Source organism: Terrabacter sp. 2TAF16 (genome assembly GCF_052115065.1).
Taxonomy (GTDB): domain Bacteria; phylum Actinomycetota; class Actinomycetes; order Actinomycetales; family Dermatophilaceae; genus Terrabacter.
Window position 1 is genome coordinate 1 of the sequence record NZ_JBFRFZ010000007.1, and the last position, 56,928, is coordinate 56,928.

Below are 56,928 nucleotides of genomic sequence, written 5' to 3' on the forward strand. Positions count from 1 at the left end.
AGACCACCAGACGATGGACCGAACCAGGCCTCGGGACGAGGTAATTGGCATCGATTTTTGACACGCTGTTGAGTTCTCAAGAATCGGACACACACCATCAACCACCTCAACGAGGAGGCCTCCGGGGCAACCCTTCAAACTTACCCGCCGCACGCTTGGGAGTCAAACCCGCGAAGCGTCCTTCAGGACGACCGGATCCGACCCGCTTGGTGTCAGCGGTCCTGCTCCCCGAGACTACCCGATCAGATCGGGCACCTCGGTCCTTCTGCCACCCCCGGGACCGGCCTGCTTCGCGTCGCGATCACTCGCTCGGCGGTGGTGTCCGGTGCTCCCTGTCGGGCTGACGAAGAGAACATTAACCCGGCCCTCCGGAGAAACACAAATCCGCTCCCCTCAGACCCCCTGGTCGGCACCGAGGGGGCGAATACCGTTGTCGCCCAACGGAATCCGCCCCCTCAAGGAGTCCCAGATGCGTGGGAGGCGCCGAGTTCGGGCACAGCTCGATCCTCACCCACGCGAGGTCTCAGGCGCGTCGCGCCGCCGCCAGGTTGCGTCGACCCCGCTTGATGACGGCGACGCTCCCGTGCAGGAAGTCGCCCTCCCCCAGCACCTGCTCCGGGTCGGTCACCTTGACGTTGTTGAGCGAGGCCCCGCCGTCACCGATCGCCCGCCTCGCCGCGTTGCGCGAGTCGACGAGCCCGACCGCCACGAGGGCGTCGACGACCGACGTCCCCACGGACACGGGAGCGCCGGGCAGCTCGGCCGTGGCGTCCGTCAGTGTCGACGCGTCCAGGCCGGTCAGGTCGCCCTTGCCGAAGAGCGCCTCGGAGGCCGCCTGGACCGAGGCGGTCGCCTCGGCTCCGTGGACCAGAGTCGTGACGTCGGCGGCCAGCGCCTTCTGCGCCGCTCGGCGGAACGGCTCCTCCGCCACCTGCCGCTCGAGCTCGGTGATCTCGTCGCGGGATCGGTCCGAGAGCGCCTTGAGCATGCTGATGACCGATGCGTCCTCGACGTTGAGGAAGTACTGGTAGAAGACGTACGGGCTCGTCATGTCGGCGCTCAGCCACACCGCGTTGCCCTCCGACTTGCCGAACTTGCGGCCCGTCGAGTCGACGAGCAACGGCGTCGCGAGCGCGTGCACCGACGTGCCCTCGACCCGGTGGACGAGGTCGACGCCGGCCGTGATGTTCCCCCACTGGTCGCTGCCACCGATCTGGAGGGTGCAGCCTCGGCTCCGGTGCAGCTCGAGGTAGTCGAGCGCCTGGAGCATCTGGTAGCTGAACTCCGTGTAGGAGATCCCCTGGTCGCTCTCGAGCCGGCGCGCCACGGCCTCCTTGCGGATCATCTGGTTGACGCGGAAGTGGCGGCCGACGTCGCGGAGGAAGTCGAGCGCGCTCATCGGCGCCGTCCAGTCCAGGTTGTTGACGAGCACCGCGGCGTTCTCGCCCTCGAAGTCGAGCAGCGGCCCGACGAGCTGCTGGATCCGGTTCACCGCGGACGCGATGGTGTCCTTGTCCTGCAGCACGCGCTCCGCGTCGGGCTTGGGGTCACCGATGAGTCCGGTGGACCCCCCGACGAGACAGATGACGTGGTGCCCGGCCGCCTGCATGCGTCGCATGACCGACAGCTGGACGAAGTTGCCGAAGTGCAACGACGGCGCGCTCGGGTCGAAGCCGCAATACAGCGTGAGGGGTCCCTCCGCGAGTGCTTCGCGCAGCGCCGCCTCGTCGGTGGTCTGTGCCACCAGGCCGCGCCACTGCAGCTCGTCGAAGATGTCCGTCACGGGTATCGGTGTCCTCTCGTTCGGGTGGGCTCCCTGCCCACCGGCACACAGCCTGCCGTATGCCGCCACGCCCGGGCCACCGAGTACCCCGCGGTCCCGCATGGCGGGCGTCACGAGCGTCGTCGGGCGACCCCGGGACGGTACGGCGAGACGGCCGGCTCCGCGTCGATCCAGAAGCGCCACGGGTAGACCCCGCCGTCGCCCCCGGGGACGCCCTCGGCGCCGGTCACGACGCAGAGCATCCAGTGGTGCCCGTAGGTGAAGTAGACGAAGGCGTGCCCGGGCGGCCCGAAGACAGGGGCGTTGTGAGGGGTCGGCCGACTGAGCACTCGTGACGCGGGGTCGACGAGACCGGCATACGCCTCCGTCTCGGTGACGCGCATCGTGACCCCCCGCCGTGCTGCAGGTGTCGGCCGATCAGGTCGGCGGCCACGTCGAGGACCGGCCTCGCGAAGAACGACCGCGGCAGACGCCTCACCCGCGTCGGCGCCGCACGACGCCGGGGCGGTAGGCCGAGACGAACGGGTCCCCGTCGACCCAGAAGCGCCACGGGAAGACGGTGCCGTCACCACCCGGGCCGCTGACGCCGACCCGGGGGCCGACGCCGACGCGCTCGGGAGGAGTCTGCTCGCCCTCGGCCACGACGAGGTCGATCGGCTCCCCCACAAGAGGTCGGCAGAAGTCGAGCCCCGTGTGCTCCTTGGTCATCGCGAGCGCCTGCCCGACCCGCCCCGGTCCGCGTGCCCAGTCGCGCTCGCGCACCGGCCCCCGCCGGGACCGGACGAGGTCATGGCCGGCGACCACCTCACCGGCCCGCACGAGCACGGCCGAGGCCGCACCCTCCTCGCCGACGACGAGGTTGACGCACCAGTGGTGGCCGTAGGTGAAGTAGACGTAGGTGAACCCGGGCGGTCCGAACATGGGCTGCGTGCGCGGCGTCTCACCGCGATAGGCGTGCGACCCGGGGTCGAGCGCGCCGGCATACGCCTCGAGCTCGGTCAGGCGCAGCACGACCCCGCCGAACGCCAGGTGACGCCCGAGCAGGTCGGGTGCGACCTCGACGGACGGCCTGGCGAAGAACGAGCGCGGCAGGCGGGTGTCGTCGGGGCTCACCGACGACACGCTAACGGCTGGGTCAGACAGTCGCCGAGGTCCACGTCCGGGCGTCGGCGAGACGCCCGCGCGCGAGCACCAGCTGCTCGGTGACGCGGACCGGTGCGGTGCCGCCCTGGGCGTCCCGCGAGGCCAGGGAACCCTCGACCGAGAGGACCGACCGCACGTCGGGCGTCAGGTGCTCGCTGATCCGGGCGAAGTCCTCGTCGGTGAGGTCCCACAGCTCGATGCCGCGCGGCTCGCACTCGCGGACGCACGCGCCGGCCACCTCGTGCGCGACACGGAACGGGACGCCCTGCCGCACGAGCCACTCGGCGATGTCGGTGGCCAGGGCGAATCCCTGCGGCGCGAGGGACGCGAGGCGGTCGGTGTCGAAGACGAGGGTGTCGACCATGCCCGAGAAGGCCGGCAGCAGGACCTCGAGCGTGTCGACGGCGTCGAACACGGGCTCCTTGTCCTCCTGGAGGTCACGGTTGTAGGCGAGCGGCAGCGCCTTGAGGGTCGTCAGCAGCCCGGCGAGGTCGCCCACGAGACGACCGGCCTTGCCGCGGGCCAGCTCGGCAACGTCGGGGTTCTTCTTCTGCGGCATGATGCTCGACCCCGTCGAGTACGAGTCGTGCAGCGTGACGAAGGAGAACTCCTTGGTCGCCCAGATGACGACCTCCTCGGCGATCCGGGAGATGTCTACGGCGGTCATCGCCGAGACGAACGAGAACTCGGCCACGAAGTCGCGCGACGCGGTGCCGTCGATGGAGTTCTCGACGGCGCGGGCGAAGCCGAGGTCGTTCGCCACGGCCTCGGGGTCCAGCCCGAGCGAGGAGCCGGCAAGGGCCCCGGACCCGTAGGGCGAGGCGTTCGCGCGGACGTCCCAGTCGCGCAGTCGGTCGACGTCGCGCAGCAGCGCCCAGGCGTGGGCGAGCAGGTGGTGCGACAGGAGGACCGGCTGGGCGTGCTGCAGATGCGTGCGGCCCGGCATGGCGACGCCGAGATGGCGGTCGGCCTGCGACACGAGGGCGTCGACGACGTCGAGGACGAGGCCTCCCACGACGCGAGCGTGCTCGCGCAGGTACATCCGGAAGAGCGTCGCCACCTGGTCGTTGCGGGACCGGCCGGCGCGCAGCCGCCCGCCGACGTCGGGGCCGACGCGCTCGATGAGGCCGCGCTCGAGAGCGGTGTGGACGTCCTCGTCGTCCTCCGCGGGCGTGAAGGCGCCCGACACGACGTCGTGCTCGAGCCGGTCCAGACCGTCGAGCATCGCCTGGAGGTGCTCGTCGGAGAGCAGCCCGGCCGAGTGGAGCACGCGGGCGTGGGCGCGAGACCCGGCGATGTCGTGCGGCGCGAGGCGCCAGTCGAAGTGGGTGCTCTTGGACAGTGCGGCCAGGGCCTGGTCCGGACCGCCGGCGAAACGCCCGCCCCACAGGCTCACGCGCTCGGCCGGCGCGGCCGCGGTGCCCGGCGCACCCTCCGCCCCCTCAGGACCGTCGGTGGAGCTCGGGTGGGTGGGGTCGGTCATCGCGGGGTTCTCCTCGTGGGTGGGGGTGCGGCAGGGGCCGGCAGGTGCCGGCAGGTGCCGTGGGTCTCAGTCTCGCGTGCCTGCGAGGGACTGCAGCCGCTCGGCCACGGCGCTCGCCTGCTCGGCGCTGCCGGTCACGAGCAGGATCGTGTCGTCGCCGGCGATCGTGCCGACCACCTCGGGGTCGCGGGTCTGGTCGATGGCCGACGCGAGGTAGTTGGCCGCGCCCGGAGGGGTGCGCAGCACGACGAGGTTGACGGCGGCCGCGGCCGACACGAGCAGCTCCTCGCACGTGCGACGCAGACGGGCCGAGGCGGCGTCACCGATGGACCCCACGGCGGCCACCTCACCGCCCTCGCCCGGGACGGCATACGCCAGGGCCCGGCCGCGCCTGACCTTGACGGCGCCGAGCTCGACGAGGTCACGCGAGAGCGTCGCCTGGGTCACCTCGGTGCCCTCGGCGGCGAGGAGGTCGGACAGCTCGCCCTGGCTGTGCACCTCGTGGGCGCCGAGCAGCTCGACGATGCGGCGCTGGCGCTGGGTGCGGCTCACGACGTCGTCTCCCCCGCCGCGTGGGCGGCCTCGAGGATCGCCGGCAGGGCGTCGAGGAAGCCCTGGAGCTCGTCCGCCGAGATGACGAGCGGCGGCGCCAGGCGGAGCGCCGTCGGAGTCACCGCGTTGACGATGAATCCCGCGTCGCGGGCGGCCGCCATGACGGCCGGAGCAGGTATGCCGTCCAGCTCGATCGCCCGCAGCAGGCCGCGTCCGCGGGTGCCGCTGACGCCCTCGATCTCGACGTCGTCGAGCAGCGCGGCGACGTCGCGGACGTGCTCGAGCAGGTGATCGCGCTCGATGGTGTCGAGGACGGCGAGGCCGGCCGCGCACGCGAGCGGGTTGCCGCCGAAGGTCGTGCCGTGCTGGCCGGCGGCGAGCAGGGCGGTGGTGTCGGGACCGAACGTGACGAGCGCGCCGATCGGCACGCCACCACCGAGACCCTTGGCCAGCGTCATGGCATCCGGGACGATGCCCGACGGCTGGTGCGCGAACCAGTCGCCGGTGCGGCCGATGCCGGTCTGGATCTCGTCGACGACGAGGAGCGCGCCGTGCGCCGAGGCCACCTCGCGGGCGAGGCGCAGGTAGTCGACCGACAGCTCGCGGACCCCCGCCTCGCCCTGGACCGGCTCGACGAACAGCGCTGCCGTCGTGTCGCCGACCGCCGCCTGCAGGGCGTCAGGGTCGTTCGGCGGGACGAAGACGACCTCGGGGATGAGCGGTTCGAACGGCTCGCGGTAGGCGGCCTTGTGGGTCAGGGCCAGGGCGCCCGTGGACCGGCCGTGGAAGGACCCCTCGAGCGCGACGATGCGGGTGCGACCCGTGCGCCGCGACAGCTTGATCGCGGCCTCGGTCGCCTCGGTGCCGGAGTTGGCGAAGAAGACGCCGGAGCCCTCGGGCGCCGACGCTACGGCGAGGATGCGCTCGGCGAGCGCGATGGCCGGCTCCGAGGTGAAGAAGTTGGACACGTGGATGGCCGACTCGGCCTGCTTCGTCACGGCCTGCACGAGCGCCGGGTGGCCGTGGCCGAGGGCATTGACGGCGATGCCGGACAGCAGGTCGAGGTAGCGCTTGCCGTCGACGTCGGTGACCCAGCAGCCATGGCCGGAGGCGAGGACGAGCTGGGGCGTGCCGAAGACCTGGACCATCGCTCCGGCGTAGCGGCCGAGCAGGTCGCTCCCGGCGGTCATGAGTCCTCCTCAGGGGTGGCGGGTGGTCCGGGTGCGCGCGGCGGCGTTCGCTCGGAGCCGGTGATGTCGGGCAGGACCATGGTGCCGATCCCCTCGTCCGTGAAGATCTCGAGCAGGATCGAGTGCGGCTTGCGGCCGTCGACGACGTGGGTCTGCGGCACGCCGCCCTCGACGGCACGGATGCACGCCTCGAGCTTGGGCACCATCCCGTGGTCGACGCGCGAGAGCAGCTCCCGGGCTGCGCTGACGGTGATGGTCGAGAGCAGCGAGCCACGGTCGGGCCAGTCGGCGTAGATGCCCTCGACGTCGGTGAGGACGACGAGCTTCTCGGCACCGAGAGCGACGGCGATCGCCGCGGCGGCCGTGTCGGCGTTGACGTTGAGCACCTGCCCCTCGACGTCGAGGTCGGGCGCCACCGTGGAGACCACGGGGACCCGGCCGGCGTCGAGGATGTCGATGATCGCGGACGGGTTGACGCTCTCGACGTCGCCGACGAGGCCGAGGTCGACCTCCTCGCCGTCGACGACCGTGCCGCGGCGCCGCGCGCCGAGCAGGGCCGCGTCCTCACCGGACAGGCCCACCGCGATGGGACCGTGCTGGTTGAGCAGGCCGACGAGCTCGCGCCCGACCTGACCGGTCAGGACCATCCGCACGACGTCCATGACCTCGGGCGTCGTGACGCGCAGGCCGCCCTTGAACTCGCTCTCGAGCCCGACCCGCTCGAGCATCGCCTTGATCTGAGGTCCACCGCCGTGGACGACGACGGGGCGCAGCCCGGCGTACCGGAGGAACGCGATGTCCTCCGCGAAGGCGGCCTTGAGCTCGTCGTCGACCATGGCGTTGCCGCCGTACTTGACGACGACGAGCGCACCGCGGAACCGCTCGAGCCAGGGCAGCGCCTCGACGAGGGTGGCGGCCTTGCCCGCGGCGACGCGGATGGCCGCGGCGTCGATGAGGCCGCGGAGGTCGGCGGGCTGGTCAGGGCGGGTGCTCGTGGTGGTCATGTGCTGTAGGCCGAGTTCTCGTGGACGTAGTCGTGGGTCAGGTCGTTGGTCCAGATCGTCGCAGCCTCGTGGCCGGCGTGGAGGTCGACGAGGACGTGGACCTCGCGCGGGGCGAGGTCGACGAGGCTACGGTCCTCCCCCACTCCACCGGCGCGGCACACCTGGACGCCGTTCATCGTCACGTCGAGCGTCGTCGGGTCGAAGGCGGCCTTCGTCGTGCCGACGGCCGCGAGCACGCGCCCCCAGTTGGGGTCGTTGCCGAAGATCGCGCACTTGAAGAGGTTGTTGCGGGCCACCGACCGCGCCACCTCGAGGGCGTCGTCGGTGCTCGCGGCGCCGACCACCTCGATGGCGACGTCGTGTGCGGCGCCCTCGGCGTCGGCGATGAGCTGGCGGGCGAGGTCGGAGCACACGGCGATGAGGCTCTCGGTGAGCTCGTCCCGCTCGACGGAGACGCCCGAGGCGCCGGAGGCGAGGACGACGACGGTGTCGTTCGTCGACATGCATGCGTCGGAGTCGATGCGGTCGAAGGAGACGGATGTCGCGGCGCGGAGCGCGGCGTCGAGGTCTGTCTGCTCGACGACGGCGTCGGTCGTCACGACGACGAGCATCGTCGCCAGAGCCGGGGCGAGCATGCCGGCGCCCTTGGCCATGCCGGACACCGACCAGCCGGCGCCCCCGTACGTCGAGACCTTGTGCACCGTGTCGGTCGTCTTGATCGCGACGGCCGCCGCCTCGTGGCCCTCGGCTGACAGGGCGGTGGCAGCGGCGTCGACACCGGTGAGGACCTTGTCCATGGGGAGCAGCTCGCCGATGAGGCCGGTCGAGCAGACGACGACGTCGGCCGCCGAGACACCGAGCACCTCCGCCACGTGCTCGGCGGTGCGGTGGGTGTCGAGGAAGCCCTGGGCGCCGGTGCAGGCGTTGGCGCCCCCGGAGTTGAGGACGACGGCGTCGACCCGGCCGTCGGCGACGACCTGGCGCGACCACGTGACCGGCGCGGCCTCGACGCGGTTGGTCGTGAAGACGGCCGCCGCGTGGCGGTCCGGACCGTCGTTGACGACGAGGGCGAGGTCGGGGGTCCCGCTCGCCTTGAGGCCCGCGGTGACGCCCGCCGCACGGAAGCCCACGGGCAGCTGGACGGTCGGGTGGCCACTCACGGGGCGACTCCTGCGATGGGGAGCCCGAGGGTCTCCTCGAGACCCAGGGCGAGGTTGGCGCACTGCACGGCGGCGCCGGCGGTGCCCTTGGTGAGGTTGTCGATGGCCGACACCACGACGACCCGACCGAGCCGCTCGTCGACGGCCACCTGCAGCTGCACGTGGTTGCTGCCCACGACCGAGGCCGTGGCGGGCCAGGAGCCCTCGGGCAGGACGTGGACGAAGGGCTCGGCGGCGTATGCCGTCTCCCAGGCCGCGCGCACGGACGCCGGGTCGGTGCCCGGACGCAGGCGGGCCGTGCACGTCGCGAGGATGCCGCGCGGCATCGGCGCCAGCGTCGGTGTGAACGAGACCGTGACGGGCTCGCCCGCAGCGCGGGAGAGGTTCTGCTCGATCTCCGGGGTGTGCCGGTGGCCGCCTCCGACGCCGTAGGGCGACATCGAGCCCATCACCTCGCTGCCGAGCAGGTGCGGCTTGAGCGACCTGCCGGCACCCGACGTGCCGGAGGCGGCGACGACGACGACGTCCTGGGCCTCGAGCAGACCGGCGGCGAACCCGGGGGCCAGCGCGAGCGAGATGCCGGTCGGGTAGCAGCCCGGCACGGCGATGCGGCGTGCGCCCGCGAGCCGTTCGCGCGCCACGGTGCCCGCCGGTCCGGGGAGCTCAGGGAGGCCGTAGGGCCACGAGCCGGCATACGCCGTGTCGTAGAAGGTCGTCCACGCGGACTCGGACTCGAGCCGGAAGTCGGCCCCGCAGTCGATGACGACGACCGAGTCGGGCAGCTGCGCGGCGAGCGCCCCCGAGTGGCCGTGCGGCAGGGCGAGGAAGACGACGTCATGGCCGGACAACGTCTCGACGGTGTTCACCTCGAGCACACGGTCCGCAAGGGGGACCAGGTGCGGGTGGACGCCCCCGAGTCGTTCACCCGCACTGCTGGCAGCCGTGACGGCGCCGACCTCGAACTGCGGGTGGGCGAGCAGCAGCCGGAGGATCTCTCCTCCGGCGTAGCCGCTCGCCCCCGCTACTGCTGCCCTGATCACGATGCATGACTATACACGATCATGCATATTCGTGCATTCGGGGGTGTCAGCGCTGGACGGCCCCCGTCGCAGACGCGGCCGCCGCGACCGCCGCGTCGCGGAAGTCGTTGACCTCGTCGGTCGTCAGCGTGCGGTCGGGCGCCCGGAACGTGAGGCGGTAGGCCAGCGACCGGTGTCCGGCCTCGATGCGCTCCCCCTCGTAGACGTCGAAGAGCACGACCGACTCGAGCGACTCGCCCGCGCCGGAGCGCAGCGCCGTCTCGACGTCGGCGGCGGCCACATCAGCGGCCACGAGCAGGGCGATGTCGGTCATCGCCGGCGGGAACGTCGAGAAGGGCCTGGCCTGGACGGGCTCGGCGCTGGCGGCGACGAGCACGTCGACGTCGAACTCGGCGGCCACCGTGCGCTCCGGCAGGTCGAGGGCCGCGACCACCTTGGGGTGCAGCTCCCCTGCATGGCCCACGAGCGTGCCGTCCACGAGCGTGATCCGGGCGCATCGGCCGGGGTGCCACGGGGCGTGACCGGGGTCGTTGGCGACGACCACCGGCACGGCGAGCGCGGCGGCGACCGTCTGCACGGCGGCGACCATGTCGCTCCAGTCGGCGGCGCGGCCGGGACCCCACCAGCCGGCCTGCTCCGCCTGTCCGGTCGCGAGGATGCCCGCGCGACGTGGCTGGGCGGGGACGGCGGCATACAGCTGCTCGAGCGTCTCGGCGTCGGGGCGCGCGGCGACTCCCGGGATCGGTGCGGTGCCGATGGCGCCGCCCGGGCGGAACACGAGGCCGAGCTCGTAGATCGCGACGTCCTTGCGCCCGCGAGCGACGTTGCGTCGCAGCGTGTCGACGAGGCTCGCGAGGACCGAGGTGCGCAGCAGCGGCCGCTCCTCCGACAGCGGGTTGGCCAGCCGGACGGCGTGACGACGGTCGTCGTCGGCCGGCAGCATCAGCTGGTCGGCGAGCTCCTCGGCGACGAAGGGATAGCTGAGGACCTCGGTGAGCCCTGCACCCGCGAGCGCGTCGGCGACGACCCGGCGCGCCTTCTGCGCGTGGGTCAGGCCGCGGCCGTCGCTCGGCGTCGGCGTGATCGACGGGATGTTGTTGTAGCCGTCGATCCGCGCGACCTCCTCCGCGTAGTCGGGCGCGTCGACGAGGTCGGGGCGCCACGACGGCGGGGTCACGAGGACGTGCGTGTCGTCGGTGCCCTCGCCGGACTCGTCGACGACGCAACCGAGGTCGCGCAGGATGCCGACGACCCGCTCGCGCGGGTAGTCGACGCCCACGATGCGCGCCGGCTCCGTGACGTCGAGGAGGTATGCCGTCCGCTCGCTCGTGCGGTCGACGTCGGTGACGGCGTCGTCGACGGTGCCGCCACCGTGCTCGACGAGCAGGTCGACGGCGAGCTGGGCGGCCGCCGCGGTCACCTTCGGATCGACGCCGCGCTCGAAGCGCTTGGACGCCTCGGTGATGAGGCGGTGCCGGCGCGACGAGCGCGCGACGGTCGTCGGGTCGAAGTGCGCCGCTTCGATGAGCACGTCGGTCGTCGTGTCGGAGACCTCGGAGGAGGCCCCACCCATGACGCCGGCGATGGCGAGCGGCTGCTCGCCACCGTCGGTGATGAGCAGGTCGTCGGTGTGCAGGGTGCGCTCGACGTCGTCGAGGGTCGTCAGCACCTCACCCGAACGGGCCCGGCGCACGACGACCGACCCGGAGAGCCGGTCGACGTCGAAGGCGTGGAGCGGCTGGCCGACGGCGAGCATGACGTAGTTGGTGACGTCGACGGCGAGCGAGATGGGACGCATGCCCATCTGCGTCAGGCGCTTGCTCATCCACGACGGCGACGGCCGGGTCGGGTCGATGCCGCGCACGATCCGCGCGACGTAGCGGTCGCACCCGTCGTTGCCGTCGATGGGTGAGTCGTCCTTGAGCTCCACCGGGTAGCCACCTGAGGTGGCGGCCGGCGTCGCGACCTCGGCCGGGTCGCGGTAGCCGCCCTCGGGGCTGCCCTGCGCGTGCCAGTACTCACGGGCGAGGCCACGCACCGAGAAGCAGTAGCCACGGTCTGGCGTCACGTTCGTCTCGACGGTCTCGTCGGCGAGCCCGAGGAGGGCGATCGCGTCGTCGCCGGGGCTCAGGGTCGCCGCGCGCTCCTCGCCCAGCAACCGGCTGAGCACGATGATGCCGTCGTGGTCGTGCCCCAGACCGATCTCGTCCTCGGCGCAGATCATCCCGTTGGAGACGTGGCCGTACGTCTTGCGCGCGGAGATCGCGAAGCCGCCGGGCAGCACGGCACCGGGCAGCACGCACACCACGAGGTCGCCGACCTCGAAGTTGTGGGCACCGCAGACGATCTCCTGGTGCTTGCCCTCGGTCAGCATCTGGCCGTTCTGGCCGACGTCGACGGTGCACCAGCGGATCGTCTTGCCGTTCTTCTGCGGCTCGAGCTCGAACGACAGGACCCGGCCGACGACGAGCGGACCGGTGATGTCGCCACCGTGGAGGTCCTCCTCCTCGAGACCCACGCGGACGAGGCTGGCGGCCACGTCGGCACCCCGGGCCCCGGGCGCGAGGTCGGTGTACTCCGCGAGCCAGCTCAGTGGCATACGCATGTCAGACCCCCATCCCGAACTGCTGCGAGAAGCGGACGTCGCCCTCGACGATCTCGTGCATCCCCTGGACCCCGTGGCGCAGCTGGAGCGCCCGCTCGATGCCGAGCCCGAAGGCGAAGCCGGAGTAGACGTCCGGGTCGATGCCGCAGGTGCGCAGCACCTTGCGGTTGACCATGCCGGAGCCGCCCAGCTCGATCCAGCCGGAGCCGCCGCAGGTGCGGCACGGCTCGGCACTGCCCCACGTCTCCTCGCCGTGGCAGGCGAAGCAGAGGAAGTCGGTCTCCATGCTCGGCTCGGTGAACGGGAAGTAGTTGGCGCGGACGCGGGTGCGCGTCTCCTCGCCGAACATGATGCGCACGAACGCGTCGAGGGCGCCGCGCAGGTGGGCCATCGTCAGGCCCTTGTCGATCGCGAGGCACTCGATCTGGTGGAAGACCGGCGTGTGCGTGGCGTCGAGGTCGTCGGTGCGGAAGACCTTGCCGGGAGCCACGACGTAGATCGGCGGCTCCTGCTCGAGCATGGTGCGGATCTGGACCGGTGACGTCTGCGTGCGCAGCACGAGGCCCGAGTCGACGGGATCGAGGAAGAAGGTGTCCTGCATCTGACGGGCAGGGTGGTCGGGCCCGAGGTTGAGGGCGTCGAAGTTGAGCCACTCGCTCTCGAGCTCCGGCCCCTCGGCGACCTCCCAGCCCATGCCGACGAAGGCGTCGACGAGGCGCTGGGCGACGAGCTCGATCGGGTGCCGCGAGCCGGGCTCGCGACGCAGGGCCGGCACGGTGACGTCGATGCGCTCGTCGACGAGGATGCGCTCGTCGCGCTCGGCCTCGAGCTCGGCCTGCCGGGCGGTCAGGGCCTGGCCGACGCGGCCCCGGGCCTGGCCGACGCGCTTGCCGGCCTCGGCCTTGGCGCTCGGCGGCAGGGCCCCGATCTCGCGGTTCGCGAGGGCCAGCGGGCTCTTCTCCCCCTGGTGCGCGATGCGCGCGGCCTTGAGGTCGTCGAGGGACGACGCCGCGGTGATCGCGGCGATGGCATCCTGTACCGCTGCGTCGACGTTCGCCGGGTCGAGCGCGGAGACCTCGACCGGGTCGTAGTTCGTGTTGGGTCCGGACATCGGCGTGCGTTCGCTGCTCTCGCTCGGGTTCACGGGGGGCTGTCGTGCGGGTGCCCAGTCTAGGGGCGGCGTCGAACCGGTTCACCGGGCCATCCGCTCAGCGGAGGGTCAGCTGCCGACGACCTCGGGCAGGCCGGCCGGCAGCGTCACGACGAAGCGCGCGCCGCCGGCGTCGTTGTCACTGACGAGCACCGAGCCGCCATGGGCCTCGACGAGACCCCGGACGACGTAGAGCCCGAGGCCCGTGCTCGCGTTGGAGGGACCGTGCCAGAAGCGACCGAAGATCTTCTCGCGGTCGGACGGGGGTATGCCGTCCCCCTCGTCGTCGACCTCGACGACCACCGACTCCGGCGCGTCACCGAGGGCCCCGCCGCGGTCCAGGGTCACCGTGACCTTGCCGGCGCCGTGCAGCAGGCCGTTCTCGATGAGGTTGAAGAAGATCTGCTCGAGACGGTCGGTGTCGGCCCACATCTCCGGCAGCCCGTCTGCGATGGCGGACTCCCCCAGCCCGAGCTGGACGACTCCGGACGACCGACCGAGCTCGTAGCGCACGACGTGGGTCGTGAGCAGCGCGTGGAGGTCGACGGGCCCCCGACGCAGGTTGAGGCTGTCGGAGTCGAGCCGCGAGATGTCGAGCAGCTCGGTGATGAGGCGGGTCAGGCGGGTGGCGTCGGCCTCGATCGTCTCGATCATGAGGCGCTTCTGCTCATCGGTGAACCGGTCCCACCGTCGCAGCAGGCTGCTCGTGAAGCCGGTCACCGACGTCAGCGGCGCCCGCAGCTCGTGCGCCACGGTCGACAGGACGGTCGCCTGGTCGCGCTCCGCCCGCTGGCGGGCCTCGGCGTCACGCAGACCGAGCATGACCCGCTCGACCGTGCCGCCCGGTCGGGACCGCACGTAGCGAGCGGTGACGAGGACGTCCTGGCCCCGGGGCGCGACGAGCAGCTTCTCGCGGTGGCCGGCGCGGCTGGCGAGGCCGTTCCACGGGTCGGTGTGGGCCCACCAGTTCCGGCCGTACTTGTCCGTGAAGGGCAGCCCCTCGTCGAGCGTGCGGCCGACGAGGTCGGCATGGTCGCAGTCGAGGATGCGCAGCGCCTCGGCGTTGGCGAACCGGATGCGCTGGTCGGCCCCGACGACGACGAGCCCGTCGGGGAGCAGCTCGCCCATCATCGCGACCGGAGCCATCTCGCCCGCCGACCCGGGCAGCCGAGCCGCGGTGCCGTCGACTGAGGTCATGGCCCGAGGATAGTCACGGGCACGCCCGGAGGGCCCGGTCAGCGGCTCGTGCGGCGTGCCTCGGCCGAGGCGTAGAGGCAGATCGTCGCGGCCATCGCGAGGTTGAGCGACTCCGCGTGGCCGTGGATGGGGACGCGGACGACGTCGTCGCAGGCGTCGCGCACGTCCTGCGGCAGGCCCCAGGCCTCGTTGCCCATGACCCAGGCGTGGGCACCGGAGAGGTCGGCGTCATGGAGGAGGGTCGTCCCCGCGCCGTCCGCGGCGAGCAGCCTGACCCCGCGCTCGCGCAGGGCCGCGAGGATGTCGGGGACGGACACGCCGAGGCTGAGCGGCAGGTGCCACAGGGACCCGACGGTCGAGCGGACGACCTTGCTGTTGTAGACGTCGACGCTCGCGTCGCTGACGATGACGGCGTCGGCGCCGGCCGCGTCGGCGCCCCGGATGACGGTGCCGGCGTTGCCGGGGTCGCGGACGTTCGTCAGGACGCACACGAGCGCGTGGGCCGGCAGGTCCGCGAGGAGGGCGTCCAGCGGCACGTCGAGGACGCGGCACACCGCGGCGATCCCCTGCGGGGACTCCGTGTCGCACATCGCGGAGAGCACCTCGGGACTCACCTCGTGCACCCAGAGCTCGGCGGAGCGCGCGGCCTCGACGATGGCGGGATGCCGGTCGGCCGCCTCGGGCGTCACGTAGACGTCCCGGACGAGGTCGGGACGGAAGGCGACCGCCTCGCGGACCGCCTGCGGTCCCTCGGCGAGGAACTCACCCGTGCGGGAACGCACCGAACGCCGGGACAGCGCCCGTACCGCCTTGACCCGATCGGATCGGGGGTTGGTCAGCACGGGGGTGTCCCGGCGCTCGAGATGCTGGTGTGACGTCGGACGACGTCGCTCAGGCGGCGTCGCCGGCGACCTTCGCCTCGGCTGCGTTGACAGCGGCCGGGACGTTGGCGCGGGAGAGCTCCACGAGCGCGGCGAAGGCCGGGGCGTCGTTGACGGCGAGGTCCGCGAGGATCTTGCGGTCGACCTCGACACCGGCGGCCTTGAGGCCCTGCATGAACCGGTTGTACGTCATGCCGTTGGCGCGGGCCGCAGCGTTGATGCGCTGGATCCAGAGGCGACGGAAGTCACCCTTCTTCGCGCGACGGTCACGGTAGGCGTAACCCAGCGAGTGGGTGACCTGCTCCTTGGCCTTGCGGTAGAGGCGCGACCGCTGACCGCGGTAGCCGCTGGCGCGCTCGAGAACGACTCGACGCTTCTTCTGGGCGTTGACCGCCCGCTTCACGCGTGCCACGTGAATACTCCTTCTCTGCTTGACGCAGTGCTTGCTGCTGCTGCTGGCTTACCGGAGACCCGGCTGCTCAGCGAATCGCTGATGGGTGGGGGTCCCGGCTCACTTGCCGAGAAGCTTCTTGGCCTTCTTGGCGTCCGGCTTGGCGAGCTCGACGTCGTTCGCGATGGAACGCATCTTCTTGCTCGACTTGTGCTCGAGCAGGTGGCGACCGCCGGCCTGCTCGCGCATGACCTTGCCGGTGCCGGTGAGGCGGAAACGCTTCTTCGCACCGCTGTGCGTCTTCATCTTCGGCATGGGGGCCGATCTCCTTCGTGTTGCGTGCGCCAGTGGGCGCACGTGGTGTGTCGTGCCGGGGGCTCTCGCCTCCGGCGGGTCACCGCCCGCCGATCACTCGGCGGCGGCGGTGGCCTCGTCGGTCTGCGGGGCCTGGGCCTCCGGCTGCTCACCGGACGCTGCCGGCTCGCCGGTGGAGCGCTGGTCGTGCTGCTCGCGGGAGCGACGCTGCTCGGCCTTGGCCTCCGCCTTCTTCTTGGTCGGGCCGATCACCATGATCATGTTTCGGCCGTCCTGCTTCGGGGCCGACTCGACGAAGCCGAGCTCGGCGATGTCCTCGGCGAGGCGCTCGAGCAGACGGCGACCGAGCTCGGGCCGCGACTGCTCGCGACCGCGGAACATGATCGTCACCTTGACCTTGTCGCCGGCCTTGAGGAACCGCTCGACGTGGCCCTTCTTCGTGCCGTAGTCGTGCGGGTCGATCTTCGGACGGAGCTTGATCTCCTTGATGACCGTGTTGACCTGGTTCTTGCGCGCTTCCCGTGCCTTCATGGCGGCTTCGTACTTGAACTTGCCGAAGTCCATGAGCTTGGCGACCGGCGGCTTGGCCATGGGGGCCACCTCGACGAGGTCGAGGTTCGCCTCCTCGGCCAGACGCAGCGCGTCCTCGACGCGGACGATGCCGACCTGCTCGCCGTTGGGGCCAACCAAGCGCACTTCCGGGACCCGGATGCGCTCGTTGATGCGAGGCTCGCTGATGTGGTGCTCCTAAGTTCGATGAATGGTGTGACCAGACGGGGGTGGTGCCAGTCCTGCTGCGACCACAACGAGAAAAGGGCTCCCCGTGTGTGCACGAGGAGCCCAAGGGTCGCGTATGCCGGACGGTCGCCGTCGCGTCACACGGCTCGACACCGATGCCACGGAGGACACCTGGTCGAGCAGACCTTGACCCGGCGACTGTCAGGTCGGCGCGGGTGGAAGCGAGCTTCTCTTGCACGTCGTCACCCGCCTCCGCCGGAGCGGGAGCATGGGTGACGGCTGGTCAGTGGTCAATGCTAGCAGCCGAGACGCCGTGCTCCGAATCGACGACAGGGCCCCCGGCAGCGGGCCGGCCCTGCGCCCTCCGGCTGGCCCGGGACCCGAGGAGGCCGACGAGTGCGATGAGGACGCCCACGGCGGAGACGACGACGAACCCCCACTGCCAGCCGCCTCGGTCGATGGCGAAGCCTGCGAGCGGTGCTCCGAAGGCCGAGCCCGCGGTCATGGCCGAGCCGTGCCACCCCATCATCTCGCCGCGGAACCGCTCCGGGACCTGACGGCTCAGCTGCTCGACGGTGGCGGTGATGGTGGGGGCGCACAGGAAGCCGGAGACCGTGATGAGGACGGCGAAGCTCGGCACGCCCGCGGCGAGGGCGACGGGGGCGGTCGTGGCCGCGAGGCCGCCGAGCAGCCAGAAGACGGAGAAGGAGCGGTGCCAGGCGCCGTAGAGGATGCCGCCGACGAGGGACCCGGCACCCCAGAGCGCGAGGACCCAGCCGATCGAGCCGGTGGCCCCGAAGGACCGCAGCGCCGCGACGATGCCCACGTCGGTGCCGCTGAGGACGAGCGTCGAGCAGGCGGCGGCGAGGTAGACCGCGGCGACCGGCACGGTGATGAAGCCGCGGACGGCACGGCCCGGGGCGGTGTCGTCGGGCACGGACGGGGCTGCGATGGCGTCGGCCCGGGCGGCCTCGCCCTGCTCGTCGTGCGCCGCCTCCCCCGCCGCGCCGCCGTCCGGGTGACCATCGCCGGAGTCGGAGGTGAGGCGGGGGTTGACCACCCAGAGCACGAATCCCGCTGCGACGGATGCGAGCTCGCAGACAAGCAGGGCCCACGACGTGTCCCACGAGGTCGCGAGCCACACCCCGATGGCAGGGCCCGCCATGAACGACAGCTCGGTCGCCGACGAGTCGAGCGACAGGGCGGTGCGACGCTGCTCGCTCGGCACCGAACGGATGATGACCTGGCGCAGGATCGAGAAGGTGGGCACGACGAAGAGCCCGGCGAGCGCCGCGAAGGCGATGAGCGGGGCGTAGCTCACCCACGGCGCGATCGACCAGCACACGACCTGCACGACGAGCGAGGGGCCGACGGTGCGCCGCAGGCCGATGCGGTCGAGCAGCCGGCCGCGCCAGGGCCCGGAGACGGCGACCGCGACGGTCGAGGCGGCCGTGACCAGGCCGGCAGCGCCGTAGCTGCGGCCGAGCGACGTCACGACGTGGAGGGTGAGGATCACCCCTCCCGCCCACATGGGGACGCGGATGAGGAAGCCGAGCAGCAGCGCGTTGCGGGTGTCGCGGTTGGCCAGCACCGGCCGGTAGGCCCCCAGATCCATGGCGTCAGCCTGTCACCTCGCACCGACGGTGCGCACCCGGGTTCCGCCGAGGCGGCAGAGCGCGCGAGCGCGGCCCGGGGGCGACCCGGGGTCGACCCACCGAGGTGGCGGGCGGCATACGCGATGGGTCTTGTGACGGCTGGGCGACAGGAGTTGGGTGGGGGCATGGCAAAGACGCCCGGCAGATCAGATCTTCCTGCGGCCCCCAACCCCGCCTCGCCGCAGGACATCCGCAACGTCGTGCTGGTCGGACCCGGCGGGGCCGGCAAGACCGCACTCTTCGAGGCGCTCGTCTCGGCACGTGTGCCCGGTCAGCGGACCTCCCTGGGCGACCACGTCCGCACCACGACCCTCGTCGCCGCCTCGTTCGAGTCCGGCCCCGTCACCCTCAACCTCCTCGACACCCCCGGTTACCCCGACTTCGTCGGCGACCTCCGAGCGGGCCTCCGGGCCGCGGACGCCGCCGTCTTCGTCGTCTCCGGCGCCGACGACATCGACCGGCCCGTGTCGCTGCTGTGGCGCGAGTGCGCGGCCGTCGGGATGCCGCGAGCCGTCGTCGTGACCCACCTCGACCAGCCGCGCGCCGACTTCGCGACGACGGTCGAGATGTGTCGTCGCACCTTCGGCGACGCCCGGGCCACCCACTGGCCCGTCGTCGAGGACGGCTCGGTCACCGGGGTCGTGGGTCTGCTGACCGGCGAGACGTCCGCCGAGCACGGGGACGCACGGTCGGCCCTCATCGAGTCCGTCATCGAGGAGTCCGAGGACGCGACGTTGCTCGACCGCTACCTCGAGGGCGAGACCATCGACACCGAGTCGCTGCTCGGCGACCTGCGTACGGCCATCGCCCAGGGCACCTTCTTCCCGATCGTCCCGGTCTCGCCCCTGACCGGTGCGGGCACCGAGGAGCTGCTCGGCATGATCGAGCGGGCCTTCCCCGACCCGACCGCGCACCCGCTGCCGGCCGTCACGTCACCGGTCGGTGGCCCCGTCAAGGGCGTGACGTGCGACCCGTCCCAGCCGCTCGTGGCCGAGGTCGTGCGCACGACGACCGACCCGTACGTCGGGCGCCTCTCGCTCGTGCGCGTCTTCTCCGGCACGCTCCGCGTCGACGAGACGGTCCACGTGTCGGGCCACCTCGGTGACTTCGTCGGGCACGAGGTCGCCGGCCACCCGGCCCACGACGACGACGAGCGCGTCGGCCCGCTCGCGTCGCCCTTCGTCGAGTCGCACCGCCCCCGCGGCACCGCCATCGCCGGCGACCTCGCACTCGTGACGAAGCTGACCCACGCCGAGACCTCCGACACCCTGTCCTCCGTCGACCGGCCCGCGGTCGTCGAGCCGTGGCTGCTGCCCGAGCCGCAGCTGCCCGTCGCGATCCGCGCGGCGACGAAGTCCGACGACGACAAGCTCGGCGGGGCGCTGCAACGCCTCGTGGCCGAGGACGTCACGATGCGCATGGAGCACTCGCACGAGACGGACCAGGTCGTGCTCTGGACGATGGGCCAGGCCCACGTCGACGACCTCATCGACCAGCTCTCCGAGCGCTACGGGGTGACGGTGACGGCCGAGCCCTACCGGACCGCGCTGCGCGAGACCTTCGTGCGCACGTGCTCGGTGCAGGGTCGCCACGTCAAGCAGTCGGGCGGTCACGGGCAGTACGCCGTGTGCTCGATCGTCATCGAGCCGCTGCCACGCGGATCGGGTTTCGAGTTCGTCGACAAGGTCGTCGGCGGGTCCGTGCCGCGCCAGTTCATCCCGTCGGTCGAGAAGGGGGCCCGCCTCCAGCTCGAGAAGGGCCTGCTCACCGGCCACCCGGTCGTCGACGTCCGGGTCACGCTCACCGACGGCAAGTCGCACTCCGTCGACTCGTCCGACGTCGCCTTCCAGACCGCCGCGGCGCTCGCTCTCAAGGAGGCGGCGAACGCCTCGACGATGGCACTGCTCGAGCCGATCGACCGCGTCGACATCACCATCGCCGACGAGTACCTCGGGGCCGTCATGTCGGACCTGCGCGGACGCCGCGGCCAGGTGCTCGGCACCGAGCCGGCCGACGGGATGGGCCCCGAGGGCGGCTGGACCGTCGTGCACGCCGAGGTGCCGTCGGCAGAGCTGTCGCGCTACCCCATCGACCTCCGGTCGGTGTCGCACGGCACCGGGTCGTTCGTCCGCGAGCCGCTGCGCCACGACCTGCTGCCGGCCGACAAGGCCAAGGACCTGCTCGGGGGCTGAGGTCGCGCAGGAGCGCCGGGACGGCGAAGGGCGGGTGCCGAAGCACCCGCCTTCTCGCGTCCGTCGCGCGGCCGCCGTCAGAGGCGGACGACCATCTTGCCGACGTTCTCCCCGCGCAGGACGCCGAGGAAGGCGTCGACCGCGTGGTCGATCCCGTCGCCGAACGTCTCGCGCGAGGTCAGCGTGCCGTCCGCGATCCAGCCGGCCGCGCGCTGGGCGTACTCGCCCGCGAGGTCCCAGTGGTCGCCGACGAGGAAGCCCGTGATGGTGCCGCGGGTCTGGATGAGGCGCGCGAGGTTGCGCGGGCCCGGGGCCGCCTCGGTGTTGTTGTAGACCGAGATCGCGCCGCAGATCGCGATGCGGCCGCCGAGCCGCAGCGAACCGACGGCGGCCTCGAGGTGGTCGCCGCCGACGTTGTCGAAGTAGACGTCGATGCCGTCGGGCGCGGCCTCGCGGAGCAGGTCGGAGACCCGTCCGTCCTTGTAGTTGAACGCGGCGTCGAAGCCGAGGTCGCCCAGCAGGTGGTCGACCTTCTCCTGCGATCCGGCGCTGCCGATGACGCGGCTGGCGCCCAGCGCCTTGGCGACCTGTCCGACGACGCTGCCGACGGCCCCGGCGGCGCCGGACACGAAGACGACGTCCCCCTCCTTGATCTGCGCGACACGGGTCAGGCCGGCGTATGCCGTGAGGCCGGTCATGCCGAGCACGCCGAGGTAGGCGGACGCCGGGGCCACGGACGTGTCGACGACACGGACGGCGGAGCCGTCGACGACGGCCTCCTCGCGCCAGCCGAGGCCGTGGAGCACGTGGTCGCCGACGGTGACGCCGTCGGCGCGCGACTCGGTGACGACACCGACCGCGCCGCCGTGCATGGCCTCGCCCAGCGCATACGGCTCGGCGTAGGACTTGGCGTCGCTCATGCGACCGCGCATGTACGGGTCGACCGACATGACCTCGTTGCGGACGCGGACCTGGCCGTCGGCGAGGTCGACGGGCGCGCTCTCGACGAGGGCGAAGTCGTCAGGGGTGGGCCAGCCGACGGGGCGGCTGACGAGCTGGACCTCACGGGGGTTGGTCATCGGGTCTCCTTCTGGGACAGCTGTTCTGGACGTGCGGGTGCGAAGCGGCCGTGGCCGGATGACGTCAGTCGACGACGATCTCGACGGGGATGTTGCCGCGCGTCGCGTTGGAATAGGGGCACACCTGGTGCGCCGTGTCGACGAGCTCACGGCCCAGCTGGGGGTCGAGGCCCTCGGGCAGCTCGACGTGGAGCACGACCCCGAGGCCGAAGCCGGTGCCCGACGACCCCGCGAGGCTGACGTCGGCCGTGACGGCGACGTCGAAGTCCTCGACGCGGCGCTTGCGCGCGACGAGGCCGAGAGCGCTCGCGAAGCATGCGGCATACCCGGCGGCGAAGAGCTGCTCGGGGTTCGTGCCCTCCCCACTTCCGCCGAGCTCGCGGGGTGCGGCCAGCGTGACGTCGAGGCGACCGTCGGACGTGACGGCGCGACCCTCACGCCCGGAGGCGGTGGCCGAGGCGACGTACTGGGCGGTCTGGGTGGCGGTGCTCATCGGGGCTCCTTGTGTTGCCAACAATTAGATTGTGCGCAATTTGATAGTACGCTTGGGTCATGAGCCCGTCCAATCCGACCTCCGCCGCCGCGAGCACGCTGAGCCTCGAGCAGCAGATCTGCTACGCCATGCACACGACCGTGCGGGCGTTCGACGCCGTCTACCGCGAGCTGCTGTCGGAGCACGGACTCTCCTACCCGCAGTACATCGCCCTCATGGCCGTCGCCGAGCACGGGCCGCTCACGGTGAGCCGGCTGGGCGAGCACCTGCGACTCGACTCGGGCACGCTCTCCCCGCTCCTCAAGCGGATGGAGTCGGCCGGCCTCGTGGAGCGGGTCCGCGACCCCGAGGACGAGCGCCGGGTCCTCGTGTCGGCGACGGACGGAGGGCACGACCGCCTCGCGGCGCTCGGAGACCTGCCGCACCAGATCGCGCTCCGCAGCGGTCTCTCGCGACAGGAGCTGGTCGACCTGCACCGCACGCTGCGCCAGGTGACCGAACGGCTCGACACCGGGGTCTGAGGGCGTCCGGGTCGAGGCGCCGCGTGCGTGTCACGAGGGCAGCACGATCGAGACGGCATGGATGAGCATGCCGATGAGCCCACCGACGAGGGTGCCGTTGATCCGGATGAACTGCAGGTCACGGCCCACCTGGAGCTCGACCCGCTCGGCCGTCTCCTTGCCGTCCCACCGGTCGACGGTGTCGCTGATGATCCTCGTCAGCTCGGTGCCGTAGCGGTCGATCGCGTAGATCGTCGCGTCGCAGATGCGCGTGTCGATCCGGTCGCGCAGCGCGGCGTCGGCGAGGAGCCGCTCGGCGAGAGCCGAAACCTCCGTGACGGCGCGGGCCCGCACCGGCCCGCCCTCGTCCTCGAGGGCGGCGACGACGACGGCACGGAACGAGGCCCACAGCGACATCGCCGTGTCCGCCACCTGCGGGTGTGACAGCACGCGCTCCTTGAGGCGCTCCGCCTTGGCCTGCGTCACGGGGTCGTGCTGGAGGTCGTCGGCGAGGTCGATGAGCAGCTTGTCGAGCGCGAGACGCACGTCGTGCCGCTGGTCGTTGCGGATGTCGGCCAGCCACTTGAGCGCCTCGACGTGGACCTTTCGGGCCACGATGTCGTTGATCGCGTCGGGCACCCACGCCGGGGCGCGCTGCGTGATGAGCGACTCGAAGACGTCCTCGTTGTCGACGAGCCAGACGCGCACCTCGTCGAGGGCGAGGTCGACGAGGCCGACGTGCGCCTCGTCGCGCACCACCTGGTCGAGCAGTCCCCCGGCCAGCGAGCTGATCGGCTCCTGCGCGAGGCGCGGGAGCAGGGCCTGCTCGATGACGGCGCGGACGTCCTCGTCGGGGATCCGGTGCAGCGCGTGGACCGTGACCGTGGCGACCTCGTCGACGAGGCGCTTCGCGTGACCCGGCGCCAGGGCCCACTCGGCCGCGCGGCGGGTGGGCTCGGCGTCGAGCACCCGCTCGCGGATGATGTCCTCGCGCATGAAGTTCTCGCTGACGAACTCCTCGAGGCTGCGACCGATCATCTCCTTCTTGCGCGGGATGAGGGCGGTGTGCGGGATCGGGAGCCCGAGCGGGTGCCGGAAGATGGCCGTGACGGCGAACCAGTCGGCGCACGCACCGACCATCGAGGCCTCGGCGCCGGCGTTGACGAAGCCGAGCAGGCCGTCGTCGTGCCCCCGCGTGAGGACGTAGACGACCGCGGCGAACACGAGGAGCCCGGTGGCGACGAGCCGCATCCTCCGGAGGTCACGGCGGCGCTGCGCGTCGAGGGCCGGGTCGACGATGAAGCCGAGAGGACCGCTCGAGGGGCCCGCCCCTCGGCCGGCGTCTGCGCCCGACCGTCCCCCGGAGCGCGCGGGTCCGGTCGGGACGTCGGCGGTCGTCCCGGCGCCGGTCGTCGCCGGAGGCACCTCGGGGTCACGCTCCCGAGTCGTCTGGGGTGTGGTGTCCACGTCCCGCACCTCCACGGGTGATGTGCTCAGCGCGCCGGTTCGAGCGCGAAGGTCAGAGCATCGATCCTCGCACGGGTCTCGCCGTCGGTCGCGATCCGCTCCCCGATCCGTGTCGCGACGGCCCCGACGAGCTCGGCGTCGAGGCCGGGCTCCAGGGAGAGCACGACCCGCAGCACGCCGGCGCCGGCGGGCTCTCCCGCCTCGAGGCGGTGGGCCACGACCTGCGGCTCGGTCTCGACCGCCGCTCGCACGGCCGCCGCGACGTGGGCGTCGCGGTGGCTGGGCTGCCACGCGCGCTCCTGGGCGAGCGCCCACAGCATGCTCGGACGCAGCACCGTCGCGTGGGGCGAGGCGACGTCGACGAGGAGCACCTGGCACTCCTCACTGATCGCGGCCTGCGCCGCGGCGGCGGCGCGGACCGGCACCGGCCGGGCGCCGGGGTCCCACGCGGCGAGGCTCTCGAGGGAGGTGAACATCGGCAGCGCCCGCGACCCGTCGGGGGACGTCAGGGTGACCGCGGCCATGTCGCTGCGGGTGTCGACGGCGTGGGGGCCGGACTCGTCGACCTCTGCCGCCACGGCGACCACGGGGACGAGCCAGCGGGCCTGCGCGACGTGTTCCATCAGGGCCGTCTCCACGTCGTCACCCGGCGTGCCGTGCGCCGCGGCCAACGCCGCGACGAGGGCCGCGTCGGCCGCTCCCGTGTCGCCGCCGAAGCCGTGGGAGGGGATCGACTTGCCCTCCCACGCCTGGCCGGCGGAGTCGGCGGGACGGCGGTGCTCGTCGTGGTGGCCCGAGGCCGGTGTCGGTGAGCTCATGCGCCCGGGCGGCCGGCGACGTCGAGCGCCTCGGGCAGCGTGAAGGCGCCGCGGTAGAGGGCCGAGCCGACGATGGCCCCCTCGACCCCGTCGCCGACGAGCTCGCGGATCGCCTCGATGTCCTCGAGGGTCGAGACGCCGCCGCTGGCGACGACCGGACGGTCGGTGCGGGCGCACACGTCGCGGAGCAGCTCGACGTTGGGGCCCTGGAGCATGCCGTCCTTGTTGACGTCGGTGACGACGTAGCGCGCACAACCCTCGGCGTCGAGGCGCGAGAGCGTCTCCCAGAGGTCACCGCCCTCGCGGGTCCATCCCCGGGCCGCGAGCGTCGTGCCCCGGACGTCGAGGCCGATGGCCACGCGGTCGCCGTGCGCGGCGATGATCGACGCCGTCCACTCGGGGTCCTCGAGCGCGGCGGTGCCGATGTTGACGCGGCGGCAACCCGTGGCGAGCGCCGCGTCGAGCGACTCCGTGTCGCGGATGCCGCCAGAGAGCTCGACCTGCAGGTCGAGCCGACCGACGATCGAGGCGATGAGGTCACGGTTGCTGCCACGACCGAAGGCCGCGTCGAGGTCGACGAGGTGGATCCACTCCGCCCCCTGCTCCTGCCAGCGCAGCGCGGCCTCCCACGGGTCGCCGAACTCGCCGCCGGTGCCGGCGATGCCCTGGACCAGCTGGACGGCACGGCCACCGGCGATGTCGACGGCGGGTAGCAGCTCGAGGTGTGGCTGGGCGGCGTGGTGCTGGCCGGTCATCGGGTCGGCTCCTCGGGTCGGTCACGACCGTCGCGGTCGTGGTCGGTGTCGTGGTCGGTGTCAGGTGCGCCCGGAACTCGGGACGCCGGACGTGCGACCACCGAGTATGCCGTGTGCCCGTGGCGCCGCTCCCGACGTGTCGGTCCGTGGATCGAGCGCCCACCACGGTGCGGTCGCCTCCCCACGTTCCTCGCCGGCCAGCTGGTGGCGTCTGGTAGACCGGTGGGACCCGAACCTCGCGACGCACGGGAGCCGCCATGGATCACCTGCCACAGCTGGCCGGTCGGCCGATGGTCACGGACGGTGGCCTCGAGACCGACCTCATCTTCAACCACGGGGTCGAGCTCGAGGAGTTCGCCGCCTACCCGTTGCTCGGCGACACGGCCGGCCTCGAGCTGCTCACGGGCTACTACGACGCCTACGCCTCCATCGCTGCCCGGGCCGGCGCAGGGCTGCTCCTCGAGTCACCGACGTGGCGTGCCAACCCGGACTGGGGCGCGCGGCTCGGCCACACGAGGGCCGACCTGGACCGTGCCAACGCGGACGCCGTCGACCTGCTCCGGTCGCTGCGTCGCCGGTATGCCGTCGAGCTCGGGTTGCAGGACGTCGTCGTCGTGGGGGTGGTCGGCCCACGGGGCGACGGCTACCGCAGTGCCGGCGCGCCGAACCCGGCCGAGGCCGCGGACTACCACCACGCCCAGGTGGCGGCCTTCGCCGAGGCGGGCGTGGACGTCGTCACGGCGTACACCCTCACCACTGCCGGTGAGGCGATCGGGATCGCGCAGACGTGCCGGGAGCACGGGCTGCCCGTGGCGATCTCGTTCACCGTGGAGGTCGACGGGCGGCTCCCCGACGGGACGACGCTGGCCGAGACGATCTCCGAGGTCGACGACCGGGAGGCCCCGGACTACTACCTCGTCAACTGCGCCCACCCCGAGCACGTGCTTGCGGGGCTGGACGCTGACGACGGGAGCGCTTGGCGCAGCAGGCTGCTCGGGCTGCGCTACAACGCGTCGACGCGCAGCCATGCGGAGCTCGACGACGCCGACGACCTGGACGCGGGCGACCTCGACACGATTTCCGCGGGACACGACCGGGTGGTCGGACGTCTCCCGGGTGTCACGGTCGTCGGAGGGTGCTGTGGCACCGACGCCTCTCACGTCGCACGGCTCTGGGGCGTCGACCAGCATCGCGGCGGCGACGTCCCGGTCTGAACGGGCCTACGACGCCGGCGTGGCAGGCGGGGCGGTCGCAGCCGGCGGCTCGCCCCCGCCCGGAGGCGGAGCCACCTCCGGAGCGGACGGGCCGTCCGGCGTGACGTCGACACCTCCCCCGGCGGCGAGCTCGGCGCGGTGACGCCACAGGACGTATCCCAGCCCGGCGACGACGACCACGACGACGAGGACGATGCGCACCGGCCAGGACAGGTCGAGCAGGGTCGTCACGACGAGCGTCCCGAGTGCCGTGCCCAGCGTCGTCGGTAGTCCGGGGCGGCTGCTCCGGCGCCGCGGGTAGAGCGCACCGGACGAGGACCGCCGCGTCGACGACGCGGTACGTCTGGTCGTGCTCCTCGTCGCGCTCTTGGTCGCCCTGGTCGTGCGCTTCCTGCTCGCACCGCCGGAGCTGCTCGCCGTCTTCCTCGTCGCCACGATCCACTCCTCGTCGAGGCCCCCGCCCACCGGTCAGTCGGCGGACGTCGGCACGGTCACAGGTTGCGGACCCAGTTCTCGAGCAGGTGCAGCCCGGCGTCGCCGGACTTCTCGGGGTGGAACTGGGTCGCGCTCAGGGGCCCATTCTCGACCGCGGCGACGAACTTCGCACCGTGGCGCGCCCACGTGACCGCGGGCGCGACGCGGGCGAAGGCGCCGGTGGCCTCCAGCGTCCACTGCTGCACGGCATACGAGTGGACGAAGTAGAAGCGCTCGTGCTCGACGCCGGCGAAGAGCCGAGAGCCCTCGGCGACCTCGACCTCGGACCAGCCCATGTGCGGCACGACGTCGGCCGGAAGGCGTTCGACCGTGCCGGGCCACTCCGCGAGCCCCTCGAGGGGGTGGTCGGAGGGCTCGGTCGAGCCGTCGAAGAGCGCCTGCATGCCGACGCAGACGCCGAGGACCGCCCGGCCCCCGCTGATCCGTCGACCGATGATGCGGGGTCCGTGCGCGGCCGCGAGTCCCGCGATGCAGGCATGGAAGTTGCCGACACCGGGCACGAAGAGTCCGTCCGCCTCGAGGGCGCGGACGGGGTCGGACGTCAGGGTGACCGTGGCACCGACGCGCTCCAGGGCACGCACGGCCGACCGGACGTTGCCACTGCCGTAGTCGAGGACGACGACGCCGGCGCTCATCGACGAGCCACCATCGTCAGAGCGCTCCCTTGGCGCTCGGGATCCCGACGACGCGCGGGTCGGGTGCGATGGCCGCCCGGAGCGCTCGCGCCACGGCCTTGAACTGCGCCTCGACGATGTGGTGAGGGTCGCGGCCCGCCAGGACGCGCACGTGCAGGCACAGGCCGGCGTTGTAGGCGAAGGACTCGAGGACGTGCCGCGTCATCGAGCCGGTGAAGTGGCCACCGATGAGGGCGTACTGCTGGCCCTCCGGCTCGCCCTCGTGCACGACGTACGGACGACCGGCGACGTCGACGACGGCGTGGCACAGGGCCTCGTCGAGCGGGACCGTGGCGTCACCGAAGCGGGAGATGCCGGCCTTGTCGCCGAGCGCCTCGCGCAGGGCCTGGCCGAGGACGATCGCCGTGTCCTCGACCGTGTGGTGCACGTCGACGTCGACGTCTCCCGTGGCCTTGACCGTGAGGTCGATGAGCGAGTGCTTGCTCAGCGAGTGGAGCATGTGGTCGTAGAACGGGACGCCGGTCGAGATGTCGGACGTGCCGGTGCCGTCGAGGTCGAGCCAGAGCTCGACGGACGACTCGGACGTCGCACGGCTGATCTTCGCGGTGCGGCTGGTGGGGCTCATGCGGGTGGCTCCTGCCGGTCGGCGCTGCTGGGGAGGACGTGGGCGGGGGCGAGGCGCGTCATGGCCTCGAGGAACGCGGTCGTCTCGTGGGGGTCGCCCGCCGTGACGCGCAGGTGGTGGGCGATCCCCATGTCGCGGACGAGGACGCCCTCGTCGAGCAGGGCCTCCCACGTGGCCTTCTCGTCTCGGAGGCCGCCGAAGAGGACGAAGTTGCTGTCGCTGGCCACGGGGCGCGCACCGAGCGCGGCGAGACGGTCGACGATCCGGTCGCGCTGATGCTTGATGACCTCGACCGTGCCGAGCATGACGTCGGCGTGCTCGAGGGCGATCCGGGCGATCGTCTGCGTCGGGCTGCTCAGGTGGTAGGGCAGGCGGACGAGGCGCAGCGCGTCGACGAGCTCGGGGGCCGCCACGAGGTAGCCGAGGCGACCTCCGGCGAAGGCGAACGCCTTGCTCATGGTGCGCGTCACGACGAGCCTGGGATGCTCGGCGAGCAGCGTCAGTGCTGACCGCGTGCCCGGCCGGGCGAACTCGGCGTAGGCCTCGTCCACGACGACGACAGCGTTCGGGGCCGCCTCGAGCACGGCCCCGATGACCTCGAACGGCAGCGCCGTGCCGGTCGGGTTGTTGGGCGAGCAGAGGAACACGATCGACGGGTCGTGCGCCCGGGCCTGCTGCGCAGCCGACTCTGCGGTCAGGTCGAAGGCATCGGGATCGGTTGCGGCAGAGCGGAGCCCGTCGACCCATGTGGTGCCGTGCGTCTCGCTGATGATCGGGTGCATCGAGTAGCTCGGCGTGAAGCCGAGCGCGACCCGGCCGTGACCGCCGAAGGCCTGCACGATGTGCGACAGCACCTCGTTGGAGCCGTTGCCGGCCCACACCTGCTCGGGCGTCACCGACACCCCCGACTGCTTCTCGAGGTATGCCGTCAGCGCCTTGCGCAGGTCGGTGAACTCGCGGTCGGGGTAGCGGTTGAGCGAGGCGACGTCGTCGGCGAGCGCCGCGACGACCGCGTCGACGACGACCTGGGGAACCGGGTAGGAGTTCTCGTTGGTGTTGAGCCGGACCGGCACGTCGAGCTGCGGAGCGCCGTACGGCGTGCGACCGCGCAGGTCGGGCCGGAGCAGACGCTGGACCTCGTCGGCGGCGCTCGGCCGGTCGGTCACCGGGGCACCTCGTCGCCGAACCGCGCCGTCACGGCTTCGCCGTGTGCCGGGAGGTCCTCGGCCTGGGCGAGTGTGACGACGTGGCGGGCGACATCACGCAGGGCGGGCTCGTCGTAGTCGACGACGTGGATGCCGCGCAGGAAGGACTGCACCGACAAGCCGCTCGAGTGGCACGCGCAGCCGGCGGTGGGCAGGACGTGGTTGGAGCCGGCGGCGTAGTCACCGAGGCTCACCGGGCTGTGCGGACCGACGAAGACGGCGCCGGCGTTGCGCACGCGGGCCGCGACGCCCGCGGCGTCGCGGGTCTGGATCTCGAGGTGCTCGGCGGCATACGCGTTGACGACGGCGAGACCGGCGTCGACGTCGTCGACGAGGACGATCCGCGACTGCGTGCCCTCGAGCGCCTCGGTGACGCGCTCGGCGTGCTTCGTGGCCGGCACCCGACGGGCGAGGGCGCGCCGGGTCTCCTCTGCGAGCTCCTCGCTGTCGGTGACGAGCACCGAGGCCGCGAGCGGGTCGTGCTCGGCCTGGCTCACGAGGTCGGCGGCCACGTGGTCCGCGTCGGCCGAGTCGTCGGCGAGGATCGCGATCTCGGTGGGACCGGCCTCCGCGTCGATGCCGATGAGGCCCTTGAGCAGGCGCTTGGCGGCGACGACCCAGATGTTGCCAGGGCCGGTGACGAGCGAGACGGGGTCGCACACGACCGGCTCGCCGTCGACCTCGCCCCACTGGGGGTCGTCGTCGACGAAGCCGTGCGCGAACATCGCGACCGCCTGGGCGCCGCCGACGGCATACACCTCGTCGACGCCGAGGAGCGCGCACGCCGCGAGGATCGTCGGGTTCGGGTAGCCGGCGAACTCGCCGACGTTCTCGCGCTGCGGGGGTGACGCGACGGCCAGCGAACCAACCTCGGCGAGCTGGGCCGGGACGACGTTCATGATGACGCTGCTCGGGTAGACCGCGAGTCCACCGGGCACGTAGAGACCGACGCGGTCGACGGGCACCCACCGCTCGGTGACGGTGCCGCCGGGGACGACCTCGGTCGTCGTGTCGGTGCGGCGCTGGTCGGCGTGGACGATGCGGGCGCGACGGATGGACTCCTCGAGCGCGGCGCGCAGGTCGGGGTCGAGCCGATCGAGGGCGGACCGCAGCACGGCCCGCGGCACCCGCAGGTGGGTCGGCCGCACGCCATCGAACCGCTCTCCGAGGTCGCGCAGTGCCACGGCCCCGCGATGCTCGACGTCCTCGCAGATCGGCCGCACCTGCTCGAGGGCTGCCGTGACGTCGAACTCGGCTCGTGGCAGGGCCTTGCGCAGGAAGCGCACGTCGAGCGTGCGCCCGCGCAGGTCGAGGGAGGACATCATGGGTCACCAGTCTAGAAGGCGCGGCCGGGGGCCCGGACCACGGTCTCACCGTGCGGAGCGAGGGGCGCGGCGTCGGTCCTCGCGCCTGCCGAATCTTGGACCGGCCCTGACGAAGGTCAGACCAACGACTGACCCGGCGTTCACGGCCGTTCCGACACGCTCGTGGGGCCACCGCCCGACCCGGGCCGTGGGTTGCGTCATCCACCCGACTCCCCCGCCCGACAGGAGAACCCGTGCCCGTCGTCATCCCCCGGCGTCGCATCGCTGCCGTCGTCACCGGCCTCGCCATCGCCCTCGTCCCGCCGAGTCTCGCGCTCACCAGCGCTGCGGGCTCCCCGGCGAATACCCTGCCACTCCCGCGCGTGGCCGCAGCGCCCGCTCTGGCCGCGGCCGCCCCGCTCACGGTGTCGCAAGCCATCGGGTCGCAGGCCGGTCAGAGCGCAACCGTCCGCGGCTACGTCGTGGGACAGCCGACCGCGACGAGCACCGTCGTGCGCTCGAACTTCCCCAACGACTACGCGCTCGCCATCGCCGACTCCGCGTCGGAGACGTCGACGAGCCGGATGCTCTACGTCCAGATCCCGTCGGCGTTCCGGTCCTCGTGGGGTCTGCAGAGCAACCTCTCCCTCATGGGGCGCCAGCTCGACGTGACCGGTGCGCTGGCGGCGTACTTCTCGCACCCGGGCATGACGTCGACGAGCGCCTTCGCGTTCAGCGGCACGTCGACGACGACCACGACGACCAGCCCCACGAGCACGACGACGAGCCCGATCCCCACCGGCACGACGGGCCCCTACGACTCGACGTACTACGCGTCGGCCATCGGCAAGACCGGCTCGGCGCTGCACACCGAGCTGCACCGCATCATCTCCAGCAGCGTCACGACCCTGACCTACGACCAGGTCTGGACCGCCCTGAAGGACACCGACCAGGACCCGAGCAACACCAACAACGTCGTCGAGATCTACTCGGGGCGCTCGATCGCCAAGTCCGACAACGGTGGCGGCGTCGACCAGTGGAACCGCGAGCACGTCTGGGCCAAGAGCCACGGCGACTTCGGCACGGTCAACGGCCCGGGCACCGACGTGCACCACCTGCGGCCCGAGGACGTCACCGTCAACTCCACCCGCGGCAACCTCGACTTCGACCTCGGCGGGTCGGCGGTGTCCCAGTGCACCGGCTGCCTCAGCGATGCCGACTCCTTCGAGCCGCGCAACGCGGTCAAGGGCGACGTCGCCCGGATGATCTTCTACATGGCGGTCCGCTGGGACGGCGGCGACGGCTTCGCCGACCTCGAGCCCAACAACATCGTCGGCAACGGCACCGCGCCCTACATCGGCAAGCTCTCGGTGCTCAAGCAGTGGAACCTGCAGGACCCGCCCGGCGCGTTCGAGAAGCGCCGCAACCAGGTCATCTTCGACACCTGGCAGCACAACCGGAACCCGTTCATCGACCACCCGGAGTGGGTGACCGCGATCTACGGCTCGTGACCCCGCAGAGCGGTGGGCCCCGGGGACGGCCGGCTCACGACGTCTGGTCGATGAGCACGGCCGTCTCCCAAGCCCATTCGCGCCACAGGTCATAGCGTCCGGACCGGCCACCGTGGCCCGCGGCCATCTCGGTGCGGAAGAGGATCTGCGCGGGGTCGTCGACCTCGAGGTCGGCGTGCCGCAGGGCAGCGACCCACTTGGCCGGCTCGGTGACGTAGACGCGGGTGTCGTCCAGGCCGGCCGTGACGAGCAGGCTCGGGTGGCGCGTCGGCTGGACGTTGTCGTAGGGGCTGTACGACTTCATGAGCGCGTATGCCGTCGGGTCCTCGAGCGGGTTGCCCCACTCCTCCCACTCGACGACCGTGAGCGGCAGGCTCGGGTCGAGCACCGTCGTCAGCGCGTCGACGAACGGCACCTGCGCGTGGACGAAGCGGAAACGCTCAGGAGCGAGGTTGACGACGGCGCCCATGAGCAGGCCGCCCGCCGAGCCACCCTCTGCTGCAAGACGATCCGGGGCGACGACGCCGCTATCGACGAGGTGGTCCGCACACGCGACGAGGTCGGTGAACGTGTTGGGCTTCGCCTCGAGCTTGCCGTCGTCGTACCACGACCGCCCCATCTCGGAGCCACCGCGCACGTGTGCGATGGCGAAGACCCAGCCGCGGTCGAGGAGCGAGAGTCGCAGGACGGAGAACCACGGGTCGCTCGAGATGCCGTAGGCGCCGTACGCGTTGAGCAGCCCGGGAGCCGTGCCGTCGGCCGTGACGTCGTGGCGGTGCACGACGGAGATCGGCACGCGGGTCCCGTCGGGCGCCGTGGCCCACTCGCGTCGCTGGCGGTACTGCGCCAGGTCGACGTCGCCGCGCACGTGCTGCTGCTTGAGCAGCGTGAAGGTGCGGGCACGGACGTCGTAGTCCTCCACGGTCCGGGGCGTGACGAGGGACTCGTGGACGACCTGGAGCGTGGGCGTGTCCGCCTCGGGGTTCACGCCGACGTGGAGCGTGCCGATGGGCTCCCCGACCGCGATGTCGTGCGACTCCCCCAGACCGTTGGGGGCGGTCGGGTCGCGCAGCACGACGCGCACTCCGGTGCCGCCCTCCCGACGCAGCGAGACCGCGATGAAGTCGTCGAATCCCTCTGCGCCCGTGATGTACTCGTCCTCCGTCGTGACGCCCAGCGGCACCCAGTCGTCCACCGTGGTGCTCGTCACGGGGGCTGTGGCCAGCTCGAAGTTCACGCGGTTGGCGTTGTGCGTGACGAGCAGCTGGTCGCCGAAGGGCTCGATGTCGTACTCGACGCCCTGGCGTCGCTCGGCCACGACCCGGGGCGTGCCCATCGGCGCGTCGGCCTCGAGGAGGCGGAACTCGCTCGTCGTCTTGGAACCGATGGCGATGATGACCAGCCGGTCGTCGCGCGAGGTGCCGACCCCGACGAAGAAGCGCTCGTCGGCCTCCTCGTGCACGAGCACGTCGGCCTCGGCGGGTGTGCCCACCTCGTGGCGCCACACCTGGTGCGGCCGCCAGGCGTCGTCGACGCGCGTGTAGAAGAAGTGCCCGGCGTCGAGTGACCAGGCGAACGACCCGCCGGTGCGGCGCACGACGTCGTCGAGGACGACTCCGTCCTCGATCCGGCGTACGCGCACGTCGTAGCGTTCGTCGCCGACGACGTCGACGGCATACGCGAGCAGGTCGCCGGACGGCGACACCTCGCTGACGCCGACCGCGAAGAACTCGTGGTCCCGGCCCTCCTCGTTCTGGTCGAGCAGCACCTGCTCGCCGACCGGCGGGCGACCGGCATCGAGGGTCGGCCGCTGCGGGTGGTCGGCGACGAGCACGCGTGCCTCGACGGCATACTGCTCGCCCTCGACCGTGCGCGAGTAGTACCACCAGCGGTCGTGACGCACGGGCACCGAGAGGTCAGTCTCCTCGATGCGGGAGCGGAACTCCTCGAAGACCTGCTCGGCGAGCGGACGCAGGTGCTCGGTGCGCTCGGTGGCGTGGGCGTTCTCGGCCACGAGCAGCTCGCGCAGCTCGTCCGAGTCACGATCCGCCATCCACGCGTAGGGGTCGTCGAAACGGTCGCCGTGGTGCTCGCGGGCGACGGGGTCGCGCCGAGCGGTCGGGGGGTGCTGCATCCGGGCAGTCTAGGGTCGCGGCCGCGGTCAGCCGGAGGTGGGCGTCAGCCTGACGACGGCGATCCGTCGGCTCACCTTCGCCTGGTAGGAGTCGAAGTCGAAGACCCTCTCGGTGAGCTCGCCCCAGAGCTGCTCACGCTCCGGCCCGGTGACCTCCTCGCCGTGCACCGGCACCGCTCGGCCGTCGACCTCCACCGTGCCCGGGGCCCCGGCGCGGAGGTTGAGCCACCAGCCCGGCTCCCAGTCGGCGCCGCCGTTGGAGGCCACGACCAGCCATCCCCCGTCCCGGGCGAGGTGCAGGAGCGGCGTCGTGCGGCGCTGCCCGCTCCGTCGCCCGGTCGTCGTCAGCAGGAGCAGGTCACCACCTCGGAAGCGGCGCAGCCCGAGACGCCGGACGACGACGTTGACGACCCGGTTGACCCGCACGAACAGTGCTCGCCTCATGGCGTCACGGTAGCGGCCGGCCGGCCCGGAACGGCCCCTCCGGACACGACGAACGGCCCGGGATCGGTCGATCCCGGGCCGTGCGTCCCTGCGTCGGTCAGTGGATGACGATCTGACCCTTCACGGTCTGCGTGCCGGAGTCGTAGGCGACGGAGCCCGACGCCGTCGTCACGACGAGGCGGAACGAGTCGCTCTTGCCCTGGTCGGTGACGGTGACGACCGCGCGGTAGCCGGCGGTCCCGTTGACCGTGACCGGCCCCGAGAAGGTCGCCGTCGTGCCGCTGACGACGAGCCAGTCGAACGTCGTCGTGGCGACGGAGAACGACGTGCCCGCGAGGCCGTAGCCGAACGAGCCGGACGGGACGGTGGCCCCGCTGCCGTAGGCGACGGACAGCTCGAGGCTGCCCTTGCCGCTGTGCGACGGGTTCGAGGTCAGGGCACCGGCTGGGGACGCGATGGTGCCGCCCCCGGTGACGAAGCCGGCCGCGCGGTCGTAGGCGACGACGCTCGTCGTGCCCGAGCCCGCGTTGCCCCACTCGTCGGTCACGGTGACGGTCACGGTGTAGATGCCCGCGGCCGCGTAGACGTGGCTGCCGCTCACCGTGCCACCGGTGATGGTGCCCGCCGAGCTCGACCCGTCACCCCACGAGATGCTCGCCGTGTGGGTGTCGAGCGGGTCGGCGTCGGAGAACGTCGCGCTGACGCCCGCCGGGGAGCCGACCGAGACGGCCGACGTCGGGCCAGTGACCCTGCCGACGACCGGGGCGGCGTTGGTGAGGTCGAGCCCGACGACGACGGGGTCGTGGTCGGAGATCCGGAACTCGTCGGCCGCGTAGAGGCTCGTGACCTGCCGGGCCGTCTTGAACTCGGTGTTGTAGTCGAGGATCGCGGGCTCGTCGGCGTTGACGTGCCAGTCGCCGACTTCCGTCACCTGGCTGCTGATCGACGCCGAGCCGAGCGCGTGGTCGAGGTAGCCCCACTGCCCGTCGAAGGCGTAGGAGTACGCCTCACGCCCGTTGCGCTGCTCGATGAGGTTGGTGAAGCCGGCCTTCTCGAGCGTCGTGATCGGGTCCTCCTTGGCGTAGGAGTTCATGTCGCCGAGGATGAGGACGTCGGGGTCACCCGTGCCCGTGGGGTCACCGGCCAGCCAGGCGGCGAGCAGCTGCGCCGAACGGACGCGGACCGCGGTGCAGTTGCCCTGGCCGTCGCCGGCGTCGGGCGCGTCGCACGCGCTGCCCTTGCTCTTGAGGTGGTTCGCGACGGCGACGAACGTGCCACCCGTCGAGTTGTCGCGGAACGCCTGGGCGAGCGAGGGACGGTTGCGCGGGCCGGAGTCGCCCCCGTTGACGAAGTCGACGGAGTTGAGCGCCGCGGTCGTGCCCACCGGCGTCACCGCGGCCGGCTTGTAGAGCATGCCGACCTTGATCGCGTCGTTGCCGAGGGCGTCCGTCTGGCCGGTGCGGGCGTCGGCGTCGATGAACGCCCACGTGCCGTAGCCGTCCTTCTCGTTGAGCTTCCCGACGAGGAACTCCTCGGCGCTGTCCGCGCCGTAGCCGTCGTTCTCCATCTCCATGAAGGCGACGACGTCGGCCTGGGTGCCCGAGACTGCAGCGAGGGTCTTGCGCCACTGGCGGTCGAACTCCGTTGCGGTGTTGGCTCCGCGGCAGTCCATGACCGCACCGGTGAGGCCGCCGCGGCAGTTGTTGCCGGTCGTGTCGAGGGTGTTGAAGAAGTTGAGCAGGTTCATCCCGACCACGCGGGTGTCGCCACCCACGGCGGGCGGGCTCGACGGACGCGGGTTCGTCGGCTGGAAGTCGACGGTCGCGGACGGGGAGACGGGGCGGATGCGGTAGGCGTTGGCGCTGGCCGCGTTGCCACCCCAGGTGTAGTTGAGGACACCGGTCAGGTCGGTGACGGTGTCGCCACCGCGCAGGGTGTTGGCCGCGGTCAGCGGCGCGCCGCCTCGACCGAAGACGATCGGGTCGACGTTCTGGGCCTGGGTCGTGTCGTCGAGGATGATCTTGCGCAGGTCGTTGGACGCCTGGAGGGCCGCGGCGTCGGCCCCCGGGGCGACGACGTTGGTCGGCTGCTCGAGGCGGCCTCCCTGCGAGAGCGTGACCTGGCCGAAGCGGCCGAGCTGGAAGTGCTCGGTGACGGACATGTCCTGCGGGAGCGTGACGAGCATGCCCTCGTAGCGCTCGAGCGCCGTCGGGCTGGCCACGGGGAAGCGCACCTCGGTCGGGGCGACCGAACCGGTGCCGCAGACCGCGACGGTGGCGGCGCTGACCTGGGTCTGGCCCTGGTTCTCGCCGGCGTTGCCCGTCACGGTGACGACGTCACCGAGCTGGACGGCATTGGCGTTGCTGCCCTCGAAGACGAAGATGCCGTCGGACGTCGCGGGGTCGCCGTCGCCCTTCGGGTCCTGGAGGAAGAAGCCGCGCAGTGCGGGTGACCCGCCCTCGTAGTCACCGACGACGACGCCGCGCGTCGTGACCGAGCCGGTGATCGCCGCGGTGTCGCCGCTGCCCTGGATGGACGGGATCGGGGTCGGGGTGACCTCGCACGGGTTGGCGGCCGGCACCGAGAAGTGCACGACGACGTCGGTCGCCGGGGAGTCCGGCGGGTCGATGGCGTCCTGGTCGGTGACGGCGGGGGCCGAGACCGTCAGGGTGCAGGCGTCGCCGAGGGCGAAGTCGGCCGACGGGTCGAGCGTGAAGGTCGTCGGGCCGCCGGTGACAGCCAAGGTCTTGTCGCCGGACAGGGAGCACGAGAGGGTGAAGGCTCCCGCGGCGGCGTTGACCGGCTCGGAGAAGGTCACCGTGGGGCTCGCGTCGACCGCGACGTTGGGCGAGCCGTCGGTCGGGGTCGTCGAGGTCACGCTCGGGGCGACGTCGGTCGCCGAACCGCCGTCGACGGAGTGGCTGCCCAGGCCGTCGATGGTGTCGACGGCGTAGCCGTCCCAGTGGACGGCGGGGTCGAACGCGTCGGCGCCGTTGATGTCGCCCGTGGTGACGGACGACTTGCGCCGCAGGGTGTTGTCCATGGTCGAGGTGAGGCCGGTGCCCCACTCGGCCGGGGTCGCGGGACGGAACCCGACCTGACCGATGACGTCGAGGACCGTGGTGCCCTTGCGGAGGACGACGGCGTCATCACCGTTCCAGTTGGCGCTGCCGTTCGCGAGGTCCGCCAGGGCGAGGATCGCGGCAGAGGCCCCGGAGTTGGCGAAGACGAAGACGTCGCCGGAGGACAGGTTGCCGGTGAGGTTGGTCGTGTTGGTCGCGGTCGTGGCGCCGTTGGCGAAGACCTGGACGTTGTAGCCGGCCGCGGCGAGGTCGACCGTCGCGCCGGTGCCGTTGTAGATCTCGAGCGCCTTGTTGTTGCTCGAGCCCTCGACGTACTCGCTGATGAACAGCTCCGTCGGGGCCGCCGCTGAGGCCGGTGCGGCCGCGACGAAGGGGGTGATGCCCACGGCGAGCGCAGCGGTGGTGACCGCGGCGACCCGGCGCAGGGCAGGACGAGATTGACGCATGGATTTCCTCCCTGGGACCGGCTCTTCCGCGCGGTCTGCGGTCACCCTAGACCGGGGCGGTCCGTCTCGCGCGTCGAGATGACCACCGGTTGCTGAACGCCCGGTGACATCGCGGCCGGCCCGTCGCCGGGGCTCAGCAGGCGGGCCACGGGCCGGGCCAGCGGGCCAGCCGGCGCCGCGTGACGAACCGGCGGGGTGTGCCGTCGACGGGGTCGTCGAAGGCCAGCACGGCGGCGAGCAGCTGCAGCGGGGAGCTGAAGTCGCCCACCGGCAGGTCTCGCTCGACGGGGTAGAGCGGATCGTCGACGATGGGGACGCCGAGGCCCTGGAGCTGGCAGCGCAGCTGGTGCGTGCGCCCGGTGCGGGGCGTCAGGCGGTAGAGCCCGAGGTCCTCCCCCGCCCGCCCGGCACCGGACGCCGTGTCGACCAGCTCGACGAGCGTCTCGGCGTTGGGCTCGGCGCCCTCGACCTCGTGGGCCTGATGCGTGCCGTGCTCCTTGACGAGGTGCGTGCGCCGGACGAGGGGCAGGACGAGCCCCTCACGGACGGGTGCGACCGCGAGGTACTCCTTGCGCGCGAGCGACTCGGCGAAGACGCGTTGGTACGCGCCGCGCCACCGCTGCTCCGTCGTGAACATCAGGACACCCGCGGTCGGCCGGTCGAGGCGGTGGGCCGGGGCGAGCCGGTGCTCGCCGGTCAGGACGCGGGCCCGGGCCAGGGCGCTCTGCACCACGTGCCGGCCGCGGGGCATCGTCGCCATGTCGTGCGGCTTGTCGACGACGACGATGCGCTCGTCGCGGTGCAGCACGACGAGCTCCTCCGGATGCACCACCTCCACCGGCAGGTCGCGGTGCGCCCAGACGGCCGACTGCGGCACGAACGGGGCGTCCGCGGGCACCGGCGCTCCCGAGGCGTCGACGAACTCCCCCGCCCCGAGCATCCGGTCGACCTCGTCGGCCGTGAGCCCGGGTGCGAGCCGCTCGACGAGGTGGTCGCGCAGCGATCCCCACGGCCCCGACTGCGGCATCCGGAAGCGCTGGGCGTCGACGCCGTGACGCGGCGGCAGCGGCGAGGGTGGAACCGGCCCTCGCGCCACGTCAGGCGGTCCTGTCGGCCGGCCCGACGCGTACGACCTCGGCCTCCGTGCCGAGGAACGTGCCGTAGGCGGCGGCCGACGCGTCGACCTCGCGCCACCGGCGGGCCGACAGGTCGGCGAACGGGGAGACCTCCACGCGCACGTGCTCCCGCTTCTGGACGCGCCGCCAGGTGCCGGCGACCTCGCCGTCGACGACGAGCGTCGGCTTGAAGACCATGTTGCGGCCGGGCACGACCTGCACGAAGTGCTCGGGCGGCAGGGTCACCTCGCGCGACTTGTAGCCGAGGAGGAACTCGTCCCACTGGGGCAGCAGGTGCACGCCGCCTGGACCCTCGGGGACCGGGCGCGCGTCCACGTGGGTGAGCCACCTCTGCCCGTCGAGCACCTCGCTCACGATGCGGTCACCGACGAACGCGAGCGCCTCTCGCGTGAGACCGAGCGGCTTGAGCAGCCAGCCGGCGAGGTCCTTCTCGGTGACGGGACCGTGGCTGCGGACGTAGCGCTCGGCCACGGTCGCGAGCCCTTCCTCGCGGGACGGCTTGCGGGAGTGAGGAACCCACGAGTCGATGAGGACGAAGCTCGGCTGCTTGCCGATGACCGGCCCCTGGCAGATGAGTCCGCTCATGCAGTGGTGGCCGATGAGGTGGTAGTTGCGCTGGTCGGTGGGGTCGACGCCGTGCTCGACGAGGAGGGCGGCGACGTCGGGACGGCTCATCGGCTCGCGGAGGTGCTGCTCGAAGAGTCGTCCGGACAGCTCGACATCGGCCTCGGTGATGCCGAGCTGGGCGAAGCGCGTGGCGAGCGTCGTGCTGCGGGGAGCCGCCAGCAGCTCGCACATCCACCGGGCGTCCTCGGCCGGGACCCAGTGGATCGTGCCGCGCATCGGCCACGTGCGCACGACCTCACGGTCGACGACCGCCTGCTCGACCTGCTCGAGCGTCAGGCCCGATCGCACCCCGAGGGACCACACACCGCTGGCGTAGTCCTGGGCCTGCAGGGCGCCGAGCTCCCGGGCGACGTCGAGCGCCGACACCGCACCATCGCTGCCGAGCGGGGGCGTCAGGCCGAGCGCGGCCATCCTCGTCCGACGCAGCCGCCGGCGGTCCGCCTCGCGCATCAGCTGAGGCAGGCCGGACCGAGCAGGGCCTTGAGGTCGCCGAAGAGCGCCGAGGTGGCGTTGACCCGGAGCGAGTCGTCGAGCGACATGAGTACCGAACGCCCGGGCTGGGTCAGCTTGACCTGGACCTCGGTCGCGCCGGGGTGCTCCCCCAGGACGCGCTTGAGGCTCTCGGCCACGGCGGGGGTGGCCCGACCGAGTGGGAGGGTCAGGACGACCGGCCCGCGCGGGCCCTCCTTGATGTCGGGGATCGTCAGCTCCTGGGCGAAGATCGAGATCGAGTCGTCGCGCGCACTGATCCGGCCCTTGACCGCGCAGACGGTGTCCTGGGCGAGCATCGTCGAGTACGTCATGTAGGCCGAGGGGAAGAAGAGGCACTCGATGGCGCCGTCGAGGTCCTCGACGGTGGCGATGGCCCAGAGGTCGCCCTTCTTCGTGCGCTTGAGCTGGAGGCTCGTGATGAGCCCGGCGACGGTGACGGGCGTGCCGTCGGCCTTGGGGTCGTCGCCCATGAGCGAGGCGATCGAGGTGTCGGCATGCGTGGCGAGGATGTGCTCGATGCCGAAGAGCGGGTGGTCGCTGACGTAGAGGCCGAGCATCTCGCGCTCGAAGGAGAGCAGGCTGGCCTTGTCCCACTCGATCGTCGGCACGGGCGGCAGGCCGTCGAAGGCCCCCGGGCCGTCGGGGGCACCGGCGTCGACGTCGTCGCCGAAGCTGCCGAAGAGGCTGTCCTGGCCGATGGCCTCCTGCTTCTTGACCTCGACGAGCGCGTCGATGTAGCGCTCGTGGACCTCGACCATGCCGCGCCGGCTCTCGCCGAGCGAGTCGAACGCGCCACCCTTGATGAGCGACTCGATGGTGCGCTTGTTGCAGACGACGGCCGGCACCTTCGAGAGGAAGTCCTTGAACGAGGCGAAGGACCCCTTCTCCTCGCGGGCCTTGATGATGGCCTGGACGACGGGCAGGCCGACGTTGCGGATCGCGGCGAGACCGAAGCGGATGTCGGTGCCGACGGCCGCGAAGTTGGCGATCGACTCGTTGACGTCGGGCGGCAGCACCTTGATGCCCATGTGCCGGCACTCGTTGAGGTAGAGCGCCGACTTGTCCTTGTCGTCGCGCACGCTCGTCAGCAGGGCCGCCATGTACTCGGCGGGGTAGTTGGCCTTGAGGTAGCCCGTCCAGTACGACACCAGGCCGTATGCCGCCGTGTGCGCCTTGTTGAACGCGTAGTCCGAGAAGGGGACGAGGACGCCCCACAGCGCCGCGATGGAGGCTTCGTTGAAGCCCTGCGACTTCATGCCCTCCGAGAAGGGGACGTACTCGGCGTCGAGGACCTCCTTCTTCTTCTTGCCCATCGCGCGGCGGAGCAGGTCGGCGTTGCCGAGCGTGTAGCCGGCGAGCTTCTGGGCGATCTCCATGACCTGCTCCTGGTAGATGACCAGGCCGTAGGTCATCCCGAGGATCGGGTCGAGGGCGTCGATCATCTCCTGCTGGAGCTTGCCCTTGAGCTGGGGGTCGAGCGGGACGACCTCCTGCTTGCCGTTCTTGCGCAGGGCGAAGTTCGTGTGGGCGTTGACACCCATCGGCCCCGGTCGGTAGAGCGCGAGGGCCGCCGAGATGTCCTCGAAGTTGTCGGGCTGCATGAGACGCAGCAGCGAGCGCATGCCGCCGCCGTCGAGCTGGAAGACGCCGAGGGTGTCGCCGCGACCGAGCAGGTCGTAGGTGGCGCGGTCGTCGAGGGTCTTGGACAGCTCGTCGAGGTCGATGTCCTCGTCGCGGTTGAGCTTGATGTTCTCGATGGCGTCGTCGAGGATCGTCAGGTTGCGCAGGCCGAGGAAGTCCATCTTGACCAGGCCCAGCGACTCGCAGCTGGGGTAGTCGAACTGCGTGATGATCTGGCCGTCCTGCAGGCGGCGCATGATCGGGATGACGTCGACGAGCGGCTCGCTCGACATGATGACGCCGGCCGCGTGCACGCCCCACTGGCGCTTCAGGCCCTCGAGGCCGAGCGCCGTGGCGACGACCTCCTGCGCCTGGGGGTCCTCGTCGTGGACGACGCGGAAGTCGCCGGCCTCGTTGTAGCGCTTGGAGTCGGGCTTGAAGACGTCTGCGAGCGGCATGCCCTTGCCCATGACGTCGGGTGGCATCGCCTTGGTGAGCTTCTCGCCCATCGCGAACGGGTGGCCGAGGACGCGGCTCGCGTCCTTGAGGGCCTGCTTGGCCTTGATCGTGCCGTAGGTGACGATCTGCGCGACGCGCTCCTCGCCGTACTTCTCGGTGACGTAGCGGATGACCTCACCACGCCGGCGCTCGTCGAAGTCGACGTCGAAGTCGGGCATCGACATGCGCTCGGGGTTGAGGAACCGCTCGAAGATGAGGCCGTGCGGGATCGGGTCGAGGTCGGTGATGCCCATGGCGTAGGCGCACATCGAGCCGGCACCCGAGCCTCGGCCGGGACCGACGCGGATGCCGTTGCGCTTGGCCCAGTTGATGAAGTCGGCGACGACGAGGAAGTAGCCCGGGTAGCCCTTGGAGACGATGACGTCCTCCTCGAAGGCCGCCTGCTTGCGGGCGTAGTCGGGCACTCCTTCGGGGAAGCGGCGCGACAGGCCGGTCTCGACCTCCTTGATGAACCACGACGTCTCGTCCTCGCCCTCGGGCACCGGGAAGCGCGGCATGAAGCGCCCCTCCCCCTCGGTGAAGGAGACCTCGCAACGCTCGGCGATGAGCAGGGTGTTGTCGCACGCCTCTGGCAGCTCGCGCCACAGGTGGCGCATCTCCTGCCCGGACTTGAGGTAGAAGTCGTCGGCGTCGAACTTGAACCGGTTGGGGTCCATCAAGGTCGAGCCCGACTGGACGCAGAGCAGTGCGGCGTGGGCCTTGGCGTCCTCGGCGCGGGTGTAGTGCAGGTCGTTGGTGGCCAGGAGCGGCAGCTTGAGGTCGCGCGCGAGCCGGATGAGGTCCTTCTGGGTGCGGCGCTCGATGTCGAGACCGTGGTCCATCAGCTCGACGTAGACGTTCTCGTTGCCGAAGATGTCACGCAGCTCGCCGGCGACCTCGCGCGCCTCGTCGTACATCCCGAACCGCAGCTTGGTCTGGATCTCGCTCGACGGGCAGCCTGTCGTGACGATGAGGCCCTTGCCGTAGGTCGAGAGCAGGTCGCGGTCGATGCGCGGCCACTTGGTGTACACCTGGTCGAGGCTCGCGATGGAGCTCATCCGGAAGAGGTTGTGCATGCCCTGGTTGTTCTCGGCGAGCATCGTCATGTGGGTGTACGCGCCGCTGCCGGAGATGTCGTCGCGACCGCCGTCGCCCCAGCTGACCTTGGTGCGGTCGGTGCGGTGCGTGCCCGGCGTGATGTAGGCCTCGACGCCGATGATCGGCTTGACGCCGGTGCCCTGCGCCTTCTTCCAGAACTCGTAGGCGCCGAAGACGTAGCCGTGGTCGGTCGTCGCGAGGGCCGGCATGCCCATCCGCGCCGCCTCGCTGAAGAGGTCGCCGATACGCGCCGCCCCATCGAGCATGGAGTACTCCGTGTGCACGTGGAGGTGCACGAAGTTCTGGTCGTTGCGCGGGGCGGCTTCGGTCGACATCGTGGACGAGTCTAAGCCTCCGCGAGGACACTCCTCGGCGTGTCGGTGGGGGTGTCGCGCGGTCCGCGCGAACCGATCCGGCGCGAGCGGTGTTGAGGGGGCGTCGGGACGGCACCATGGTGCCGAGGCAGGTCGTCGGTGGGGACGGAGGCAGGGATCGACACGTCCGAGGAGGCAGCGGTACTGGCTCGCGTACGCGCCGGTGACGCATCGGCGTACGCGGTGCTCGTCACGCTGCACGCCCCGATCGCCAAACGGCTCGCGGTGCTCTCCGGCGCTGGGAGCGAGGCCGACGACGTCGTGCAGGAGGCGTTCGTGAAGGCATACCAGGCCCTGCCGCGGTTCCACGAGGGCGCGGGATTCCGTCCGTGGCTGCTGCGGATCGTCGTCAACGAGACGCGCAACCTCCAGCGCGGCCGGTCACGGCGCGCCCTGCGCGAGCTCCGGGTGGCCGCGGAGAGGACGGCGACGGACCCGGTGCCGGACCCGGCCGACGCCGCGGTCTCACGCGACCGGCGAGCCGGGCTCGTCGAGGCGGTGGAGGGCCTGCCCGACGACCTGCGCGAGGTCGTGACGTGCCGCTACCTGCTCGAGCTCTCGGAGGCGGAGACCGCCGGGACGCTCGACATCCCGCCGGGCACGGTCAAGTCCCGCCTCCACCGCGCCCTTCGCTCGCTCCGGGAGGTGATGGCCGATGCCTGACCACCTCGACCTCGAGGCCGAGCTCGTCGCCCTCGGCCGCACGCTCGTGACAGAGCCGCCCAGGCCGGACCTCGTGACGCTCGTGCTCGCTCGCCTGGCCGCCGTGCAGCCGCCCGAGCCGGCGGCCGAGCCGCCGTCCGTGGGACCGCTCCAGGTGGTGGCGACGATCCCCAGCGCCGCACGGCCCACGCGCGTCCTGAGGCGCCGGCTGGGCTGGGCGACGGCCGCCGTCGTCGTGCTCGTGCTCGCTCTCGTCCCGCCGGTCCGTGCCGCGGTCCTCGAGCTGCTCCGCATCGGCGGCATCGTGGTGCGGGAGGTGCCCGCACCGCCCGCGACTCCCACGACGACATCGCCGGCGTCCAGAGCAGCGGGCAGCAGCGCCGGAGGGGCCCCGGCGACGCCCGTGACGCTGAGGCAGGCGGAGCAGGTCATCGGCGCGGACATCGGGACGCCCACGGCGCTCGGCCCACCGACGTCCGTCACGGTCACGCACGACGGTCGCGTCGCCGAGCTGGTGTGGGGGTCGGGCGCCGGCACGACCCGTCTCGACGTCTTCGTCGGGTCGTTGTCGTGGGGCTACCTCAAGACGGTGTGGGAGGCGGTCACGCCGACCCGGGTGGCCGACCACGACGCGGTGTGGATCGGGTCGCCGCACCGCGTCGAGTGGGTGGACCGGACCGGGGACACCCACTCCGAGCCGCCGCGCCTCGCCGGGCCGACTCTCGTCTGGGTCGTCCCGTCCTCGGCGGGTGAGGTGACCTACCGTCTCGAGGGTGCGAACAGCCTCGAGGAAGCGCTGCGCGTGGCCCGGTCGGCCGGCTGAGGGCGAACCTCCGCGTCCGCAGCGGTGTTGAGGTGGCGTCGGCCCCTCGCGGGGGCCCACTCGCCCCAGGAGAACACCATGCGCAGACTCACCCTGCTCGTCGCCGCCGTCGCGGCGGCTCTGCTCGTCGCGTCCGCACCGCCGGCGTCCGCCGGTGGCCCGACCTCCGTGCTCGCCGTCGACTACGACGGGTCACGGGCCGCAGGCGCCCTCACCGGGAGCCCGGCCTACGCGAACCTCGAGAAGGCCCTCGACGCCTACAACGCCCCCACCGGTGACGCGAGGCCCGCCGCGTCGTTCATGGACGCGCGGGTCCGGCTGACGTGGCTGATCCACGACGTCACGCCGTGGCGCGTCGACGCCGTCATCATCGACGGCGACGACGTCTGGGTCGAGACGTCGATGAACCTCGCCGACGGCAAGGACCTCTTCCAGGCGCCCGCCGTGCTGCACCGGCCCAAGGACACCGCGCTGCTCCTCGCGACGCTGACCTCCCTCGGCGTCTACGGCGACACGAGGCCGTCCCCGACCTCGACGTCCTCGCCCACGGCACGGCCGGTGGCTGCCGCTCGCGTGGCAGCCGTGATCCCCGGCACGGGCGCGGCAGCGACGCCCGGTGCGGTGCCCTGGTGGGCGACGACCGCCGCCGCGGTGCTCGCGCTCGGGCTCGGGGTCGCCCTCGGACGGCGGCGGTCCCGGGCAGTCACCGGCAACGTGGCCGCCACGGACCCGCGCCGGCCCGACCCGGAGCGCGCCGCCCCGGTCGGGTTCAGCACGGACACCACGCCGCCACACGGCATACGGAACGGCCCGCCAGGGCCTTCACCCTCACGTCGAGGGTGAAGGTCACAAGGTCGCGATGATGTCCAGCGCGCGCTGGAGGTCCTCCGGGTAGTCACTCTCGAAGTGGACGTACTCTCCCGTGCCTGGGTGCTCGAAGCCGAGACCCTTCGCATGCAGCCACTGTCGCTCGAGCTTGAGGCGAGCTGCGAGCTTCGGGTCGGCGCCGTAGGTCGGGTCCCCACAGCACGGGTGGTGCAGCGCTGCGAAGTGCACGCGGATCTGGTGGGTGCGGCCGGTCTCGAGGTGGATGTCGAGCAGGCTGGCGTAGCGGAACGCCTCGATGACCTCGTAGTGCGTCACCGACGGCTTGCCGCTCTTCATCACGGCGAACTTGTAGTCGTGCCCGGGGTGCCGTCCGATCGGCGCGTCGATGGTCCCGACGACCGGGTCGGGCAGACCCTGGACGAGGGCGTGGTACGTCTTGTCGACCGTCCGGCTGCGGAAGGCCTGCTTGAGCCGGGAGTAGGCGTACTCGCTCTTGGCGACGACCATGAGCCCGGACGTGCCGACGTCGAGTCGGCTGACGACGCCCTGGCGCTCGGGGGCCCCCGAGGTCGAGATCCGGTAGCCCGCCGCGGCCAGCCCCGACACGACGTCCGGCCCGCTCCAGCCGACGCTGGGGTGCGCGGCGACACCCACCGGCTTGTCGACGACGACGATGTCGTCGTCGTCATGGACGATCGACATCCCCGGGACTGGCTGGGCGATGACCTGCAGGCTCGGGCTGTCCTCGGCGCGCGGCAACGAGACCTCGAGCATCGTGCCGGCCGAGAGCCGCTCGGACTTCGCGACCGTCTTGCCGTCGATGACGACGTGGCCGTCGGCGGCGAGGTCGGCGGCCTTGGTGCGCGAGACCCCGAAGAGGCGGGCCACGCCGGCGTCGACGCGTTCGCCCTCGAGGCCATCCGGCACGAGCACGGTGCGCACGTCAGGCATGGTCGCCCCCCTGACGCCGCGCGTCGTGCGTCTCGGGAGCGTCCGGCGTCCCGTCGGTCTGCTGCGTCATGTCGGTCTCGCCGTTCGTGGTCGTCTCGCCGGTGGTCTGGGAAGTGGTCCGGGCAGTGGTCTGGTCGGTCGTGGCGTCGGGAGCGGTGGCGGCCCGGCCGTGGTCGCGCCGGCCGTCGACGCCGATCCCGAGCAGAGCCAGGATGACGACGAGACACGCTGCGGAGACGATCCAGATGTCGGCGACGTTGCCGATGAACCAGCGGTTGTAGTCGATGAAGTCCACGACGTGGCCCTGGCCGCCGCCGGGTGGACGGACGAACCGGTCGGTGAGGTTGCCGATCGCGGCTCCGAGCAGCAGGCCGAGCGCGATGGCCCAGGCCCGCGACCCGAGCTGGCGGGCGACGACGACGATCGCGACGAGCACCGCGAGGGCGATGCCGGTCATGACCCACGTGTTGCCCGCCCCGAGCGACAGGGCCGCGCCGGGGTTGCCGATGAGCTTGAGCCGGATGAAGTCTCCGACGAACGGGCGTGACTCGCCGTCGCCGAGCACGTCGAGGGCGACCATCTTCGTCAGCTGGTCGCTGACGAAGGCGAGAACGGCGACGACGCCGAGGACGACGAACAGTCGCCTGCGCCGGTCTGGCGTCGGGCGGCTCTCGTCGGCGGGCGTCGAACTCACGGTCTCGGTCGAGGTAGTGGTGGACACGCCGTCGACCCCCGCGCGGGGGGTCGACGTGGCGTGCGTGGGCGTCAGTGGCGGTCTTGCTTCTCCTGGCATGTCATGCACAGGGTCGCACGAGGACGTGCCTGAAGTCGAAGCTTGCCGATCGGGTTGCCGCAGTTCTCGCAGATGCCGTAGGTGCCGGCCTCGAGCTGCTCGAGCGCGTGCTCGGCCTGGCGCAGGCTCGCCCGAGCGTTGGCAGCGACGGAGATCTCGTGCTCGCGCTCGGCCGTCTTGGCGCCGGCGTCCGCCTGGTCGTCGCCCGAGCCGTCGCCCGAGGCGCGCAGCAGGTCGTCGAGCTCGTCCTCCGCGAGCTTCAGCTCGACGCGGTGCTGCTCGATCTCCTCGAGCAGCACCCCACGCACCTCGCTGATCTCGTCCTCGCTCCAGGGGCTCTCGTCGTCCTTGACCCGCAGCTGCTCGGCGAGCTTGCGGGCGCTGGTGCGGTTCGTCGTGGTGCCCGCGGCCTTCTTCGTGGTCGAGCGGGGTCCTGCCGTGGAGCTCGTGGTCACTGATGCCTTCTTGGTTCGTGTCGCAGGGGCCTTGGCAGCGGACTTCGCGCTCGCGGCTCCTGCTCGGGTGGACGTCGTGGCGGGCGGCTTCGTCGCCGCCGTGGACCGGGTGGTCCTTCCAGCCGCCGGAGCGGACTTCTTGACGGGCGCGGCCTTCGTCGCGGCCTTCTTCGCCGGCGCGGCCTTCGTCGTGACCCGCTTCTCGGGGGCGGCCTTGGTCGCCGGCTTCTTCACGGGCACAGCCTTGGTCGCCGTCTTCTTCACGGGCACAGCCTTCGTCGCGGCCTTCTTGACCGGCGCAGCCTTCGTCGCGGCCGTCTTCACCGGCGCAGCCTTCGTCGCGGCCTTCTTGACCGGCGCAGCCTTCGTCGCGGCCTTCTTGACCGGCGCAGCCTTCGTCGCGGCCTTCTTGACCGGCACGGCCTTCGTCGCGGCCTTCTTGACCGGCACGGCCTTGGTCGCCGCCTTCTTCGCCGGCGCGGCTTTCGTCGCGGCCTTCTTGGCTGGTGAAGCCGTGGTCGCAGGCTTCGTCGCGGTCTTCGTCGCGGTCCTGCTCGCGGTCGCGGGCTTCGTCGCAGTCTTCGCCGCAGGCGCTGCCTTCCTGGCTGCGCCCGTCGTCCTGCTCGCGGTGGCCCGCTTGGCCGCGGTCGTCGCCGCTGCCGTCTTCTTCGCCGCCATCAGACCCTCCGTCGCTCAAGCCGTCGACGCTGACAAGTGGGGCTGACAATAAGCCCCGCACGGGTCGTGCACAAACGCGAAACGCTTATGCGCGCGAAGTGTTCGCCCTTCGGATACACCTCAGGCCGCCCGGGACGATGCCCGGACGGCCTGCGTGCGTCTGTTCGAGGTGGGACTCAGCCCTGGTTGCCGTCTCCGGCTCCGGCGTGGGCCGGCTCCTGGGCGCTCGAGTCGAGGTCGTGCAGCTGACCCTCGATGTAGGACTTGAGGTTGCTGCGGTAGTTCTTCTCGAAGCCACGCAGCTCGGCGATCTTGCGGTCGAGCAGGCCCTTCTGCTTGTCGAGCTCCTCGAGCAGGGCCGCCTTCTTCTGCTGCGCCTCGGCGACCATGCCGGTGGCCCGCTCGCGAGCCTCGGTGAGCATCTCGTCACGCTTGGACGTCGCCTCGGCGATCATCTGGTCGCGCTGCGAGGTGGCCTCGGAGATCATCTGTTCACGCTGGGCCGCGGCTGCGGCTGCGATCTGCTCGGCCTGCTGGGTGGCCTCGTCGTGACGGCTCTGACCGGTGTTGATGAGGTCGTCGTGGCGAGCCTGGGCCGCGGCGAGCAGCTCGCGGTGGCGGTTCTCGGCCTCGGAGATGAGCTCGTCGCGACGGGTCTCACCGGCGGCCACGTGCTCGTCGTGCAGGCGCTGGGCGAGGGCGATGACACCCGCGGCGTCGACGTTGCCCGTCGCGGCTGCTGCGGCCGGCGCGGCAGCAGCGGCTGCGGCGGGAGCCGGCGCCGGAGCCTTGGCGGCCTCCTCGCGCAGTCGTGCGGCGGTGGCCGCCGCAGCCTCGGCGTCGGCCTGGGCCTTGGCGGCCCGCTCCTCGGCGGCGCGGGCGTTCTCCTGCGCCTTGGTGAGCTTGCCCTCGGCGTCGGCGACCTGGGAGTTGAGGCCGTTGAGCTTGGCCTGGGCGTCGTTGAGCGCCTGCGAGTCGACGGCGGACTTGGCGGCCGCCTCGGCGCGCTCGGCCTCGGCCTTGGCGCGGTCGATGCGCTCCTTGGCCACCCGCTCGGCGTTCTCGGCGTCGGCCTTGGCCTTGGCCGCGCGGTCGGTGGCGGCCTTGAAGGCGCGCTCCGCGTCCTGGATCTTTGCGGTGAGGCCGCCGAGCTTGGCGTCGTCACCGGGCCGGCCCACGGCCGGCATGGCCGCGGTCGCACCGTCGGCACGGACGGCCGACTGGTTCTTGCTCGCGCGGCAGTCGTTGAGCTGCTTCAGGTAGTCGTCACGCTGCTCGATGAGCGAACGCATCTCCGCCACGATCTCGTCCAGGAAGTCGTCAACGTCCCGCTCCTCGTAGCCACGACGGAACTGCGTGGTCTGGAAGTGCTTGTTGAGCACCTGTTCAGGCGTAAGCGCCATGTGTCACCTCGATACAGACGTAATGGTTCGGGTCAACGGTATCTAACGTTCCGGTCACGAACCAAAGCCATGCTCACCGATCGGCGTGTGGACACCCGTGGCCCGTGGTGCGGGGCGGGTGACCGCCGGTCGGTCAGAAGAAGCTCGGCACGTTGAGAGCGAGAGAGGTCAGCAACATCAGGACGAGGAAGCTGAGGTCGAGTCGGACGCCACCGAGGCTCGGTGACGGGATGACCTTGCGCAGGGCGCGCAGGGGCGGGTCGGTCACGGTGTAGACGGCCTCGGCGAGGACCAGGACGACCCCGGTGGGTCGCCAGGACCGGGCCAGCACCTGCACCCAGTCGATGACGAAGCGGCCGATGAGGGCGATGAAGAAGGTGAAGACCACCACCCCGTAGATCGTCCAGAACGCGTCCATGTCGGTCAGTGTCCCTGATGTCGGGGCAAGAGTGTGAACCGGGGCCCAGGTCGATCGTCCTGTGACCCCGGTTCGCGCTCACGGCGGTGGACTGGTGGGCTCAGCTCTGGTTGAAGAAGCCGCGGGTCGAGGCCGCCGGCACCTCGGGCTCGTCGGCGGAGATCTCGACGTGCGCGGGCGAGAGGAGGAACACCTTGGAGGTGACCCGCTCGATCGTGCCGTGCAGTCCGAAGACGAGCCCGGCCGCGAAGTCGACGAGACGCTTGGCGTCGGCGTCGTCCATGTCGCTGAGGTTCATGATGACCGGCACCTGGTCGCGGAACCACTCACCGATGTTCTTGGCCTCGTTGTAGGTGCGAGGGTGGATCGTCGTGATGCGGTTGAGCGAACCGACCTCGACATCGCGCACGACGGCGGCGACGGGCCGCTTCGTGGGCAGCTGCGTCACGGCAGCGGTGTGCTCGGTCTCGTCGTCGTAGCGGTCGGACTCGTCGTAGGCGTCGTAGTCGTCGTAACGATCGTGACGCTGGTCCTCCTCGCTCAGTCCGAGGTACACCATCGTCTTGCGCAGTGCCCCTGCCATGGCCAACTCCCAAAACGTCGGATTGTGATCGTTGACGACGTTACAGAAGTGACGGGCGTGAACCGAGGATTGCCGTGCCGACACGCAGGAGTGTCGCTCCGTGCCGCAGCCCGGCCTCGAGGTCGCCGCTCATGCCGGCGGAGATCCAGTCGGCACCGGGGTGCCGAGCACGTATGCCGTCCGCCACCTCTCGCAGCCGCGTGAACGCCGCGTCGGGGTCGGCGCCCAGCGGGGCGACGGCCATGACGCCGCGCAGGTCCAGGAGCTGTTGTGCCGCAACGGTGTCCGCGAGGGCGTCGACATCGGCGGGCAGGACACCACCGCGCGACGTGTCGCCGTCGAGGCTCACCTGGAGCAGCACCTCGACGGTCCGGTCCGCGGCGTGGGCGCCCTTGGCGAGGGCGGCGACGAGCTTCGTCCGGTCGACCGACTGGACGACGTCGGCGTAGCCCGCGACGTGCGCCGCCTTGTTGCTCTGCAGCCGGCCGATGAAGTGGAGGGTCGGTGCCTCGGCGCCCGCCTCCGAGAGCGCGTGCCGGACCTCGCGGAACTTCTCGGCGGCCTCCTGGTCGCGGTTCTCGCCGAAGTGCCTGACGCCGAGGTCGTGCAGGAGCAGGACGTCGGAGGTCGGGAAGTACTTCGTGACGACGACGAGGGTGACGTCGTCGGGGTCGCGTCCGGCCTCGGCGCAGCCGCGCTCGATGCGCGTGCGCACGGCACCGAGGTTGTCGCGCAGCTCGTCGCGTCGCGCCTCGTCGCCGGCCGACGGGCCGCCGGTCACGCGTGCACCGGACGCAGCGCGACGATGCCGGCGAAACGACCGGTGCGGCCGTCGCGCCGGTAGGAGTAGAGGTCTCCGCTCTCGCGGGTGCAGCCCGGGACCCACTGCACAGCGACGTCTGCCGCAGCGAGCTGTTCGACGACTCCGGCGGCCACGTCGATGGCGGGGGTGCCGGTCCAGGACCGTGCGGCCGAGGCCGCTGAGGTCTCGGCGGTGGTGCGCGCCATCTCTGCCGGGACCTCGTAGCACCGTCCACAGACGGACGGCCCCACGGTCGCCGAGACGGACGTCGCACCGAGGTCGCGCATCGCGGTGACGGCCCGGCCGACGATGCCCGCGAGCATGCCCGGCCGACCGGCGTGCACCGCCCCGGCGACTCCGGCGCGAGCATCGTGCAGCAGCACCGGGACACAGTCGGCGACCAGCACACCGAGCGCGAGATCGGTTGCGCGCGTGACGATTCCGTCGACCGCTGGTGGGTCCCCGACCCACGGCCCGTCGATCTGCACGACGTCGGCCCCGTGGACCTGGTTCATGAGGACGAGACGATCGCGTGGGACGTCGATCTCGTGCGCGACGGCGGTGCGGTTGCCCTCGACGTCGGCGGGGTCGTCGCCGACGTGGCCGCCGAGGTTGAGACCGGCATACGGCCCGCTCCCCCGGCCTGCCGACCGACCCGTGAAGGCGAGGTCGACGGAGCAGGCGTCGCCGTCGCTCGCGGTGGTGGTGCGCCAGTAGAACACGATGACAAACCTATCCCGCGGACCAGAGCGGCCCGCGGCCGACCGCACCGTGGCGGCCCGTGGGACGCCGACGGGCGGGAGACGCTCAACGCGTCTCCCGCCCGTCCGGGTCGATCTCGGCCTCGGGCCGCCCGTGGTCCTACTTGAGGAAGTCGGGCACGTCGAGGTCGTCGCCGTCGTCGAACGTCACCTGGCGCGGCGGCTGCTGCACCGGCTGGGCCGCGGGGGCCGGAGCGTGGTGCTGAGGCTGCTGCGCCGGGGCAGCGGGCTGCTGGGTCGGCAGCTGCTGGGCGGGCTGCTGGTGGTGCACCGGGGCCGGCTGCGCCTGCTGGTGCGCCGCCTGCTGCGGAGCCGCCTGCGGCACGCCGTTGGAGTGCTGCGGCACCGACTGCGGAGCCGGCGTGGCGGGACGCTGCTGGGCCGGCTGCGAGCGACCCATGACCTGCCCGAGGGCGCGGTCGTCGTGTCGCTGGCTGGGGCCGCCACTGTCGAAGCCCGCGGCGATGACCGTGACCCGGACCTCGTCGCCCAGGGCGTCGTCGATGACGGCACCGAAGATGATGTTGGCCTCCGGGTGGGCGGCCTCCTGGACCAGGCGAGCGGCCTCGTTGATCTCGAAGAGACCGAGGTCGGACCCACCCTGCACGGAGAGGAGGACGCCGTGGGCGCCGTCGATGGACGCCTCGAGCAGCGGGCTGCTGATCGCGAGCTCGGCCGCCTGGACGGCCCGGTCCTCGCCGCGTGCGGACCCGATGCCCATGAGGGCCGAGCCCGCGCCCTGCATGACCGACTTGACGTCGGCGAAGTCGAGGTTGATGAGACCGGGCGTCGTGATGAGGTCGGTGATGCCCTGGACACCGGAGAGCAGGACCTGGTCGGCCGAGCGGAAGGCGTCCATCATCGACACGTTGCGGTCGCTGATCGACAGCAGCCGGTCGTTGGGGATGACGATCAGGGTGTCGACCTCCTCGCGGAGGCTGCCGATGCCGGACTCGGCCTGGTTGGCGCGACGACGGCCCTCGAAGGTGAACGGGCGAGTGACGACACCGATCGTCAGGGCACCGAGCTCGCGCGCGATGCGGGCCACGACGGGGGCGCCGCCGGTGCCCGTGCCGCCGCCCTCACCGGCGGTGACGAAGACCATGTCGGCCCCCTTGAGGACCTCCTCGATCTCCTCGGAGTGGTCCTCGGCGGCCTTCTTGCCGACCTCGGGGTCGGCGCCGGCGCCGAGGCCGCGGGTCAGCTCGCGGCCGACGTCGAGCTTGACGTCGGCGTCGCTCATGAGCAGCGCCTGGGCATCGGTGTTGATGGCGATGAACTCGACACCCTTGAGGCCGACCTCGATCATGCGATTGATGGCATTGACGCCGCCGCCGCCGATGCCGACGACCTTGATGACGGCCAAGTAGTTCTGCGGTGCTGCTGCCACGAGAGTGGGCCTTCCTGACTGGTGGTGCCGGTGCTGCGGGTGGTCTGGGGGACGGGCGGTGCATGGTGTGGGTGGTGCGGCTCGTTCCGAGCGTGTAGCCCTCAAACCTTAAACGTAGACATAAAGGTTACAGTTTGGTCACGAACCAGTGCCCTGACGGTATGACGAGGCACAGGGTCGATCAACCCACGCCGCGGCGTGTCGTCACCGGGATTGACCCAATTCCAGGGACCGCGCCCCAAGGGCCACACCAGCACCACCGGACACTTGGGGGTCACGACCGCCGGGGATCACCCTCCCACGGCCTGCCTGCGGGCCCGTGGGCGGGTCCCGTGGCGGACGAGCCGCCCTGCCGTGGGTGTCAGCGTGTGACCGGTGACGACGGGACGCTGACGTCGATCGTCGAACCGGGTTCTCGCAGAAGGATCTTCACGAGATCTGCCTTGCGCTTGCCGTCGGCGGCGCCACCCCAGACAACCGTCTTGCGCTTCTCCCCCTTGGCCTTGACGGTGAAGGAGACCTGGTCCGCCGTCGACACCGACACCCCTGAGACGTCGGCACGCAGCGACGGGTCGAGGGACCCCAGCGCGCCCAGGGCAGCCTCGACCCCGGCCTTGGTGACCTGCGCGGACCCCGAGCTGACGAGCGGGACGCCGTCGGGGGCACTGCCGACGGTGCGGAAGGCGACCCCGTCGCGGTCCACGACGTCCACCTCACCTCGAGGGTTGCGGACGGCGAGCACGGCGACCCTGGGGGTGACCGTGATGACGACGGAGTCGGGCAGACCGCGGCCGACGGTGACGGAGCTCCACGCCTTGCCGGCGAGCAGCCGCTGCGCGACGGCGTCGGTGTCGACGCGCATGAGCGGACCGCCGAGCGGCACCCGGGCGACGGCACGCACCTGCGCGGAGGCGGCCGCGCCCACGCCGTGGACCTCGACGCGAGACGCCGTGAGGGCGCTGCTGAACCACCCCACCCACACGAGCAGTCCGGCGCCCAGCACGAGGGCGGCGAGGATCCCCGCGACGAGGCGAGGACGTCGCCGAGCGGCGGCCGCGCGGCGCTCGAAGCGGGTGCGCGACGAGGCGAGACCGGTGCCCGCGACGCGGCGGCGGGCGTTGCCGTGCTCGAGCATCATGGCGTGCCTCCCCCGAGGATCCGCAGCACCTCCGGGCCGATCATGGTGACGTCGCCCGCACCGACGGTGAGCACGAGGTCCCCGGGACGGGCGAGGTCGGCGACCCGACCGGCCACTTCCGACCACGAGGGCACGTAGTGGACCTCGACCTCGCGCCTGGCCGCCGTCACGGCGTCGGCGACGAGTCGGCCGGACACTCCGGGCACGGGGTCCTCGCGGGCGGCGTAGACGTCCATGAGGACGACGACGTCCGCCGGGGACAGGCCGGCCCCGAGCTCGGCGGCGAAGTCGCGCGTGCGGCTGTAGAGGTGCGGCTGGAAGACGACGACGAGCCGGCCGGTGTCGCCGACGAGGTCCTTGGCGGTCTCGACGACCGCTGCGACCTTGCCCGCGTTGTGGGCGTAGTCGTCGACGACGACGACTCCGCCGGCCTCGCCCTTCGGCTCGAAACGACGGCGGGTCCCCGTGAAGGACGCCAGCCCGGCCAGGACCTGGTCGGGCGCCTGCCCGAGCCCGTGGACGGCGGCGGCGTACGCGGCCGCGGCGTTGAGCGCGTTGTGGCGGCCCGGCACGCCGAGCGTCATGCGTCGCTCGACGCCCTCGTCGAGCAGCGTGACCGAGGACGTGACGCCGTCCTGGTGGTGATGGTCCAGGACGACGTCGGACGCCGGCTCGAAGCCGTAGGTCAGCACGCGCGTGCCCGCGGCCCG

At 71.8% G+C, this 56,928-nt stretch carries 52 protein-coding genes (1 of these 52 only partly in view); 8 read left to right on the forward strand and 44 right to left on the reverse strand.

Annotated elements, in window-relative coordinates; all coding sequences use genetic code 11:
- Positions 1 to 523: 523 nt before the first annotated feature.
- The 17 genes from tyrS to AB4Z14_RS12155 form a co-directional block, all read right to left on the reverse strand.
- On the reverse strand, positions 524 to 1,783 hold the full coding sequence (gene tyrS / locus AB4Z14_RS12075) for a tyrosine--tRNA ligase (protein ID WP_442275393.1): 1,260 nt from the start codon (positions 1,781 to 1,783) through the stop codon (positions 524 to 526).
- 110 nt (positions 1,784 to 1,893) lie between these two features.
- The gene (locus tag AB4Z14_RS12080; RefSeq protein ID WP_442275394.1) at positions 1,894 to 2,166 is read right to left on the reverse strand and encodes a DNA-3-methyladenine glycosylase; all 273 of its coding nucleotides are present in this window, start codon (positions 2,164 to 2,166) and stop codon (positions 1,894 to 1,896) included.
- A gap of 91 nt (positions 2,167 to 2,257) precedes the next feature.
- Complete coding sequence (locus AB4Z14_RS12085; protein WP_442275395.1) at positions 2,258 to 2,896, reverse strand: DNA-3-methyladenine glycosylase; 639 nt, start codon at positions 2,894 to 2,896, stop codon at positions 2,258 to 2,260.
- Between the two features lie 22 nt (positions 2,897 to 2,918).
- Complete coding sequence (gene argH / locus AB4Z14_RS12090; RefSeq protein ID WP_442275396.1) at positions 2,919 to 4,409, reverse strand: argininosuccinate lyase; 1,491 nt, start codon at positions 4,407 to 4,409, stop codon at positions 2,919 to 2,921.
- Between the two features lie 66 nt (positions 4,410 to 4,475).
- The gene (gene argR, locus AB4Z14_RS12095; protein ID WP_056776346.1) at positions 4,476 to 4,961 is read right to left on the reverse strand and encodes an arginine repressor; all 486 of its coding nucleotides are present in this window, start codon (positions 4,959 to 4,961) and stop codon (positions 4,476 to 4,478) included.
- The gene (locus tag AB4Z14_RS12100) at positions 4,958 to 6,151 is read right to left on the reverse strand and encodes an acetylornithine transaminase (protein ID WP_442275397.1); all 1,194 of its coding nucleotides are present in this window, start codon (positions 6,149 to 6,151) and stop codon (positions 4,958 to 4,960) included. The genes argR and AB4Z14_RS12100 overlap by 4 nt, the downstream gene beginning before the upstream one ends.
- Positions 6,148 to 7,155 (reverse strand): acetylglutamate kinase, encoded by a 1,008-nt coding sequence (gene argB / locus AB4Z14_RS12105; RefSeq protein WP_442275398.1) that lies wholly within the window; start codon positions 7,153 to 7,155, stop codon positions 6,148 to 6,150. The genes AB4Z14_RS12100 and argB overlap by 4 nt, the downstream gene beginning before the upstream one ends.
- Positions 7,152 to 8,315, reverse strand: coding sequence for a bifunctional glutamate N-acetyltransferase/amino-acid acetyltransferase ArgJ (gene argJ / locus AB4Z14_RS12110; RefSeq protein WP_442275399.1), 1,164 nt, complete (start codon positions 8,313 to 8,315; stop codon positions 7,152 to 7,154). The genes argB and argJ overlap by 4 nt, the downstream gene beginning before the upstream one ends.
- The gene (argC, locus tag AB4Z14_RS12115) at positions 8,312 to 9,355 is read right to left on the reverse strand and encodes an N-acetyl-gamma-glutamyl-phosphate reductase (RefSeq protein WP_442275400.1); all 1,044 of its coding nucleotides are present in this window, start codon (positions 9,353 to 9,355) and stop codon (positions 8,312 to 8,314) included. The genes argJ and argC overlap by 4 nt, the downstream gene beginning before the upstream one ends.
- A gap of 46 nt (positions 9,356 to 9,401) precedes the next feature.
- Positions 9,402 to 11,960 (reverse strand): phenylalanine--tRNA ligase subunit beta, encoded by a 2,559-nt coding sequence (gene pheT, locus AB4Z14_RS12120; RefSeq protein WP_056776335.1) that lies wholly within the window; start codon positions 11,958 to 11,960, stop codon positions 9,402 to 9,404.
- A gap of 1 nt (position 11,961) precedes the next feature.
- Positions 11,962 to 13,071 (reverse strand): phenylalanine--tRNA ligase subunit alpha, encoded by a 1,110-nt coding sequence (pheS, locus tag AB4Z14_RS12125; protein WP_442275687.1) that lies wholly within the window; start codon positions 13,069 to 13,071, stop codon positions 11,962 to 11,964.
- Between the two features lie 108 nt (positions 13,072 to 13,179).
- Entirely contained in the window at positions 13,180 to 14,307 is a 1,128-nt protein-coding gene (locus AB4Z14_RS12130; RefSeq protein ID WP_056776333.1) for a sensor histidine kinase, read from the reverse strand.
- A gap of 38 nt (positions 14,308 to 14,345) precedes the next feature.
- The gene (locus AB4Z14_RS12135; RefSeq protein WP_442275401.1) at positions 14,346 to 15,149 is read right to left on the reverse strand and encodes a TrmH family RNA methyltransferase; all 804 of its coding nucleotides are present in this window, start codon (positions 15,147 to 15,149) and stop codon (positions 14,346 to 14,348) included.
- A 49-nt stretch (positions 15,150 to 15,198) separates the two neighbouring features.
- Positions 15,199 to 15,600: a 50S ribosomal protein L20 gene (gene rplT, locus AB4Z14_RS12140; RefSeq protein ID WP_020144696.1), complete on the reverse strand. Its 402-nt coding sequence runs from the start codon at positions 15,598 to 15,600 to the stop codon at positions 15,199 to 15,201.
- A 99-nt stretch (positions 15,601 to 15,699) separates the two neighbouring features.
- Positions 15,700 to 15,894 (reverse strand): 50S ribosomal protein L35, encoded by a 195-nt coding sequence (rpmI, locus tag AB4Z14_RS12145; RefSeq protein WP_020144695.1) that lies wholly within the window; start codon positions 15,892 to 15,894, stop codon positions 15,700 to 15,702.
- A 93-nt stretch (positions 15,895 to 15,987) separates the two neighbouring features.
- The gene (infC, locus tag AB4Z14_RS12150; protein WP_231372306.1) at positions 15,988 to 16,584 is read right to left on the reverse strand and encodes a translation initiation factor IF-3; all 597 of its coding nucleotides are present in this window, start codon (positions 16,582 to 16,584) and stop codon (positions 15,988 to 15,990) included.
- A gap of 331 nt (positions 16,585 to 16,915) precedes the next feature.
- Entirely contained in the window at positions 16,916 to 18,247 is a 1,332-nt protein-coding gene (locus AB4Z14_RS12155; RefSeq protein WP_442275402.1) for an MFS transporter, read from the reverse strand.
- 165 nt (positions 18,248 to 18,412) lie between these two features.
- Here AB4Z14_RS12155 and AB4Z14_RS12160 point away from each other — a divergent pair, with 165 nt between their 5' ends.
- Positions 18,413 to 20,479, forward strand: coding sequence for an elongation factor G-like protein EF-G2 (locus AB4Z14_RS12160; RefSeq protein ID WP_442275403.1), 2,067 nt, complete (start codon positions 18,413 to 18,415; stop codon positions 20,477 to 20,479).
- Positions 20,480 to 20,556: 77 nt separating this feature from the next.
- Here AB4Z14_RS12160 and AB4Z14_RS12165 read toward each other — a convergent pair whose 3' ends face one another.
- Both AB4Z14_RS12165 and AB4Z14_RS12170 read right to left on the reverse strand, forming a co-directional pair.
- Positions 20,557 to 21,558 carry an NADP-dependent oxidoreductase gene (locus tag AB4Z14_RS12165; RefSeq protein WP_442275404.1) on the reverse strand — a complete coding sequence of 334 codons (1,002 nt, stop codon included), beginning with the start codon at positions 21,556 to 21,558 and terminating at the stop codon, positions 20,557 to 20,559.
- 64 nt (positions 21,559 to 21,622) lie between these two features.
- Positions 21,623 to 22,051 (reverse strand): organic hydroperoxide resistance protein, encoded by a 429-nt coding sequence (locus AB4Z14_RS12170; protein ID WP_442275405.1) that lies wholly within the window; start codon positions 22,049 to 22,051, stop codon positions 21,623 to 21,625.
- A gap of 59 nt (positions 22,052 to 22,110) precedes the next feature.
- On the opposite strand from AB4Z14_RS12170, the gene AB4Z14_RS12175 reads away from it, so the two are divergent.
- A complete protein-coding gene (locus tag AB4Z14_RS12175) occupies positions 22,111 to 22,572 on the forward strand; it encodes a MarR family winged helix-turn-helix transcriptional regulator (protein WP_442275406.1) in 462 nt (153 codons plus the stop codon).
- A gap of 30 nt (positions 22,573 to 22,602) precedes the next feature.
- Here AB4Z14_RS12175 and AB4Z14_RS12180 read toward each other — a convergent pair whose 3' ends face one another.
- From AB4Z14_RS12180 to priA, 3 genes are read right to left on the reverse strand one after another with little or no spacing between them, the layout of a single operon-like run.
- Positions 22,603 to 24,018, reverse strand: a complete 1,416-nt coding sequence (locus tag AB4Z14_RS12180; protein WP_442275407.1) for a DUF445 domain-containing protein — start codon at positions 24,016 to 24,018, stop codon at positions 22,603 to 22,605.
- Positions 24,019 to 24,044: 26 nt separating this feature from the next.
- Positions 24,045 to 24,836, reverse strand: coding sequence for an SseB family protein (locus AB4Z14_RS12185; RefSeq protein WP_442275408.1), 792 nt, complete (start codon positions 24,834 to 24,836; stop codon positions 24,045 to 24,047).
- Positions 24,833 to 25,591, reverse strand: coding sequence for a bifunctional 1-(5-phosphoribosyl)-5-((5-phosphoribosylamino)methylideneamino)imidazole-4-carboxamide isomerase/phosphoribosylanthranilate isomerase PriA (gene priA, locus AB4Z14_RS12190; protein ID WP_442275409.1), 759 nt, complete (start codon positions 25,589 to 25,591; stop codon positions 24,833 to 24,835). Before priA ends, AB4Z14_RS12185 begins: the two co-directional genes overlap by 4 nt.
- Before the next feature lie 257 nt (positions 25,592 to 25,848).
- Between priA and AB4Z14_RS12195 the strand changes: the two genes are divergently transcribed.
- Positions 25,849 to 26,805 carry a homocysteine S-methyltransferase family protein gene (locus tag AB4Z14_RS12195; RefSeq protein ID WP_442275410.1) on the forward strand — a complete coding sequence of 319 codons (957 nt, stop codon included), beginning with the start codon at positions 25,849 to 25,851 and terminating at the stop codon, positions 26,803 to 26,805.
- Between the two features lie 6 nt (positions 26,806 to 26,811).
- Here AB4Z14_RS12195 and AB4Z14_RS12200 read toward each other — a convergent pair whose 3' ends face one another.
- Genes AB4Z14_RS12200 through hisD form a run of 5 tightly spaced genes read right to left on the reverse strand, consistent with a single transcriptional unit; the run spans position 26,812 to position 31,090 of the window.
- Complete coding sequence (locus AB4Z14_RS12200; protein WP_442275411.1) at positions 26,812 to 27,240, reverse strand: hypothetical protein; 429 nt, start codon at positions 27,238 to 27,240, stop codon at positions 26,812 to 26,814.
- 56 nt (positions 27,241 to 27,296) lie between these two features.
- A complete protein-coding gene (hisH, locus tag AB4Z14_RS12205; protein WP_442275412.1) occupies positions 27,297 to 27,935 on the reverse strand; it encodes an imidazole glycerol phosphate synthase subunit HisH in 639 nt (212 codons plus the stop codon).
- 16 nt (positions 27,936 to 27,951) lie between these two features.
- Positions 27,952 to 28,560 (reverse strand): imidazoleglycerol-phosphate dehydratase HisB, encoded by a 609-nt coding sequence (gene hisB, locus AB4Z14_RS12210; RefSeq protein ID WP_056776294.1) that lies wholly within the window; start codon positions 28,558 to 28,560, stop codon positions 27,952 to 27,954.
- The gene (locus tag AB4Z14_RS12215) at positions 28,557 to 29,726 is read right to left on the reverse strand and encodes a histidinol-phosphate transaminase (protein WP_056776291.1); all 1,170 of its coding nucleotides are present in this window, start codon (positions 29,724 to 29,726) and stop codon (positions 28,557 to 28,559) included. Before AB4Z14_RS12215 ends, hisB begins: the two co-directional genes overlap by 4 nt.
- Complete coding sequence (hisD, locus tag AB4Z14_RS12220; RefSeq protein ID WP_442275413.1) at positions 29,723 to 31,090, reverse strand: histidinol dehydrogenase; 1,368 nt, start codon at positions 31,088 to 31,090, stop codon at positions 29,723 to 29,725. The genes AB4Z14_RS12215 and hisD overlap by 4 nt, the downstream gene beginning before the upstream one ends.
- A gap of 233 nt (positions 31,091 to 31,323) precedes the next feature.
- Here hisD and AB4Z14_RS12225 point away from each other — a divergent pair, with 233 nt between their 5' ends.
- On the forward strand, positions 31,324 to 32,580 hold the full coding sequence (locus AB4Z14_RS12225; RefSeq protein WP_442275414.1) for an endonuclease: 1,257 nt from the start codon (positions 31,324 to 31,326) through the stop codon (positions 32,578 to 32,580).
- Positions 32,581 to 32,614: 34 nt separating this feature from the next.
- Here AB4Z14_RS12225 and AB4Z14_RS12230 read toward each other — a convergent pair whose 3' ends face one another.
- The 6 genes from AB4Z14_RS12230 to dnaE form a co-directional block, all read right to left on the reverse strand.
- A complete protein-coding gene (locus AB4Z14_RS12230) occupies positions 32,615 to 34,714 on the reverse strand; it encodes a S9 family peptidase (RefSeq protein WP_442275415.1) in 2,100 nt (699 codons plus the stop codon).
- A 27-nt stretch (positions 34,715 to 34,741) separates the two neighbouring features.
- A complete protein-coding gene (locus AB4Z14_RS12235) occupies positions 34,742 to 35,158 on the reverse strand; it encodes a nitroreductase/quinone reductase family protein (protein WP_442275416.1) in 417 nt (138 codons plus the stop codon).
- Positions 35,159 to 35,255: 97 nt separating this feature from the next.
- Positions 35,256 to 38,687, reverse strand: a complete 3,432-nt coding sequence (locus AB4Z14_RS12240; RefSeq protein WP_442275417.1) for an ExeM/NucH family extracellular endonuclease — start codon at positions 38,685 to 38,687, stop codon at positions 35,256 to 35,258.
- A gap of 133 nt (positions 38,688 to 38,820) precedes the next feature.
- The gene (locus AB4Z14_RS12245; protein WP_442275418.1) at positions 38,821 to 39,783 is read right to left on the reverse strand and encodes a pseudouridine synthase; all 963 of its coding nucleotides are present in this window, start codon (positions 39,781 to 39,783) and stop codon (positions 38,821 to 38,823) included.
- Between the two features lies 1 nt (position 39,784).
- Entirely contained in the window at positions 39,785 to 40,900 is a 1,116-nt protein-coding gene (locus AB4Z14_RS12250; RefSeq protein WP_442275419.1) for a winged helix DNA-binding domain-containing protein, read from the reverse strand.
- Entirely contained in the window at positions 40,900 to 44,493 is a 3,594-nt protein-coding gene (dnaE, locus tag AB4Z14_RS12255) for a DNA polymerase III subunit alpha (RefSeq protein WP_442275420.1), read from the reverse strand. The genes AB4Z14_RS12250 and dnaE overlap by 1 nt, the downstream gene beginning before the upstream one ends.
- 138 nt (positions 44,494 to 44,631) lie before the next feature.
- On the opposite strand from dnaE, the gene AB4Z14_RS12260 reads away from it, so the two are divergent.
- The 3 genes from AB4Z14_RS12260 (at position 44,632) to AB4Z14_RS12270 (ending at position 46,861) form a co-directional block, all read left to right on the forward strand.
- Positions 44,632 to 45,195 (forward strand): RNA polymerase sigma factor, encoded by a 564-nt coding sequence (locus AB4Z14_RS12260; RefSeq protein ID WP_442275421.1) that lies wholly within the window; start codon positions 44,632 to 44,634, stop codon positions 45,193 to 45,195.
- Positions 45,188 to 46,018 carry a hypothetical protein gene (locus AB4Z14_RS12265; protein WP_442275422.1) on the forward strand — a complete coding sequence of 277 codons (831 nt, stop codon included), beginning with the start codon at positions 45,188 to 45,190 and terminating at the stop codon, positions 46,016 to 46,018. Before AB4Z14_RS12260 ends, AB4Z14_RS12265 begins: the two co-directional genes overlap by 8 nt.
- A gap of 78 nt (positions 46,019 to 46,096) precedes the next feature.
- On the forward strand, positions 46,097 to 46,861 hold the full coding sequence (locus AB4Z14_RS12270; protein WP_442275423.1) for a hypothetical protein: 765 nt from the start codon (positions 46,097 to 46,099) through the stop codon (positions 46,859 to 46,861).
- Positions 46,862 to 46,864: 3 nt separating this feature from the next.
- Here AB4Z14_RS12270 and AB4Z14_RS12275 read toward each other — a convergent pair whose 3' ends face one another.
- The 3 genes from AB4Z14_RS12275 to AB4Z14_RS12285 form a co-directional block, all read right to left on the reverse strand.
- Complete coding sequence (locus AB4Z14_RS12275; RefSeq protein WP_442275424.1) at positions 46,865 to 47,797, reverse strand: RluA family pseudouridine synthase; 933 nt, start codon at positions 47,795 to 47,797, stop codon at positions 46,865 to 46,867.
- Positions 47,790 to 48,491, reverse strand: coding sequence for a signal peptidase II (gene lspA, locus AB4Z14_RS12280; protein WP_442275425.1), 702 nt, complete (start codon positions 48,489 to 48,491; stop codon positions 47,790 to 47,792). The genes AB4Z14_RS12275 and lspA overlap by 8 nt, the downstream gene beginning before the upstream one ends.
- Positions 48,492 to 48,562: 71 nt before the next feature.
- Entirely contained in the window at positions 48,563 to 49,045 is a 483-nt protein-coding gene (locus tag AB4Z14_RS12285) for a TraR/DksA family transcriptional regulator (protein ID WP_056776261.1), read from the reverse strand.
- Between the two features lie 31 nt (positions 49,046 to 49,076).
- Here AB4Z14_RS12285 and AB4Z14_RS12290 point away from each other — a divergent pair, with 31 nt between their 5' ends.
- Positions 49,077 to 49,769, forward strand: coding sequence for a hypothetical protein (locus tag AB4Z14_RS12290; RefSeq protein WP_442275426.1), 693 nt, complete (start codon positions 49,077 to 49,079; stop codon positions 49,767 to 49,769).
- Between the two features lie 130 nt (positions 49,770 to 49,899).
- Here AB4Z14_RS12290 and AB4Z14_RS12295 read toward each other — a convergent pair whose 3' ends face one another.
- The 8 genes from AB4Z14_RS12295 to murC all read right to left on the reverse strand — a co-directional run.
- Positions 49,900 to 51,126: a DivIVA domain-containing protein gene (locus tag AB4Z14_RS12295; RefSeq protein ID WP_442275427.1), complete on the reverse strand. Its 1,227-nt coding sequence runs from the start codon at positions 51,124 to 51,126 to the stop codon at positions 49,900 to 49,902.
- A 133-nt stretch (positions 51,127 to 51,259) separates the two neighbouring features.
- Positions 51,260 to 51,544, reverse strand: a complete 285-nt coding sequence (locus AB4Z14_RS12300) for a YggT family protein (protein ID WP_020144665.1) — start codon at positions 51,542 to 51,544, stop codon at positions 51,260 to 51,262.
- 100 nt (positions 51,545 to 51,644) lie between these two features.
- The gene (locus AB4Z14_RS12305; RefSeq protein WP_442275428.1) at positions 51,645 to 52,127 is read right to left on the reverse strand and encodes a cell division protein SepF; all 483 of its coding nucleotides are present in this window, start codon (positions 52,125 to 52,127) and stop codon (positions 51,645 to 51,647) included.
- 40 nt (positions 52,128 to 52,167) lie between these two features.
- Positions 52,168 to 52,908 carry a YggS family pyridoxal phosphate-dependent enzyme gene (locus AB4Z14_RS12310; protein WP_442275429.1) on the reverse strand — a complete coding sequence of 247 codons (741 nt, stop codon included), beginning with the start codon at positions 52,906 to 52,908 and terminating at the stop codon, positions 52,168 to 52,170.
- Complete coding sequence (locus AB4Z14_RS12315) at positions 52,905 to 53,651, reverse strand: polyphenol oxidase family protein (RefSeq protein ID WP_442275430.1); 747 nt, start codon at positions 53,649 to 53,651, stop codon at positions 52,905 to 52,907. Before AB4Z14_RS12315 ends, AB4Z14_RS12310 begins: the two co-directional genes overlap by 4 nt.
- 139 nt (positions 53,652 to 53,790) lie before the next feature.
- On the reverse strand, positions 53,791 to 55,080 hold the full coding sequence (gene ftsZ, locus AB4Z14_RS12320) for a cell division protein FtsZ (RefSeq protein WP_442275431.1): 1,290 nt from the start codon (positions 55,078 to 55,080) through the stop codon (positions 53,791 to 53,793).
- 361 nt (positions 55,081 to 55,441) lie between these two features.
- Positions 55,442 to 56,218, reverse strand: a complete 777-nt coding sequence (locus tag AB4Z14_RS12325; RefSeq protein WP_442275432.1) for a cell division protein FtsQ/DivIB — start codon at positions 56,216 to 56,218, stop codon at positions 55,442 to 55,444.
- Positions 56,215 to 56,928: the 3' portion of a UDP-N-acetylmuramate--L-alanine ligase gene (gene murC, locus AB4Z14_RS12330; protein ID WP_442275433.1), read on the reverse strand. Its footprint extends 762 nt past the window's final position; only the last 714 of its 1,476 coding nucleotides appear in the window; the start codon falls outside the window, past its right edge — the gene reads right to left on this strand; it ends in the stop codon at positions 56,215 to 56,217. The genes AB4Z14_RS12325 and murC overlap by 4 nt, the downstream gene beginning before the upstream one ends.

Coding starts and splice junctions, on each gene's coding strand:
- AB4Z14_RS12130 (WP_056776333.1), bottom strand. CDS start 14,307: ATGACCTCAGTCGACGGCACCGCGGCTCGGCTGCCCGGGTCGGCGGGC.
- AB4Z14_RS12195 (WP_442275410.1), top strand. CDS start 25,849: ATGGATCACCTGCCACAGCTGGCCGGTCGGCCGATGGTCACGGACGGT.
- AB4Z14_RS12100 (WP_442275397.1), bottom strand. CDS start 6,151: ATGACCGCCGGGAGCGACCTGCTCGGCCGCTACGCCGGAGCGATGGTC.
- hisD (WP_442275413.1), bottom strand. CDS start 31,090: ATGATGTCCTCCCTCGACCTGCGCGGGCGCACGCTCGACGTGCGCTTC.
- dnaE (WP_442275420.1), bottom strand. CDS start 44,493: ATGTCGACCGAAGCCGCCCCGCGCAACGACCAGAACTTCGTGCACCTC.
- AB4Z14_RS12175 (WP_442275406.1), top strand. CDS start 22,111: ATGAGCCCGTCCAATCCGACCTCCGCCGCCGCGAGCACGCTGAGCCTC.
- argH (WP_442275396.1), bottom strand. CDS start 4,409: ATGACCGACCCCACCCACCCGAGCTCCACCGACGGTCCTGAGGGGGCG.
- AB4Z14_RS12160 (WP_442275403.1), top strand. CDS start 18,413: ATGGCAAAGACGCCCGGCAGATCAGATCTTCCTGCGGCCCCCAACCCC.
- hisB (WP_056776294.1), bottom strand. CDS start 28,560: ATGAGCCCCACCAGCCGCACCGCGAAGATCAGCCGTGCGACGTCCGAG.
- rpmI (WP_020144695.1), bottom strand. CDS start 15,894: ATGCCGAAGATGAAGACGCACAGCGGTGCGAAGAAGCGTTTCCGCCTC.
- AB4Z14_RS12170 (WP_442275405.1), bottom strand. CDS start 22,051: ATGAGCACCGCCACCCAGACCGCCCAGTACGTCGCCTCGGCCACCGCC.
- AB4Z14_RS12165 (WP_442275404.1), bottom strand. CDS start 21,558: ATGACCAACCCCCGTGAGGTCCAGCTCGTCAGCCGCCCCGTCGGCTGG.
- pheT (WP_056776335.1), bottom strand. CDS start 11,960: ATGCGTATGCCACTGAGCTGGCTCGCGGAGTACACCGACCTCGCGCCC.
- AB4Z14_RS12275 (WP_442275424.1), bottom strand. CDS start 47,797: ATGCCTGACGTGCGCACCGTGCTCGTGCCGGATGGCCTCGAGGGCGAA.
- hisH (WP_442275412.1), bottom strand. CDS start 27,935: ATGAGCGCCGGCGTCGTCGTCCTCGACTACGGCAGTGGCAACGTCCGG.
- AB4Z14_RS12295 (WP_442275427.1), bottom strand. CDS start 51,126: ATGGCGCTTACGCCTGAACAGGTGCTCAACAAGCACTTCCAGACCACG.
- AB4Z14_RS12250 (WP_442275419.1), bottom strand. CDS start 40,900: ATGCGCGAGGCGGACCGCCGGCGGCTGCGTCGGACGAGGATGGCCGCG.
- AB4Z14_RS12155 (WP_442275402.1), bottom strand. CDS start 18,247: ATGGATCTGGGGGCCTACCGGCCGGTGCTGGCCAACCGCGACACCCGC.
- AB4Z14_RS12080 (WP_442275394.1), bottom strand. CDS start 2,166: ATGCGCGTCACCGAGACGGAGGCGTATGCCGGTCTCGTCGACCCCGCG.
- AB4Z14_RS12265 (WP_442275422.1), top strand. CDS start 45,188: ATGCCTGACCACCTCGACCTCGAGGCCGAGCTCGTCGCCCTCGGCCGC.
- pheS (WP_442275687.1), bottom strand. CDS start 13,071: ATGTCCGGACCCAACACGAACTACGACCCGGTCGAGGTCTCCGCGCTC.
- AB4Z14_RS12235 (WP_442275416.1), bottom strand. CDS start 35,158: ATGAGGCGAGCACTGTTCGTGCGGGTCAACCGGGTCGTCAACGTCGTC.
- AB4Z14_RS12300 (WP_020144665.1), bottom strand. CDS start 51,544: ATGGACGCGTTCTGGACGATCTACGGGGTGGTGGTCTTCACCTTCTTC.
- AB4Z14_RS12270 (WP_442275423.1), top strand. CDS start 46,097: ATGCGCAGACTCACCCTGCTCGTCGCCGCCGTCGCGGCGGCTCTGCTC.
- AB4Z14_RS12185 (WP_442275408.1), bottom strand. CDS start 24,836: ATGAGCTCACCGACACCGGCCTCGGGCCACCACGACGAGCACCGCCGT.
- argB (WP_442275398.1), bottom strand. CDS start 7,155: ATGACCACCACGAGCACCCGCCCTGACCAGCCCGCCGACCTCCGCGGC.
- AB4Z14_RS12305 (WP_442275428.1), bottom strand. CDS start 52,127: ATGGCAGGGGCACTGCGCAAGACGATGGTGTACCTCGGACTGAGCGAG.
- AB4Z14_RS12240 (WP_442275417.1), bottom strand. CDS start 38,687: ATGCGTCAATCTCGTCCTGCCCTGCGCCGGGTCGCCGCGGTCACCACC.
- priA (WP_442275409.1), bottom strand. CDS start 25,591: ATGACCGGCCAGCACCACGCCGCCCAGCCACACCTCGAGCTGCTACCC.
- AB4Z14_RS12230 (WP_442275415.1), bottom strand. CDS start 34,714: ATGCAGCACCCCCCGACCGCTCGGCGCGACCCCGTCGCCCGCGAGCAC.
- AB4Z14_RS12325 (WP_442275432.1), bottom strand. CDS start 56,218: ATGATGCTCGAGCACGGCAACGCCCGCCGCCGCGTCGCGGGCACCGGT.